Origin of the sequence: Pseudomonas alloputida (assembly GCF_021283545.2) — a bacterium.
GTDB lineage: Bacteria > Pseudomonadota > Gammaproteobacteria > Pseudomonadales > Pseudomonadaceae > Aquipseudomonas > Aquipseudomonas alloputida.
This window is the reverse complement of the sequence record NZ_CP128540.1, coordinates 6120199-6175289: the sequence shown is the minus strand read 5'-3', so window position 1 is coordinate 6175289 and position 55091 is coordinate 6120199. Positions and strand designations below refer to the sequence as shown.

The following is a 55091-nucleotide window of genomic DNA, read 5'->3' as shown; positions in this document are numbered from 1 at the left end:
CATTGAGAACCAGTTCCGGCCGGTGAAGCGTCCCAAATACGGCGGTCATATCGAGCGTCTTCTCGGTACCTTCATGAGCGAGCTGCATGAGCTACCAGGTACTACGTACAGCAGTGTGCCTGATCGAGACGGTTACAACTCGGACAAGCACGCCGCGCTCACGATGGGTGAGTTCGAGGAATGGTTGGTGAAATCGATCATCCTCTATCACAACCGCAACCACTCAGCGATCTACATGAGCCCCGCGCGCAAATGGCACATCGGTTTCTTCGGCAGCCGTGAAGCCGATGCCTTGGTGAGTATTCCTCCGCGGCCTGCAGATCCGCTGACTGTCCAATTGGACTTCATGCCTTCTTATCGCCGCACCGTCCAGCATTATGGTGTGCAGCTTGATGTCTACTACTACTCGGAAGCCTTACGACATTGGATCGGGACTACAGATCCTGCAACCGGCCAAGCCCGCAAGTTTGTCTTCAGAAGAGACCCGCGTGATATCAGCGTGATCTGGTTCTATGACCCAGTACTCAAGCAATACTTCAGGGTACCTGTGGCCAACCAGGCCTTCCCAGCAGCGACTCTATGGGAGTTCCGTGCAGCGAAGAAGCAGGCGGTTGATGAAGGCCGGCAGCATATTGATGAGGCATTGATTGGCAGGCTGATCCAGGAACGCCGTCAGATCGTTAGTGAGGCCTCGGCAAGTACCAAAAAGGCGCGTCGTGATGCTCAGAAGCACAAGGTGCACAGCAAAAACGTCACCCCAGCGCAGCCTGTCAAAACCCTTGTAGAACCACTACATCCAATTCCTTCTGACGAAGGGTTGCTGCTTGATGATGTTGACCTGATTGGTGATATCCAATGACTGAGTACGCACACCTCCACGCCGACTTCAGGCCTGTGCTGCAGCTTTCCGCCCGAGAGCGTATTCGCTTCATGGGCGAGCCTCGTTGGATTGGCTACAAGGCTGCTCATCACATTCTAGATAGCCTTGAGTGCCTACTTGATGCTCCCAAGCGACCTCGAATGCCTAACATGCTCATTGTCGGTGACCCAAACAACGGTAAGACCACCATCGTTCGGCATTTTGAGAAGACGCATGGTGAGGGCTACGTTGACGAGAACTCCGAGCCTGTGCGGCCGATAATCTTGGCCGAGGCGCCGCCATCTGCTGAAGAGAAAGATCTCTACATTGCGATTCTTGATCGCATGTGGATGCCTTACAAGACCACCGATTCCAAGGTCACGCTGAGGTTCCAGGTCATTCACGCGCTGCGAGAGCTAAAAGTGCGTATGTTGATCATCGATGAGGTTCACTCGATGCTCACAGGCTCCGCCACAAAACAGCGGGAAGTCATGAACGCCCTCAAGATGTTGTGTAACACACTGATGATCCCGATCGTTGGCGTGGGCACTCCAAATGCAGTGCAGATCCTGCACCTAGATCCGCAGCATGCCAGTCGTTTTGACGTCATCAAGTTGGAAACCTGGAAGCTGAATGCGGATTTCCAACGCTTGCTTAAGGCATTCGAGGCCGTGTTGCCGTTGAAGAAGGCCTCTGAACTCTACAAGCCGGAGCTTGCCCAGCTGATCCATTCCATTTCGGGTGGCAATACGGGGGATTTACACGGCTTGCTGCTCGAATGTGCCACGGAAGCTATTAACTCTGGGAAGGAATGCATCGATCGACAGCTCATTGAGAGTAAGTCGTGGAAACGTCCTACACGTGGCATCCGGGAGCGCGTTGTGTAAACCCGCGGTGGCCGCTTACCCCGCCCATTTTGCCCGATGAGCTGTTTTCCTCCTGGTTAGTGAGAACAGCACATGCTCATGGCTGCTTGCCCAGTTCGCTGACTGGTGCAGTTTGGCCAGGTAGCCATGCATGGAGCGTCGACCCTGATCGAGCGCATCCTTGGGCTAACTTGGATAGGTTGTCCGGTATGTCCGGCCTAAGCTCACATCAGCTTTTAGCCAGTACGCTATGGCCGGTTATGCAACGATTGCATCCCAGGCCTGTTCTCCAACGCTCAATGTACTTGCCTTGGATATTGCCGCTGGGTTGCCGGAGCCGATCACATGCAGGGGGGCTCATGTGTTGCCCTGACTGCATCAAGAGTGGTGTTCCCCACTTTCTGCTACAACACCGCTTGGCCTGGCATACGGCCTGCCCATGGCACAACATGCTTCTGATTGATCGTTGCGTCGTATGCAGTTCGGCGCTTCAGCCTGCGCGGCTGTGTGTCGATCGCCCACTTTCCGAGTGTCACCAATGCGGCCAGCCCTTAGGAAAAGCTGCATTGACTCCACCGGTTGAGGCCGCGCTTACGTTTCAAACCTTCGCCGATTCAGCGAGCCAGTCGATGCCGTTTTATGGGCGGGTTCCGTTGGGTTTTTCGGAATGGATGTGTATCGCTCGCGTCATGGTCAGTTTCCTTGAACAGGTAACGCGACATCCTTCAGCCGGATCGCATCTTTTTTGCGAGGCAATGGGCGTGGATTTGTCGCAGCTGCAGGCTTCATCGCTTGGGTTACCGTTTGAGTACGGGACGCCTTCCGAGCGCGCTGGGCTGTTGGGGCAAGCTTGGGTGATAATGCAGGCTGGGCCGGAACGATTCGTGGAGAGTGCAGCCGAGGCTAAGCTGCCTGTTACTTCATTTCCGTTGCCCGCAGTAAGTGTGCCCGACATCCTTCACCAGATGCTTTCGGTGCTCACCAATACGCCGCACAAGCCAGGTCATATGGGCCTCAAACGCACGCACTCGCCTCAAGAGGTGTGGCGTAGGTGGCACCGTTTGCAGAGAAGGACGCATAGAAATGGCATCTGAAGATACATCCACCCATGCAGGATGCGCTGGATGCGATCGGGAGATGGCTAAAGCCAAGAAGGTGCATGCGGGCAAACGGTATTGCGATACGTGTTACCCACGGCTATTTAAGCGACGTATGTGTGCCGCCTGCGGCAATTTTGCTCGCCTGCCGGTATTTGACCTGGCTGCCCGTTGCGCTGCCTGTGAGCGGGCTGGGCCTTGCGTAAGATGCGGTAAAACCGAGTTTGAAACGGCACTACGCACTGAATACGGTCCCGTATGTAAGCCTTGCAGATACTATTTCCGAACCGCCGAGTCCTGTGAAGTCTGCGGAAAGCTCTCTCAGCGGCTTGCTCGAAGTAAGGTGACTGGGTTGCGGCGGTGCCCAGGCTGCAGTGGTCCCGAGATGGCAACCTGCCCGACCTGCCGGCACTACAGGGTACTCGTCACTGCTGCTGATGGTGTCGCACGCTGCGAGACTTGCGCTTCCAATCCCGACCGTCCTTGTGAGTCCTGCGGCGCCCCCACACCGGCCGGGCGTGGCCGCAAGTGCGAAGAGTGTGCGTGGCAGAGCACATTCCAGAAGCGGTTAGCGATTAACGTCCAGGGTTTCAGTAGCGGTGAATTCGGCGAGCTCTTCGCTCAATTCGGGGCTTGGCTTGTTGCCGCTGACCGAAAACTGACCCAGTAGAGGCTGTTCTGCCGACTGAAAACTGACCCAGGTGTTCAACTGCTTCTGCTCAATTTTTGAGCAGGAGAACACAGGGTGATCAGTATGGAAATGATGGGCAAAATTCGCCGGATGTATTTCCGCGACAAGCTGTCGCTGCATGAGATAGCCAAGCGCACCGGGTTGGCGCGCAACACGATTCGCAAGTGGGTCAGAGCACCTGAGGCCAAGCCGCCGGTCTACCAACGCCGCGCGATCTTCAACAAACTCAGCCCTTTTCACGCCACGCTGGAGCAGGCGCTAAAAGCCGATTCGCTGCGGCCCAAGCAACAGCGGCGCAGTGCCAAGGCGCTGTTGGCGCAAATCAAAGCCGAAGGTTATGACGGTGGCTACAGCCAGCTCACCGCGTTTATCCGTGCCTGGCGAGGGGGACAGGGCAAGGCGTCGCAGGCCTTTGTGCCGCTGACCTTTGCTCTTGGCGAGGCGTTTCAGTTTGACTGGAGCGAGGAAGGCTTGCTGGTCGGCGGCATTTACCGGCGTATGCAGGTGGCACATCTGAAGCTGTGTGCCAGCCGTGCGTTCTGGCTTGTGGCGTATCCGAGCCAGGGCCATGAGATGTTATTTGACGCCCATACACGCTCGTTCGGCTCCTTGGGCGGCGTGCCGCGCCGGGGCATCTACGACAACATGAAGACCGCCGTCGACAAGGTCAATAAGGGCAAAGGCCGGGCGGTGAATGCGCGCTTTGCGGTGATGTGCGCGCATTACCTGTTCGATCCGGACTTCTGCAACGTCGCCGCTGGTTGGGAAAAGGGCATCGTTGAAAAGAACGTGCAAGACAGCCGCAGGCGTATCTGGCTAGACGCCCAGGACTGCCAGTTTCACTCCTTCGAGGAACTCAATGCCTGGCTGGGCCAGCGCTGCCGCGCGCTTTGGAACGAGCTGACGCACCCTCAATACAGCGGGCTGAGTGTGGCCGAAGTGCTGGAGTTGGAGCGCGCTGAACTGATGCCTGTGCCAGCGCCATTCGACGGTTACGTCGAGCGGCCTGCGCGGGTCTCCAGCACCTGCCTGGTCAGCGTCGGGCGCAACCGCTACTCGGTGCCGTGTGAGTATGCGGGTAAGTGGGTCAGCAGCCGTTTGTATCCGACGCGAATCGAGGTGGTGGCTGACGACGCGCTGATCGCCAGCCATGTCCGCTTGCTGGATCGCGACCAGGTCAGCTATGACTGGCAGCACTACCTCCCGCTGATCGAACGCAAGCCCGGTGCGCTGCGCAACGGCGCGCCCTTTGCTGATCTGCCGGCGCCGCTGCGTCAGCTTAAGCACGGTCTGGGGCGTCATGCCGGCGGTGACCGGATCATGGCGCAAGTTCTGGCTGCCGTACCGGTCGCCGGGCTCGATGCGGTGCTGGTGGCTGTTGAGCTGGTACTGGAAAGCGGCAGCCTGAGCGCCGAACACATCCTCAATGTCGTGGCGCGCCTGGCCGCGACCGAACCACCACCCAGCGTCGAAACCCACTTGTCGCTCAAGGAAGCCCCCGTCGCTAACACGGCGCGCTACGACCGCCTGCGTGGCCAGACCGAGGAGATCGGTCATGCGTGATTTGATGGCGGAACTCAAGGAGCTGCGCCTGCACGGCATGGCCACGGCCTGGGCGGAGTTGACTGCGCAGGGTGAGTCGAACACAGCCTCGTCCAAGTGGCTGCTCGAACACCTGCTGGAACAAGAGCACACAGATCGCGCCATGCGCTCGGTGAGCCACCAGATGAACATGGCCAAGCTGCCGATGCACCGCGACCTGGCCGGCTTCGACTTCAGCGCCTCCAGCGCAGACGCTCGTTTGATCAGCGAACTGGCCAGTCTGGCCTTTACCGACACCGCGCAGAACGTGGTGCTGATCGGTGGGCCTGGCACCGGTAAAACCCACCTGGCCACTGCGCTGGCCGTGTCCGGCATCACCCGGCACGGCAAGCGCGTGCGCTTCTACTCCACGGTCGATCTGGTCAATCTGCTGGAGCGCGAAAAGCACGACGGCAAAGCCGGGCGGATCGCCCAAGCTCTGCTGCGCATGGATCTGGTCATCCTCGACGAACTGGGTTATCTGCCCTTCAGCCAGGCCGGCGGTGCGTTGCTGTTTCACCTGCTATCCAAGCTGTACGAACACACCAGCGTGGTGATCACCACCAACCTGAGCTTCGCCGAATGGTCGAGCGTGTTCGGCGACGCCAAGATGACCACCGCCCTGCTGGATCGGCTGACCCACCACTGCCACATCGTCGAAACCGGTAACGAGTCCTATCGCCTGCAACACAGTAGCTTGGCGGCCCAGGCCAAGATCAAATCACGGGAGCGAAAGCGTAAGGGCGGCCAGGAACCGGAGGACGATGAGCCGTTCTGATTTCATGGCGACGACGGCCTGCTACATGGCTGCGTGTGGCAGGTCTTAAACAACTGAACTGGGCTAGCGAAGGAGTGGGGGCAACAGCAGCTGCGCTGGTAGACTTATCCACAGTTGCTGGTAACAAAATCAGCAATCCGCCCTGGGTCAAATTTCAATCGGCAGGGTGGGTCAATTTTCCATCAGCGCCAACACACGAGGTTCACATCGCTGCTATACCTCACCTCAAGCACATGGGGGGCGAGGTCATCTATGGACAGTAGGCTCATCGAAATCGTAAGCTAGCGGCAATTTGATTGTGCATATGGCCATTTGCCACTACGAGCACACAATTAGTGCACGTAAATGTGAGGCTCCTACTCCCAGCTCGATTTCAGTCGCGCTAGGAGGTGACCTGGAGGGGGTTACTCCTCCTAAAGCATGCGAACCAAAACCGCATGCTCGTCGTCATAGGGAAACCTCGAACGAGTCGGTCATGTGCTCCCCTCACTACAAGGGGCTATGTGAATGGACTCACTAACCATGGATCAAACAACCTAATGTTCCAAAATAAGCCGAACGCCGAAATCCGCCATCTCCCGCATGGGCTGATCCATGCAGTTGAGCGTTTGAGTCTCGGGTTGGATTGGGATAAGCCACTCGACGCCGCAACCATGGCGCAGCTATCGACCTTGGGCGATCGTATCGCTGAGGTGCTCCCCCGAAAGATTGAGATAAGTACTTCGGGAGTCCGAGCTACAGTCGCGGGTGTTGTGAAAGATGCATCTGAAGATGAGAGTGCAGAGCTTTTTGCCATCCTTTTCGATGACAACGATGACCATGAAGGCGCTATCGACGAAAAGTTAGTCGAAATGGTTGTAAACGATTCGGGCCTTGGTTTCGCTATCAACTCACGATATCCCGGTTGGGAAAAAACACGAGCGTTAGCCTTTGATGTGTTTAACGTCTTTTATGAGGCTGTTTCAAAGCAAGTCTCAATTTCCTCAATAGACTTCAGGGTTTCGAATGTATTCGGCTTAAAGCAATTTGATGGAAATCTTACTGATCTGTTGAATGTTGAGTGTACCTCATTGCCACGCCGAGTCTTCAATTCAGAAGGTCTCTGGCACCTTGATGAAGGTTATTTTGATGAGCATTCAGCGTCTGAAGTCAGTCAGTTGTTAGTCAACTTGCATGTATCCAAGGCGCGAGAAGGAGATGAAACTAATCTCTTTGTTCGCACGATGCATCAGTTTGATCTCGGCGAACAACCTGCCGGCACCACATCCCTTGTTGATTTGTTTGGGCATTTTGACCATCTTCATGAAGTGAATAAGGATCTGTTGGCTTCGGTGCTCAATGAAAATATTGTTCGTTCGTTAGAGCTTTTTCCTGAAAGGGAGGTGACTAAATGAGCGCAGCTGTTTCAACTGTTATGAAGTTTGGTGTGGATTCTTACCCAAACCCTCGTGCGTTTCATTCTCAGCCATCCCGCGCTCGCGAAGATGCTACTAGCTATGTTTCTGCTTTAGCTGCTGCTAGCCTGTTTGCGCTTTCTGAACTTGAAAGATTACGCGCATCTGGCTCTGAAATGTTGATGCTGCAAGAAGCTTTGAGGCGCATGCTTCATTCGCGCCAGGTACCTGTCGAACTTCTCCGGCAGGCATATCACATGAACTTGTATATCAAGCAGTTGACTTCTGAGCGGGTTGAGTCTCGGTCACTCACTGCCGCTTTTAGCGAGCATGGCGATGCACAAATCTTTGCAGCTAAACCCTTAACTCAATTTCTGCCAGACTACAGCTATGCAGTAGATAGGCTTAAAGTGTTCGTTGAAGAACAAGTTAACTGGGATGGCTATGGAGGCTTGCCTGCCTCTCCCCAGGCTGCTAGAGAGGTCGCGACCTTCCTCAAAGTGGTTCAGCGTAGATTAATTCAAGTACCAAGTGTGACGATGGGCGGAGATGGCTCGGTTGCTATCGTCTGGACCGATGATGTTTTCTATATCTCGGCAGATTTTGACGGCAACGCTGGTTACTCTTTCTTCATCTCCAGGGGTGATGAATTTATTTGTGATGGTGTCAGCCCTTCTGAGCGGCTGGATGATTCTTTGGCTAAGTATCTTGGTATGTACTTCACGGATGACTAGTACAAAAATTTGTGGCGACTGCCGAAAAACATTTGAGCGCGGCGCAGGTAGCGTTGATAAGTTCGCGGAACGTGTCAGTGCGCTATTGGTGTGCAGCCATAACTGCTCCTGCCCAACACTATCGGTGAGTGCTTTCTCGCCCCGTCCTGTTCAGAATTCTGAGCAGGTGGCTGCATGCGCGAGTCATCCTTACCACTCAGCGATAAACGGTTCGGTGACTCACAAGGTGTTTGATAGGGCCTTTACTCAAGGCCTATCGGTGACTCGCCTCGAACTCGCGAAAGAAGGCATAGGTGGTGTGCTGAATTTTTGTAACACCATCGATGTACGCAAAAGTACTAAGAATCCTGAGATTTATTCTCTGGGTGCCGTAACGATGAGCGCTCAGGATGTCAGAGGCATTCTCTTCCGTAAGTGCAACACGCCAGCTTTTCGCCTTTACGACACGTCGGTAGATGCGGATCGAATGATCGCTCACGCGGATATTGTTGGCACAAAGTACTTTGGGAGGCTGGAAGCCCTTCCGAAAGCTGAGCAGAGCATCCGGCATTGGGCTCAGCTTCAGCTATCTCGTAAGACGACGTTTGTGCCCCAAAAAGCCGTTTAGCAAGGCATTCGCCCCAAACCAATGGGAGCCTGAGCCTAAAGGCAGGTGCAGCCTGTACTCGTCAAAGAGGTGTATCCTAGCGCTCAGATAGATGCCGAGGTTCGCCATGGAAACGTCAAATCATGCTGTGATGTCCAGGCAGCAAGCCGCTGTGGCTTTGAGGGTTGCGGTGCGCATTCTCCGTGGATGGCAGGCTACAGTTCAGCAGGCTTGCCGAATCCTTAGGGTATCCCCGGCTACTTACTACAGCGCGTCCCGGGACCAGGTCTCAGGTCGACGGCTCGATCTTGATCAACAGCAGCGGGTCAGCTTGGTGCTGAACATTCATGCCTCTTTGCGCACGGTCTTCACTAATCCGGCCAATGTCAGTAGTTTCCCTGTGTTGAAGAACGACAACCCGTTTTTTGATGGTCGTTCTCCGCTGGATATCATGGCTCAGGGAGATCTCATCTCGCTTTACGAGGCCTATAAGCGCATTGACCAGATGAAGTGGTTGGGTGAAGCCTAAGCTTCAGGTTACTGACTTGCAAAGGACGTTGTATTTAGCTCATCTTTAAAGCAGAGAACCTGAGGAGTGAGCTTTTGCATCACGACCTCGATCAGAGATATCGCGCTTTTTTGTACCTCTGTGGTTGGCCAGAGGAGGGGCTGGTCTGGCAAGCTATCAGGTCGCGGCAACTTACCCCACTTGTGTGCGTCGGGAGTTTCGAAACCGGCATTCTCTGCCCGCTGCAGCCAGTAGCCCTCAAAGTGGGTTGCGTTACTCTGTGTTCCTGGTGCCCAGGTAAGTACTACTGCCTGAATATCGACTTGCTCCTGAGCTGCCCACCTGAATAAGGCGTAGGACCCATGTCCTTCTCGCTGTCGATGGAGATGTTCTCTAAAACGTTTGCGTAGATCGGCCGCTTGGCCTACGTAGCAAGCCTTGCGCTGGCCACTTTTGCTTTGCGCGATTAGGGCATAGATCCAGAAGCCAGTAGTGATTTTTCGTTTACGTTCACCCTTAACTCTTTTCTCCTTCACTGGGCGATCGTTGAAGTTGAAGTGAACCCTAAATCGCTTCCCGCTTGCGCACATGAATCCAGCATAGTCAATACCGTTTCTGGTCACGGCTAAGTTGTGGCTAGCGGCTAATTCCATCAATTGCTGGCGGTTTTCGATCTCTCCTGTGTCAATTGCTGCTTGCATTGAGCTCTTCAGTGCTAATGCCTGCTCGATTGCTTCGCGCTGCATGGATGGCTCCTGATTGCATCTCTTTGCCCGTCCTAAAAAATGTCCTGGAAGGACAAGATTTCCTGCGGTTGGGGCTGTAATTTTAGCCGCTAAAGCGGTGCTGATTCTTATGCAGGGTTAGTTGGCATTCGCCTCCAAATCAGCAGTAAAGGCTTCATGTTATCTTTAACGAAATGTAACAATTGTGTGGCCTTGCGGTAAATTCAAAACCTGCAATATTAGACTTTAGTCTTATGCTTGGGTGGGTATATATCATTACCGATGATTATAGCTTTTGATGGACTTACACCAACTGCTTGACGCTTTTGTAGGGTTCTGTCAGTAATAAAAAGCAGCAGGGGTGCCCGACGCACCATTGTCTTTGCCTGCTACCTCACAACCTCATTTAGGAAATTGCTATGACGCTGCATGTTATGCTTTCTTTGGACTACTCTGATGCAAAATCCAATCGGGATGATTTCTATGCCCAGTTGGAGTACAAGGGGTGGGTCAAGCTGGGTGATGTAGACACTGTTTGGGTCAAGACCTTCGGCTATACCACTTTGGATACTGACAAGGTTGAGCGCGAAATCACGGCGATGATGAAAGACTCTGTTACGGAGTTTAAACCGACTCGCCTTGATTATGTTGCGCAGATTGGCAACAACACGCCTATTGAGCGTGCATTTATCAAAAAGAACTTTGACTACGAATACGTTAAAAAATAACTGTTGCAAAGTGCTGCTGCCGTGTAGTCAGTGGCAGCACCTATTGCTTGGTAAGTTCTATAGGGGCGGCGCTGTGGATTACATGTGCTGAGCGACGCATCGATAGGCTGCCAGCCTCATCAAGAACACCTATGGATCCAAGTGACTCTGGTTCTTCTAGGCAATTTCCCTTAGGGCCATCTCCTTCCGTAGGCGGGTGGCAAAACTCGTTCGATTTCACTCAGTTGATGGGGCGTTTCGAGTCGGCTTAAGGACGATAACGTCGTCCGCCTTTTCAATACTCAGCATGTCACCTGACTTGAGGCCGATTGCTTCCATTACGTTGTCAGGGAGCTCAACTATGATGTCTCCGGACCCATCCCCAGCATCCAAGCATTTCACAAACATTCGCTTCGGAAAGCACAATTTGGGCTCGGTCATCACCAACCTCCGACGTCTGTTGGATTGGTATCACTACTCGCTGACTGTTCAGTGAGCATGCTCGGGTACTACATGCTTAATGAAGGGTTGCGCTTGGCCTACCGAGAGCTCGAAGCTGATAATCCGTCACGGCCTGAAACAAGTCCTCAGCCAGTAATCGCAATCGCTCGACTTCCTCAGTCGAAGCCCCTGCACTCTGTGCTTCGTGATAGCGGCGCATAGCGTCAACAGCCTCGGTGTAGGCTGGATGATCGGGAAAGAGCACCGCTGGCTGCTTGGGCATTTTGGTCTCTCAGTGAATGGGTGGCTTGAAATCACCCGATAGCAGCAATTGGTAATCGGTAGCTGCCTCGTAAAGGGAGTCGGCCAAGAGCTTTAGACGCCGAACTTCCTCGGGAGAAGCGCCCGTACTCTCCGCTTGGTTTACAGCCCTGACCGCTTCGAGAGCCTGTCTTAAAAGAGGCCATCCCGCTAGGGCCAAGCCCTCGATAGTCCGCTTCATTCGTCTGTTCTGCACCTCTGACCACTTAAGTATAGGTACCAGGTCCTGGTTGGGCCATCCCGGCTAGATTTCAGCAGCTCGCGAGCGAGTCGCATTTATTTCGATTTTTTCGCAGCTATTTCGAGAACCTACAACTGCCACCGACCAGCGCCGGGCCGGACGCAGAGTGATGGGGGTGGCGAAAGGGTCGCTGTGGCCAGCTGTTCAGCGGCGCTTTCCCGCTGACCGACTGGATTGCCGCCACTTCCAGCGCTTCGTGCTCGTCCAGCGGTGGCAGCAGCCCGGGAAGGCGGCTGGCGAGCAAGGTCTTGCCGGTGCCGGGCGGCCCGGTGAACAGCAGGTTGTGCGCACCGGCCGCAGCCAGCAGCAAGGCACGCTTGGCTGCCAGTTGCCCCTGCACTTCGCTCAGGTCCGGGTAGGGCCGTTGCTGCAGGATCAAACCGTTGGCGGCGTAGGGCGGTAGCGGCACCTGGCCGTTCAGGTGGGCGACCAACTCCAGCAGGTGGCCCACCGCATACACCACCAACCCGCCGGCCAGGCTGGCTTCCTCGGCATTTTCCCGTGGTACCACCAGCGCCCGGCCTGCTTCGCGTGCCGCCAGTGCCGCAGGTAGCACGCCCTGCACCGGGCGCAATTTCCCCGACAGGGCCAGTTCGCCCAGGCATTCCATATCGGTCAGGGTGGCAATCGGCACCTGGCCGTCGGCGGCGAGGATGCCCAGGGCGATGGCCAGGTCATATCGGCCGCCATCCTTGGGCAGGTCGGCGGGGGCGAGGTTCTGGGTAATGCGCCGCTGTGGGTACTTCAGCCCGGAGTTGACGATGGCGCTGCGCACCCGGTCCTTGCTTTCCTTGACCGTGGTTTCCGGCAGGCCGACCAGGGTGAGATGAGGCAGGCCGTTGGCCAGGTGGGTTTCGACGCTGACCGCCGGTGCCTGCACGCCTACCTGGGCGCGGCTGTGGACGAGGGCTAGGGACATGAACGCTCCGTTGTTGCTGGAAAATGCCGCTTCCTGCGGCTGGGCAAAGAATAGCCAGTGCTGCCAACGCCGGCGCAACAAGTGTGCGTCGTGGTTTTTCAGGGCAGGGGTTTTCCCTGCGTTTTCATGGGCTTCGGCAAAAATGGAACCAACAGATTTTACGCAGGTACCAGCTATTGCTTAGTTTTATGGCAAATTGCCTTGCGCCGGAGCTTGCGGTGTTCGGCACACCTGTAGCGGTTGAGAAAGGAAATCTGGAACGTGATCTGCTTGATGATATACGCCGTTGTGCCCCGGCCATTTCATCGTGTTAGCGCCGGAGGTTGACGAACGAATGAGCTCATTACGGCTTGGCCGCACCGAACACCGCGCTCATCTGGTTAATGCGTTTCGGTACCGGAGCACAGCCCCATCAGTCGCAAGCTAGCTTCTGCTATGGCACTCGTGCTCAAGTCTGATGATCAAAATTCGGCCCTTTTCTGTGTAGAGCCACTCCGAGGCACTTAACTGCAAAATATCTTATAGATGTTTTGCAGGTCTTCGTATGGCCCGCTTATACGCATCGTATCTTTGCCAGGTTCAATATGTATAATTTCACTTTTGCATTGATGGAGCATGCTGAATTTATTTTCCTCTCTCGAGAATCCTCCGCTCTTATTTTTACAAAAACCCATTTTTAACAGGCCGCTCTCTATCGAGCTAAGTTCTATTTCGGCTGGCAATTCAAGTTTTGGAAATGCATTGTCGTAATACATTTTCTTCATGGCCACTGCTAAAAAACCCAAAGTCCCACTGCCTGCGGCTCCAAATAAGAGATCGCGGACAAGACCGAAAATTTCTAATAAATAAAAAATACTAGTATCGTCAAAAAAGCCACGATTAGTTTCTCACAAAGGGCTAAAGCCTTCATCGGGTCATACTTGAGCTGGGCTAGCAATTTCAGCCTATTTAACGTGGTGGTCATATTGTCTATTTCCATGATGCGTTAATCGTAAATTTATAGGCGTAATTCTTCAGGCTCACATTTTTTGCCAATTCTGCACGTCGTGACACATTGAATGGCTATGTGATTTTTCGATAAATATAACTACCTAATAGTGGCGCTAGGCTCAAGAAGCTTGCGCCACAGATCGACCAGACTACTCAGCTACCATTGGTGTGCGGAAAGAATGATGTTCCAGAAAATCCGGAAGGATCCCAAGCATTGGCAGCATCCTTGACAGCATTGTAAGCCGTTCCACCTCCTATAGCGCCTAAGCCACTACCTACTGCAGCACCACCCGTTGCACCAATTGGCGTTCTCGATCCGATGGCTGCACCTAAGGCTCCTCCCAGCGTCGCACCGACATTTTCAAAAAATGTATCGCCCTTGTCGCCTCCGGAAATCTGAGACAGCTCTTTTTCTGATAGGTCTCGCATTCTTTAATAGCCTTCTATCAAACAAAAGATAACCCTCTGTTCGTTCTAGCGAAAAAACAGGCGCGCGGGATCAATGGCGGCGAAGTGTTCACTCTTCTGTGCGACAGCGCAGCCCGGAAGGGCTGGGTGATCGCTCATTAAAAATGGTGGTTTTAGATTGTTATTCGCACAGGTACTGTAGGTTGCATTTAAATTTGATCTGCAGGCCAGTGAACAACCATCCTACTCTTATAGGGTGGCGAAGCATATTGCATAATTCACGGTTATTATTTCAGTGCATTTCAGTAACCGTTCGATAGAAGCCGGCGACCGGCAATCCTTGAAAGCTTTGTTAGCCTCAATTCAGCTATCCTATTCGACGAGCAAAGCAAGCCTTTAACAGAGCGCTTACGGTGGATAGAGTGTACGGCCGTAAGGTTACTGTCGCGCTTCGCGAGATTGACTAGCTCAATGGCTTTCCGTCGGTGTGACATAGCATGATCGTATCGCCGACCAATATGAACAGCGCAAGCAGGCTAACACACCAGTAGTACCTAGCCGAAAGGGGGTGTGGTGAAATGACGCAAATAAACCGACAAAGGGCATAGTTTCTTTCCAGCATGTTCGCTGCACCCCACGGATACTGTTCTATAGATTTCAAATAAAATGTCGCAGTTTCGATGCCCCATAACCACCCTGCTTCTAATTGTGCGCACAGTCGACCCGACCAATGAACCTAACATTCACAGCTGCCTAACTATTATCCACTCGCGCAGACAAAGATTAAAAACGAGACTAGCATAATATTCCACAATGCAACCAATAGACACCTCATCGCCACCGGGAACCTATCTACCTCACTTAAATCAACCAGCCCTCTATATACAAATACTTTTGGCATAGTCAACAATATCGACACCGTGCAGATTCGCATGATACGCCCAATCAAGCCCGCCCGCGAATACAGATTTTTATTTCCTATCACAAAGCTAGAGTTGGAAAGCATGGTTTCTATAAGCTCTAGATAACGATACGATAAATACACCAACACCAAGAGCGATAGTGCCGCCAAAACAAAACTGCCCAATACAACGAGTTCCGCAATAGTGATTGTCATGGATTTACACTGCGATAAAGTATGTCCCCAAAATATTCCCCGCCTTGTCCACCCTTGTCCCCACCAATCTTGCCACCTAAAGTCCCACCCAATACAGCACAAGCTAACGCACCACTACCTCCAGTAGGAATACCCAACACCGCAGTACAAACCACTGTAGCTATAGCACCTCCAACGGCTCCCCCTGCGATGCTGCCGCCAATGCTGCCTATCAAAGCGCCCCCTTCGACATACCTGGCTTGCGCACACTCATCTTCTCGCCCAAGGGTGCACGCTTGATGGATACTCAATCCTGTTGCAGCCACATCTAGCCCGATACCGATATAAGTGCCGTTCTTTATGAGATTAGCAGCCTTGGAAACTCCAGCGATCTTTTCCGCATACCCAACAATTTCACCAGCGTGCAGATAACTCTTCGTGGAAATCCCTAGCGTTCTCTTTGCTTTCCCCTTTTTACGCAAGCCCGAACCGTATGCCGCTAGCCTATCCAGCTGCTCCTCCAACCTAATGAACAAAACCATCCGCTTGGCATAAAATTCATCACGCGCTTTGATCGTGCCGCCCCCCAAGTAATCTCGATGAAGCTGCTCAATCTGCCCGAGTGTTTCCTTGATTGCATCGAGATGCCTGCTCCAGCCGTCACTTACTGCGCCTGCCCCCATCGACGCATGAGCAAGAAAACTATTCAACATTTCGTAGTTATCCAATAAAAAATCATCCACCCCAGCACCATTGACTTCAAGTAGATGATGGATCCTTCTGCCTGAGACATTAAAAATTCTTCATGACTTGTACAGGAGGGCGTGGTTGGATCACCTACAATAACCAGTTCACCACCTACCACCACACTATTGACGATATGCGCATTCAACACATCAAACTTGCCGCGCTGATTGGCCGTCATGGGCGTATCGGCCTTCAGCGAATCATATGACTGCGTGTGCGAATTAATGAAGCTGCGTGCCTCGGACATGGTCGCACCTCACGCATACTTCTTGTTGTTGATACGGTCCCAACCGCCCGTGACGTTGCCGCCCGCGCTGCCGTCGAGGCGCTTCTGCCGCGTGTAGGTGGTATTGATCCGCCCGTAGTTGAGCTGTACGACTTCCATCGGGACGCCGGAACTGGCGCTCTGGGCGTAGTCGGCGATGATCACTTCTTCGAGAACGACTTCGTAGTACTTGAGCTTGTCGGTACCAGCACGGCATACCACCAGCTTCACTTCCTTTAGGTGCTGGCCGGCACAACTGGCTTCAAGAAGCTTGCAGCTGGCACTGTCCAGGTATTTGGTGAAGGTGAAATTGGTGAGGGTGGTGCGCCCTGAAGATGCGCCACCCGCAGAGCTTGCGGTGGCTGAGGTGCTTTGGCTGACACCGAATTTATAACCGACGATTTCGATCCAGTTGGCGTATTGCTGGTCCAGCGCTTCGCCAGTAATTTCCGCGATTTGGATATAGGCATCGAAAGCCATGTGTTCCACTCCCTGGTAACAATTGGTCTGAAAATGACAATGACGTTGCTCGGACAGCGTCGTTTAAGGCTTGTTCCTCAAGCACGGCGGATTGGACTGCTTGTGCCGATGGGAATGGTGTAAAATAGTCACACCGAATCGCTGCCGCAAGCAGGCGAGATTAAGTTTGCGAAATTGCCTACAAATTTGCCGATAAAGCCGGCCCGATCACGTTAGAAAATGTTTCTTACAAAATTTCTTGGATGGCAGTTGGGCGCTGCGTGGAGCAGAACCCTCTTGGGTATGGATATCAAATTAATATCCCGTTGTTCGAAGGTCTAAATTTCTGGTTTATTGAAGGTTTTCTATTTATTGAAAAGTATCGGGGCGTTTGATAGATGAGAATCTACCTTTGGCAATCTCGTGCTCAGCGGTTACCTCTGTGGAGGATTTGGTGGAGCAGGCGGATCCTAAAGTTACAGGCCGCTAGCTTTTTGCCTGACTGCCATTTTTAAAATGGTCAAGGTGGTATTCAGCTTGATGTGGATGTTGCAGCGTTCTAACTAGTCGTATCTAGTCCGAATTTTTGCAGCTATTTCGAAAACCTGCTGCCGCCGCCGCTCTGCACCGGGCGCAACTTCCCCGACAGGCCGTTGGCCAGGTCGGTTTCGACGCTGACCGCCGGTGCCTGCACGCCTACCTGGGCGCGGCTGTGGACGAGGGCTAGAGACATGAACACTCCGTTGTTGCTGGAAAATGCCGCTTCCTGCGGCTGGGCAAAGAATAGCCAGTGCTGCCAACGCCGGCGCAACAAGTGTGCGTCGTGGTTTTTCAGGGCAGGGGTTTTCCCTGCGGTCTCATGCGGTTCGGCAAAAATGGATCCAATAGGCTTTGCGCAGGCGTCAGGTATGACTTAGTGTTGTTGGGTAACCGCAGTTGCCATGGGATGGCACTGCGTCTTCTTTCAAATGGACTTGAGGTATTGCTCCGTGCAAACGCTCGCCCGCACGCACCAGGTAATGCGCGAACTGGTGCAGGCCAGTGCATTCGTCGAACTCAACCGCTTTTTCGACAGGCTCGAGGCTCAGTGGCGTCAGGCCCCGCCCGGCGAGTTCCCGGCCTACCTGGCGGCCATTGACGGGCACATGCTGCTCGACCAGGAAAACCAGGGCGACAGGGCCCTGAGCCAAGTGCTCAGAGCCTGGATTGACGCGTGCCCCAGGGCTTACCACCCACAAGTGGTAATGGGTATGCACTGCTTCCACCGGGCCTGCCAGGTGCAGGTTGATGGACCACGCAACGCTGCACGCTTGCTGGCGGTCGCGCAAATTTGTGAATCCGCCACCGCGCACCTGTTGCGTGCAATGGACCGCTCTGCGCACCCCGTGGCAGCGGCCATTGGCATGCTGCGCATCAGTGCGCAGTTCCATGAGCCTGGTTGGTTGCTGCAACTGTTTCAGGGGGAGCCTGCACGCTTCAGGCCCAGTGCCCATGCCGATGTAGAGGTACAGGAAGCTGCAGCGCCGTTGCTGGTGAGGCATGGGCTGTTGCCCTTGGCCGAGCTGCCACAGTCGCTGCCGCGCTATCTGGGCAAGCGGGTCGACCATGAAAACGAGGACCCTCGCTATTACTGGCTGCGCCATGCGCTGATCGCCCGCCCCGGCTGCTTCGAAGCGATCCAGGCCCTTGCTGTGTACCTGCTGCCCCGCTGGGGCGGCAGCCTTGATGCGTTCGAGCTGTTGGTCAATGGCCCGCTGTGCGCAACCTGGGACGAGCGTTTGCGTAATGCGCTGCGCTGGATGGCTGTCGAAGGCCGGCTGAAGCTGCCACAGGCTGACAAGGTGCAGGCCGTCGCCGACTGGCAGCACGTGTTCGAAGACTGGTCACAACGCCCGTTGAGGCCCAGGGAACGTGCTGTCGTTCTGGCATGGCGGGGGGCACTGCGCAGCCGGGTATCGGGCGACCATGCTGGCGCTATGCGCGACTTTGGCGCGAGCTTGGCGTGCAATGCCGATCTCGGCGCCATCCGCGCCATGGGCGTGCCTTTTCGCTGTTTGGCCGAGCTGATACTGCGCGATGGCATGGCAGATGAGAAGCAACTGTTACACGGCGCCATTGAGCGCCTGTGTGACGGCCGTTCACATGCTGCTGCCTGTGCATTACGCGCTGTCGGGCACCGTTTCGGGCTGTGGGCGCTGCCACGCTCGGCCGAGCAGGCAAGGCTATGGTTGCAACGGGCGGTGAGTCGCCAGTGCGCGGGCCAGGCACCGGGGTTCGAAGTGCTTGAAGTGGCGCGATTGCTGTGGGCAGCCAACCGGCATGAAGTGGCCTGCTACCTGTATGAACGCTGCGCCGAACTGAACCTGCCGGGTGCTGCCCTGGCCTTGTATGAGCTGCACCATGGCGGCCTGGCCAACACCCCGGCGCATTACCTGGATGACGAGGCAGCCGGGTACTGGCTGCAGCGTGCGGTGGAGGCGGGCAGCAGGCAGGCCAAGTACAACCTGGCCTGCCTGCGCATGGACGGCGATGAGGATCTGAACGAGCGCAGTGCCATGCTGGCGGTCAGGCGCCTGCTTGTCGACGCGCTGGGCAACGGGCAGACCAATGCGTGTGCGCGGTTGCACCTGGGGATTTTGTTACGCCGGTTTGGTGAGGCGCAGGAGCGAAGTGAGGCGGTTGCTTACCTGCTGAGCCTGGTCGAGCACCCGGACCCGTGGCTTGCAGGGCGTGCCAGCGCCGAACTGGGGCTGGCCTGGATGCAGGGGCGTGGCACCCGCAAGCAAAGCCGCTTTGCCGCCATCCAATGGGTCAACCGAGCGGCCAGCTTGCAACCAAGGGATTCGGCCATTGGTGATATCCAGGCTCAGATCCTCAATTCGCACAGCCGGGTGAAGACTTTGTTTACTCAGTGCGGGGCGGCATTGTTCCGCGGCACACTGCATGCAAGTGAACTACCACCGAAACAGGCCTTTACCCATGCCGAGTCGTTGCGGGTTAAACCTGCATCGGACGGGCTCAGGCGCGCACATAAACCCAGGCTGTCAGGCCCGATGCAAGGGTGACGGCGACGCGCTTGTAGTCGGCAACTTCATAGCGGTCCGCCGCTGCCAGTTCGTCTTCGCTGATCTGGAAGACCATGCCGGCCACGCTGTCGTTGGCCTGGCTGCTGGGGGAAACGATGGGGTGATGAGACTTGCCGCTGGTCGCCAGAACGCCCGGGTCGGTGATCTCGACCCAGTCCAGGCGGTAGCCCGGCATACGGTCGGCCTGGCCGTTCAGCTCACGGCCAAAGTTGGCCAGTTGCACGGCTTTATCCTGCAAGGTGCCGTAGGAAAACAACAGTACCGGGTATGCGCTGGAGGGCTGCATTCATTCATCCTGTGAAGTTGGGTTCAGCCGGGCTTCCAGCTCGGCTACCTGTTTTTCCAAGGCCTCGAGGCGTGCGCGGGTGCGCGCCAGTACGACCATCTGGCTGTCGAATTCATCGCGGCTGACCAGGTCCAGCTTGCTGAAGGCGCCTTGCATCAACACTTTGAACTGGCTTTCCAGTTCCGCACGGGGCTGGGCGGCATCGCTGCTGAACAGGCGCGAGGCCTGGTCGCTCAGGGCATCGAGAAGGGCTTTGGGCGCGAGCATGGGGCTGTCCACTGAAACGGAGAAATGGCCGCCAGTGTAGCACGCACAAACCTGGCGCCTGAGTGCACATTGGCCTTTGTGTGCGGCCTTGCGTCGCGATTGGGCTGCACAGCGGCCCCGGCAATATCAGCATCAAGGCACAAATCTTGGGGGGCGCTTCGCACCCCAATCGCGACGCAAGGCCGCTCCCACAAAGATCGCGTGCAGTTTTCAAGCTGTTGCACATTTTTCGCGCAGCTTGCCCCGCTGCTGCGCACCGAAATTGTGCATGTTTCCCGTGCTGGCGACTGGCCAATCCCGAGCAAATCACATAACGCGCTGTTTTTCGGCGCTTTGTCGGAACTGGCAAGGTTTCTGCAAAGACCTGTACGAGCCATGCACTGAAGCAGTTCCTTGTGACCAGGCAGTGCGCACGCGGAGCCGGATGCCGACGACGCGTTACAAAGCCAACCGCTGCGCTTAGACTTGAGACGGGTTTGTTTTCCTGGGGCAAGTCCACCAAATCGGGAGAGAGTTTCATGAAGCTAGTCACAGCCATCATCAAGCCGTTCAAGCTGGACGACGTGCGCGAGTCGCTGTCGGAAATCGGCGTGCAGGGCATCACCGTCACCGAAGTCAAAGGTTTCGGTCGGCAGAAGGGCCACACCGAGCTGTATCGCGGTGCTGAATATGTGGTCGATTTCCTGCCCAAGGTGAAGATCGATGTCGCCATCGATGACAAAGACCTTGATCGGGTAATCGAAGCCATCACCAAGGCAGCCAACACCGGCAAGATCGGTGACGGCAAGATTTTCGTGGTGAATCTGGAGCAGGCGATCCGCATCCGTACCGGCGAAACCGATACCGACGCGATCTAAGCAGCAAAAAAGCCTCACCAAACCCAACGCCCCAGGAGAAAACAACATGACTCTGCGTAAGATCGCAGGGCTAGGAGCCCTATTGTCCCTCGTAATGCCCGGGCTTGCCCTGGCAGAGGAAGCTGCCCCAGCGCTTAATTCCGGCGACACCGCCTGGATGCTGACCGCAACGGCGCTGGTGCTGTTCATGACTATTCCGGGCTTGGCCCTGTTCTATGGCGGCATGGTGCGATCCAAGAACGTGCTGTCGGTGATGATGCAGTGCTTTGCAATCACCGGCCTGATGAGCATTCTCTGGGTCGTCTACGGCTACAGCATGGCCTTCGATACCGCCGGTATGGAAAAGGGCGTGCTCAACTTCAACTCCTTCGTTGGCGGCTTCTCCAAGGCCTTCCTCAGCGGTGTCACGCCCGACAGCCTGACCTCGGCCACCGCGCTGTTCCCTGAAGCGGTGTTCATCACCTTCCAGATGACGTTCGCCATCATCACCCCGGCGTTGATCGTCGGTGCCTTTGCCGAGCGCATGAAGTTCTCGGCGATGCTCGTATTCATGGGTATCTGGTTCACCCTGGTGTATGCGCCGATCGCACACATGGTGTGGAGCGGTGACGGTGCCCTGATGTGGGACTGGGGCGTACTGGACTTCGCTGGCGGCACCGTGGTGCACATCAACGCCGGTATCGCAGGCCTGGTCTGCTGCCTGGTACTGGGCAAGCGCAAGGGCTACCCGACCACGCCGATGGCCCCGCACAACCTCGGCTATACCCTGATGGGCGCAGCGATGCTGTGGATCGGCTGGTTCGGTTTCAACGCAGGCTCTGCTGCTGCCGCCAACGGTACTGCCGGCATGGCCATGCTGGTCACTCAGATCGCTACCGCCGCCGCCGCCCTGGGCTGGATGTTCGCCGAGTGGGTCGGTCACGGTAAGCCAAGTGCTCTGGGCATCGCTTCGGGCGTGGTTGCTGGCCTGGTCGCCATCACCCCGGCTGCGGGCACCGTCGGGCCGATTGGCGCGCTGATCATCGGCCTGGTTTCGGGTGTGCTCTGCTACTTCTGCGCCACCACGCTCAAGCGCAAACTCGGCTATGACGATTCGCTGGATGCCTTCGGCGTGCACGGTGTTGGCGGCATCATCGGTGCCATCCTCACGGGTGTATTCGCGGCTCCGGCGCTGGGCGGCTTCGGTACCGTCACCGACATCGGCATGCAAGTCTGGATCCAGGCCAAAGGTGTGATTTTCACCGTGGTCTACACCGCCATCGTCACCTACGTGATTCTCAAGGTGCTGGATGTGGTGATGGGCCTGCGGGTCAACGAAGAAGAAGAGTCGGTCGGCCTCGACCTGGCTCAGCACAACGAGCGCGGCTACAACCTGTAACTGCGACGCGGTAAAAACTTGCCCGGCTTGCCGGGCATTTTTTTGCCAGTTTTTCAGCATTTCCCGCACGGCAAACGGTTTATTCGACACGTTCGTGACGTAGGTAAAAAACTTACAAGCCGCAGGGCGTTTATGGTGCTTTGCTTTTTCCACGGGCGCGCTAGAATGCGCGCCGAAGGGTGTTTGACGAGTAGTCCACACACTTCGCCAGCCTTTGCTAGGCTTGCCAATAGCGTGTGGCCAGCAGGGGCTAATGGATTTGTCAGGTCCTGCCAGGAGCAGGGCCTGCTGGGTGCCGCCTCCCATCAGGAGTGCCGACCCAAGGGCAGTGGCCTAACCCACGGCCAGTTGAATTTTCACTGGTGGCTGCCGGTCTACGGCTGCACTGGTCTATAACCAACCTGCTTTTCGCAAGTCATGAGGTAGAACATGAGCGACGACGATCTGGAAAATGATGACCTCGAAGTAGGCGACGAAGACGAGGGTGATGAGGTCCTTGAAGGGGCGGCTGACGACGGCGTGGAAGACGCTGGCGATGACGACAGCAGCCCGGCACCCGTTGCCAAGGGCAAATCCAAGGCCGCAGTCTCGGTAGACGAGATGCCGAGCATGGAAGCCAAGCAGAAAGAGCGTGATGCACTGGCCAAGGCGATGGAAGAATTCCTTTCTCGCGGCGGCAAGGTGCAGGAAGTCGAGGCCAACGTGGTCGCTGACCCGCCCAAGAAGCCAGACAACAAGTACGGCAGCCGCCCTATCTGAGTGGCTGATCGCAAAAAAGCCCGCCGTCGCTGCGGGCTTTTTTATGCCTGTGGGTTTTGTGTTGCCCGTGCCCGCGAATGGGCCGCAAAGCGGCTCCCGTCAGCGCCAGCGCGCGAGCACGTCGGGCAGCTGCGACAGGCGCTGGATTTCGGCATCCGGCGCCTGATCGCCAGTCCAGGCCTTGCCCTGCGGGTTGAACCACACCGCGCGCAAACCGGCGCGCTGGGCACCGGCAATGTCATCGCCAGGGTGATCGCCGATGTGCACCGCCGCACCCGCGTCCACCTCGCCACGGCGTAGCGCTTCGAGGAACGGCGCCGGGTCTGGCTTGCCAATGCCCAGGTCCTCGGCGCACAGGGCAAAGCGGAAGTAATCGGCCAACCCCAGCCGGCTGACGTCGGCATTGCCGTTGGTGACCACCCCCAGGATGTATTGATGGCGCAAGATTTCAAGCACCGGCTGCACCTCTGGGAAGATCTCCACCTGGTGGCGGGCATGCAGGAACACTTCGAAGCCTTCGTTGGCCAGCGCCTGTGCGTGCTGTTCGCTGTAGCCGACCTCTTCCAGGGCATGAAACAGCACGCGCCTGCGCAGGGCGCTGATGCGGTGCTTGAGGCCGGGCTCTGCTTGCACCAGGCGCTCGCGGATGGCGAACAGGTGTTCCACCGGCACGCTGCCGAGGGTTGGTGCGTTGGCCTCGAGCCAGTCGCGCAGCACGACTTCCGCGGTGGCAATCACCGGCGCGGTGTCCCACAGGGTATCGTCGAGGTCGAAGGTGATCAGCTTGATGCTCATGAGTCTGTGCCTTTGCTGCGTTTGGCCCGAGGGTGGGCGCTGTCGTACACCGCGGCCAGGTGCTGGAAGTCCAGGTGGGTGTAGATTTGCGTCGTGCTGATGTCGGCGTGGCCGAGCATCTCCTGCACCGCGCGCAGGTCCTGGGATGATTCCAGCACATGGCTGGCGAAGGAATGGCGAAGCATGTGCGGGTGCAGGTGTTGGCCCAGCTCACGCTCACCGGCAACCTTTACCCGCAGCCTCACTGCCCGGGGGCTGATGCGATTGCCCTGGCGGGTAATGAACACTGCACGGTCGCGTGGGTTGCCGATGCCGCGCAAACGGTACCAGGCCTGCAACGCCTCGCGAGCCTTGCGACCCACCGGCAGTACGCGGGCTTTTCCACCCTTGCCCAGTACCTGCACCAGGCCGGCGGCGAGGTCGAGGTGATCAAGATCGAGGTTGGTCAGTTCCGATAGGCGTAGGCCCGAGGAATAGAACAGTTCGAGGATCGCCTGGTCACGCCGGGCGATGAAGTCGTCGTCGACGCCACCATCGAGCAGCTGCAGTGCGCGGTCGGTATCCAGTACCTTGGGCAGCCGCCGCTCACCTTTGGGCGCGCTCAGGCCGTTGGCCGGGTCGTGCTGGCACAGGCCTTCGCGGTTGAGGTAGCGGTACAGGCCGCGCACTGCCGACAGCAGGCGTGCCAGGCTGCGCGGAGATTGGCCATGGTGGTGCAAGCGGGCGATCAGCTGGCGCAGCTGCTGGATTTGCAGCGCCTGCCAATCGGCAATGCCGTGTTCTTCGCAGTAGGCGATGACTTTTTCCAGGTCGCGACGGTAGCCCTGCGAGGTGTGCTCCGACACCTGGCGCTCGTTGCGCAGGTGTGCGCAATAAGCCTCCAGCTGGCGTTTCATCAGCGTACCGGGCGCAGGGTCTGGGTGACGCGTGGCACAACGCGGCCAAGCACCTCGGCGATATAGCCGAGGAAAAGGGTACCGACGCTGCTCTTGTAGTGTTGCGGGTCGCGGCTGCCGATGGCCAGAACCCCATGCAGCCCCTGGTACTCAAGAGCTGCCACGGCGCTGGAGCCTACTTCCCGGCGCTGTTCTTCACCGAACAGGAACGCCAGCTCGTGCTCGCGCAGGTTGCCACTGACGGTCTTGCCACCGCCCAGCAGGGCACCGATGGCTTGCTGCGCCTCGGCATTGCTGACCCAGCGCCCGACTGGCGCGACGTTGTCGCCGAACAGGATCAGGCTGACGAAGGGGACCTGGAATTCCTGGCGCAGGCTGTCTTCGACCGCCATTACCACTTCTTCCAGGCTGCCGGCATCGAGCAGGTCAAGGATCAGCCGGCGGGTCTTGTCGAACAGCCGGTCGTTGTCGCGGGCCACGTCCATCAGTTGCGACAGGCGATGGCGCATTTCGATGTTGCGGTCACGCAGCAGCTTGAGCTGGCGTTCCACCAGCGACACGCTGTCTCCTCGCTGGTGCGGGATGTGCTGTTCGATCAGCAGCTCGTCGTGCTCGGCGAAGAAGGTGGGGTGGGCGCGCAGGTAGGCGACCACCGCTTCGGCATCGAGCTCGGTGGACTGCTTGGGTACAACCTTGGGCTGATCGGTCATGGCGGTTACTCGTTTAGAGACGAACCTGTCCTTCGTAGACGCGTACGGCCGGGCCGGTCATCATCACGGGCTTGCCGGGGCCGGCCCATTCGATGTGCAGGCGGCCACCGGGCAGGTCGAGGGACACCGGGGAGTCCATCCAGCCCTGGCTGATCGCCGCCACGGCCGCGGCGCAGGCGCCGGTGCCGCAAGCCTGGGTTTCGCCGGCGCCGCGTTCCCACACGCGCAGGTTGGCGCGGTGGCGGTCGATGACTTGAATGAAGCCGGCATTCACCCGCTGTGGGAAGCGTGGGTGGTTTTCGATCTTCGGGCCCAGCTCGTGCACGGGGGCAGTCTGCACGTCGTCGACACGCAGCACGGCGTGCGGGTTACCCATGGACACGGCGGCTATGGAATGCAGCTGGCCGTCGACCTCCAGTGGATAGTTCAGCGCCTGCGCGTCAGCAACGAAGGGGATTTCGGCAGGGATGAAGCGGGGTGGGCCCATGTCGACACTCACCTGGCCGTCGTTCTGCACGTCCAGCACGATGATGCCGCTCTTGGTTTCCACGCGGATGCGCTTTTTCGCGGTCAGGCGCTTGTCCAGCACGAAGCGGGCAAAGCAGCGCGCACCGTTGCCGCATTGCTCGACCTCGGAGCCGTCGGCGTTGAAGATGCGGTAGCGGAAGTCCACTTCCGGGTTGTTCGGCGCCTCGACGATCAGCAACTGGTCGAAGCCGACACCGGTATGGCGGTCACCCCATTGCTTGGCGTGCTTGGGCTGGATGTGCGCGTGCTGGCTGACCAGGTCCAGGACCATGAAGTCGTTGCCCAGCCCATGCATCTTGGTAAAACGCAGCAGCATGGGCTTACTCCGGCAGCAGGCTTTCGCCAGCATACAGTTCGGCGACGGTCTCGCGGCGGCGTACTTCGAACGCCTGGTCGCCGTCGACCAGGATTTCAGCGCAACGGCCGCGGGTGTTGTAGTTGGAGCTCATGACAAAACCATAGGCGCCCGCGGACTCTACGGCCAGCAGGTCACCTTCGGCCAGGTTGAGGACGCGGTCCTTGCCGAGGAAGTCGCCAGTCTCGCAGATAGGGCCGACCAGGTCGTAGGCGCGGCCTTCGCCTGCACGTGGCTTGACCGCGCTGACACCCATCCAGGCCTGGTACAGGGCCGGGCGGATCAGGTCGTTCATCGCTGCATCGATGATGGCGAAGTCCTTGTGTTCGGTGTGCTTGAGGTATTCCACGCGGGTCAGCAGCACGCCGGCGTTGGCGACGATGTAGCGGCCTGGTTCGAACACCAGGGCCAGGTCGCGCTCGCCCACGCGCTCGCGGATGGCCTTGATGTAGTCGGCCACCCGTGGTGGCTGTTCGTCGCGGTAGCGCACGCCGACACCGCCACCCAGGTCCAGGTGGCGCAGGTGTATGCCGCACTCGGCCAGGCGGTCGACCAGCACCAGCAGGCGGTCGAGGGCGTCGAGGAAGGGCTCGACGGTGGTCAGCTGCGAGCCGATGTGGCAGTCGACACCGACCACTTCCAGGTTCGGTAGCTGTGCGGCGCGTACGTAGATGGCCTCGGCATCGGCAATGGCGATGCCGAACTTGTTTTCTTTAAGGCCGGTGGAGATGTACGGGTGGGTACCGGCATCGACGTCCGGGTTGACCCGCAGCGACACCGGGGCAACCTTGCCCATTTCGGCGGCGACTACTTGCAGGCGCTCCAGCTCGTCGGTGGATTCGACGTTGAAGCAGTGCACGCCAACTTCCAGGGCGCGGCGCATGTCTTCACGGGTTTTGCCGACGCCGGAGAACACCACGCGGTCGGCACGCCCGCCAGCGGCCAGCACACGCTCCAGTTCACCACCGGAGACAATGTCGAAGCCTGCGCCCAGGCGCGCCAGCACGTTCAGCACGCCAAGGTTGGAGTTGGCCTTGACCGCGAAGCACACCAGGTGCTCGGTGCCTTGCAGGGCGTCTGCGTAGCTACGGTACTGGGCCTCGATGTGGGCGCGCGAGTACACGTAGGTGGGGGTGCCGTAACGTTCAGCAATGGCCGACAGGGCCACGCCTTCCGCGAACAGCTCACCGTCGCGGTAGTTGAAAGCGTTCATCTGGTTTCCTTACTGCGCTGGCGACTGCTCGGGCTCGGACTCGGACTGCAGCTCGGGCTGCTGTTCTTGTGCCGGGGCCGGCTTGGCTTTTGGCTGGTGCTGGTGCGACGTGTGCGCTTTGCCGTTATCGCCATCTTCAGGCAGATACAGCGGGCCTTTCTGGCCACAGGCCGAAACGAGGCAGGCAACAGCGACCAGCGCCGCGAAGGAGGAAATCAGGCGCTTCATGGGTGAAATCCTTAGAAAAATGCAGTATTGCGCCCGAGTATACCGAGCGACCGGCGGCTTGCCTATGCAAGGACCGGTCCGCCGGGCGGGCTATGCTTAGCCTCTGCGCAGCCCCCTGTAGGAGCGGGCTTGCCCGCGAAGAGGCCGGTGAAGGCAACGGCTAAACCTTTGCATTCGGCGGCAAGCGCCCGTATCTTGCCCGGCTTGCCTGTAACGCAGCCAATTTCGAGGTTCCTGCAATGAGTTTGAGTGAAGCGCGTTTCCATGATCTGGTCGACGCGACCCAACAGGCCCTGGAAGATCTGTTCGACGAGAGCGGCCTGGACCTGGACATGGAGAACTCCGCCGGTGTCCTGACCGTCAAGTTCGAGGGCGGCGCCCAGCTGATCTTCAGCCGTCAGGAGCCACTGCGCCAGCTGTGGCTTGCCGACCGCTCCGGTGGTTTCCACTTCGATTACGACGAAGACAGCGGCAAGTGGGTGTGCGAAAAGAGCGAAGAGTTGCTGGGGGAAATGCTCGAGCGTATCGTCTGGGAGCGGGCCGGCGAGAAGCTGGACTTCGACGAAATCTGACATGAGTAGCGCCCAGGCCCGGCCGCCCAAGCCGCTTTACAGCAACGTCAGCCCTGCAGTGCCGTCACCGTGCATCAGCGTATGCCGGCTGGACGAACAACGGGTGTGCACCGGTTGCCATCGGCATGTCGAGCACATTCGCGAATGGCGCTCGGCCGATGACGAACGGCGCCGGCAGATCTGCCGCGAGGCCCAGGTCTTGCGCGAGCAGGCTAAGGCACACTGAGCGCAGGGGCTTGAGTATTTGCCCGGCTGTGGTAGTGTCGGGTTCTGCGTCGGTGACGCCAAAGCCTTCTCAAACCCCGCCCTTGGGCGGGGTTTTGCTTTATTTGCACATTGAAAACTGCCTGTTCAAAGGAGTCTGACTGGATCATGAGCACCAAGCCTTCCCTCATCCTCACCCGATTGGACGTACAGCGTCTGGAGCGTCTGATCGACAGCCTCGACGAGAGTACGCCGGGTGTGCTCGCCCTGCAGGACGAGCTTGACCGCGCCGAGCAGGTGGTCGGTCACGAGGAAGTGCCGGCGGGCGTGGTGACCATGAACTCGCGGGTGCACTGCCGTGAGGAAGCCAGCGGCAAGGACTACCACCTGACACTGGTGTACCCCAAGGATGCCGGGCCGGAAGGCAAGGTCTCGATCCTGGCGCCGATTGGCTGCGCCTTGCTCGGGCTGTCGGTGGGCGAGCAGATCGATTGGCCGGCACCGGGGGGCAAGACCCTCAAGCTGAAGCTGCTGGAAGTGGAGTACCAGCCGGAAGCAGCGGGCGATTACGACCTGTAAGGGCCAGGGGGCCGCTTCGCGACCCATTTGCAGCACAAGGCTGTTCCACAGCAGTCTTGTGCTGCGAGTTCAGGCGCCCTGCGCCAAAACCTGTTCCAGCCCCTCATTCAAAGCCTGCTCCAGCACCCGCTTGTAGCTCAGGTAGACCTGCGTTGCCCCCAGCCGGTCATCCAGCAGCTCGGACAAATCCAGGTCGGTGATATAGCACCGGTACCGCTCTGCGCCACGGCGCTGACCGATGATCTGCCGGGCCACCACCGCGTACAGCTGCTCACCATGTTCCAGTTCGGAAAACTCCTGCTGGTCGCAGTACAACGTCACATGCGCCACACCCGCTACACCGGCCTGGATAATCGCCTGTACCTCATAGTAAGGCTGGTCGCTGCCCTCGGCCGGGGCCAGGCGCGGCTCGATGCTGCGTGCCTTGCCTGGGCCGGTGGGCAACAGCTGCGCGAAGTGGATATCCAGCGAGGCGGGCCGCAGGCTATCGAGGGGCAGGCGTGCATCGCGGCGCATCACCACCGAGCGCAGAAAGCGTTGCAGTGGCAACAGCAGATGCGCTTCGTCATGCAGCGGCAGGCGTTGTTGCCACAATGCGTTGTATTCATCCAGCACATACACGTCGGCCCAGCCGCCCTGCAGGCGGTAGAACACCTGAATACAGGCTGGCCGGCCTTGCTCCAGCACCAGGCGCAGGTCGTGATCCTGCAGGGCATTGGCATCCAGGTACAGCGGGCTGTAGACACTGCGTTCTTCGCCCAGGTAGGCCAGCAGCGCCTCATGCTCGGCCAGGGTCGTCAGGCTGACATGCTCGGGCAAAAGCTCCAGCACATGGGTGTGTTGGGCCACTTGTAGCAGGTAGCGGTGGTGGAGCCCTTGGTCCCGCAGCAGCTGCACAGTGTCGAAAATTTCCTCTACGCGCTGGCCGATAGGCTGGGCGCGGCTTTGGCAGAAGCAGCGTACCCGCACCCGTGGCCGGTGGCCGCGCTGCGCCGGGCTGTTGAGGAAGTCGCGCAGGCAGCGCACCAGCGCGTGTTCGCCGTCATAGCGCTGGACCAGCACCTCGTTCCAGCTGTTGACGGTGACCTGGTCCAGGGTCAGCACCAGGTTTTCGCGCACGCCAGCGTAGCTCAACGCGTCGGTGCGCTCTGTGGTCATCAGCACGTTCAGGTCGCGGTGGTGGCGCAGCGGGTCGACGCCGACGTTGACCAGCAACAACACCTCATCGGCAACGCTGGGCTGCAAAAGGCGCACTTCGCTGACGGTCGGCAAGGGCAGGGGGATACTTTGCCGCAGACAGCCCAGCAGGTTGAACAGCTCGAACTCCCCGAGGTCGCTGGCCCCTGGATGCAGCGCCATGCGGGTGCTGCTGTCGATCACCCCGTTGCGATGGGCCCAGGTCAGCAGTTCGAGTAGCTCGCGGCAGCGCTTCATCGGGCTGAAGTGCTGTACCTCATGGGTGCTCAGGTTGCCGCTGTACAGCTCCCAGTGGTAGCTGCCCGGCTCCTTGCGGTTGGGTGCCTGGACCAGCGTCAGGGTGTCTTCGGCGAGGTCAGGGGCGATGCCGGGGTTAATCACTTCGACCTTGCCGGCGCGGCGCTCGAAGGCGGCGTACAGGCGCCGGCCCAGCACATTGAGGTCGCGCTGGTCGGCGCGGCTGCTGGCGTTCTGGGTGCGGGCGAACTGGCTGAGGAAGCGATAACTGAGGTTAAGCTCGGCCACCAGCTCACGCCGCTCGACGGCGACCTGCTGCACTTTCCATTGGCTGCGGCTGTCCAGCAGGGCCAACTGGCGCTGGTCCCAGCCCCATTCGTCGGCCAGGCGCTGCAGCAGCCGACGTTGCCAGCCATGGCTGCGGCCCTGGTCGCTGAGCTTCTTGTTCACCTTCAGGTACAGGCTGCGTCTTACCAGCTCCAGGCGCGCGGTTTCGCCGCGTTGCAGCAGGTAACGTTCGATGCGCCGGTAGACCATCACGTAGGGGTCCAGCTCGTCGAGGTCGAGCTGGTTGGCAAACACTGCCTGCTTGTAGTCCAGGCTCAGGCAGCGCACCGCAGGGTGTTCGCTGGCGTAGGCTTCGGTTAGCAGCAGTTTGAGCAGCGATTTGTAGGGCGAGTCGATGCCTTTGAACAATTGCCACAGGCCAGCGCCGACGAACTCGCCGGGCGGAATGTGCGCCAGGTTGCCGAGGTCAAGGGCTTCCTGGCTGCGGATGAAGCGCTTGGACAGCAACGTCTGGGTGTAGCTGTAATAGTTGTGCTCCTCGTACACCGGTACCAGCCACCACAGCGGCGTGCGCCCGGCCAGCCACAGGGTGGTGCGGTAGAACTCGTCCAGCAGCAGATAATGCTGGGTGGTGCCGCAGTCGTCGGAGCCGAGCTGGCCATCGCGCTGACCTTGGGCGAAGCCCTGTGTGTCGATCAGGAAAAAGTGTGCTTCGGCGCCCAGGCTTGCCGCCCAGGCCTCCAGCAGCTGGCACTTGCGGCGCAGCTCACCCAGCAGCTGTTCGGGCAAGCCGGGTGCATGGCACACCCACAGGTCCATGTCGCTGTGCTCGGCCTGCGCCAGCGAGCCCAGGCTGCCCATCAGGAACAGGCCGTGGATCGGGCGTGGCGGGTTGCCATGCTGGGCCTTGTAGGTGAACGAGCGTGCCAGGCGTTGGGCATCTGCCACCAGCTCGGCGCTTGGCTCGTAAGCCGATACGCCCGCGGGGGTGCTGCCGGAGACGTAACCCGGCAATAGCGGGTGGTTCACGTGAAACAGCAGCGGCAGCAATGACAGTACCTGTTGCTGGCGCGTTGACAGGCCTTCCTTAGCCCGCTGCAGTCGGCCCTGGTTCAGATGCAGGAAGCGCGCACGCAATGTCGCCAGGACCTTGCGGTCGATGCCTTCGTCCAGGTCAGGGCGGATTTCGTGAGGGTGGTTCATTGCGCGCTCGGGCAGGCCATTGAAGCTGTGGCGAGTTTAGCCTGAGTGGCGGGGTCGGATAAGCGGTAATTGAATTTTTGGCGCCATTTTTCCAGCGCTGGCCTGCTCCAGCTTTCGCTGCGCTTCAGGCATGATGGGCGCATTGAGTTCATGTAGAGAGTGTCCAATGCGTGTATGGATCGATGCCGACGCCTGCCCCAAGGCGGCCAAGGATCTGATCGTCAAGTTCGCCCTCAAGCGCAAGTTCGAGGTGGTGATGGTGGCGGGGCAGGCGGTGGCCAAGCCGGCGTTCGCGATCGTGCGCCTGATCGTGGTGCCCAGCGGCATGGATGCGGCCGACGACTACATTGTGGAGCACGCCGTGCCGGGCGAGCTGGTGATCTGCAGTGACGTGCCGCTGGCCGACCGCCTGGTGAAAAAGGGCGTGGCCGCGCTGGACCCGCGTGGGCGCGAGTTCGACGAGCGCAACATGGGCGACCGCCTGGCGGCGCGCAACCTGTTCACCGAGCTGCGTGAGCAGGGCCAGGTGGGGGGCGGGCAGGCGGCCTATGGCGAACGTGAGAAACAGGCGTTTGCCAATGCACTGGACCGGATCATTGCCCGGCTCTCGAAAGGCTGACAGATTCCTGTAGGCGACAGCCCAGGCTGGCGCGGTGGATGGCACCGGCTCTGCCGGTGTTCGCGGGTAAACCCGCTCCTACAAGCGATCGCGCAGTTGCCCCACAGGCTATCGCGCAGTTGCCCCACAGGTACCGCGTGGCCTTGAAGCCTGCGCTGGACCTGTGGGAGCGGGCATGCCCGCGAAGAAGCCAACGCAGTAAGTTACTCGTGCGTCAGCTCCAGCACTCGGTCCACCAGCTTGTAGATCCCGCCCGCCGCCTCGCTGATCGACTTGGCCTCCATGTACGCCGGGGTAGTCACGAGCTTGCGCTGGGTGTCTTCGACAATGTCGTGTACATCGCATTCTTCATGGGTGCCGCCCATCTTTTCGACAGCCGCCGCAGTGCCGGCATCGCGCCCGATGGTGCAGACCACCCCCGGCCCGTAAATCTTCGCCGCCAGCGCCGGCGAGATGCAGATCAGGCCTACGGGTTTGCAGGCGTCGGCAAAGGCTTCGGCCAATGCCAGCACGTCTGGGTTCACGCTGCAGTTGGCGCCTTCCACGGCAAAGTTGGAGAGGTTTTTTGCTGCCCCGAAACCGCCCGGCACGATCAGCGCATCGAAGTCTTCGGCCTTGGCCTCACGGATATCCTTGACCTCGCCGCGGGCGATGCGCGCCGACTCCACCAGTACATTGCGCGATTCGGGCATTTCTTTGCCGGTCAGATGGTTGATTACATGCATCTGTGCGATGTTCGGCGCGAAGCACTGCACCTGCGCACCGCGCTGGTCGAGGCGCAGCAGCGTGATCACGCTTTCGTGGATTTCGGCGCCGTCATACACGCCACAGCCGGAAAGAATCACCGCTACTTTTTTTGTCATGCTCATTACTCCAGTGTCGAGGCGCTAAATGTCCTCTAGTTTGGCAGATGTCGCCATAGGGATTCCTGTGGGTGCGGCCTAATCTTGGTGGATAACGCCTGAGGTCGCGCCCATGGACCTGATACTGCTGGCCGTACCATTCTTTTTTGTGCTGATAGCCGTAGAGCTGGTCGCCGACCGCGTGCGCGGCCAGCGCAATTTCACCCTGGCCGACTCGATCAACAGCCTGAGTACCGGCGCACTGTCGACCAGTACCGGCCTGCTGACCAAAGGCGTAGGGCTGGTCACCTATGCTCTGGCCTTCGAGCACCTGGCGCTGCTGCAATTGCCGGCGCAGGCAGGGTGGGTCTGGTTGCTGGCCTTTGTCCTGTACGACTTCTGTTACTACTGGCTGCACCGCCTGGGGCATGAGCGCAACGTGCTGTGGGCTGCGCACTCGGTGCATCACCAGAGCGAGGAGTACAACCTCACCACGGCACTGCGCCAGACCAGTAGCGGGTTCATCTTCTCGTGGCTGTTCTACCTGCCGCTGGCGCTGCTGGGCGTGCCGCCACTGGTGTTCATTACCGTGGCCTCGCTCAACCTGCTGTATCAGTTCTGGGTGCATACCCGGCATATTCCCAAGCTTGGCTGGCTGGAGTGGGTGTTGATCACGCCGTCCAATCATCGCGTCCACCATGCGCAAAACCCTGCTTACTTGGATCGCAATTACGGTGGTGTGTTCATTCTCTGGGACCGTCTGTTCGGCACTTTCAAGGAGGAGGACCCGGCCGAGCCGGTGGTGTTCGGGGTGACCACGCCGCTGGCCAGCTGGAACCCGCTATGGGCCAACCTGCAGTTCTATGCCCAGCTCTGGCATGACGCCCGGCGCACCACCAGCCTGTGGGACAAGCTGCGTATCTGGTTCATGCCTACCGGCTGGCGCCCGGCCGATGTGGCCGCACGCTACCCGCAGGCCAAACAGGACCTGGCGCTGTTTCGCAAGTTCGAGATTGCCCTGGGGCGCGGGCAACAAGCCTATGTGGCGGCGCAGTTCGTGGTTTATGTGGCCTTGGGCAGCTACCTGATGGACGTGGCTGACCGCGTGCCGGCCGCCGCGCTGGTGCTCGGCTGGTCACTGATGGCGTTTGGTTTGTTCGTGCTGGGCGCGTTGCTGGAGAACCGGCCCTGGTCTGCACGCCTTGAGTTGGCGCGGTTGTGTCTGAATGCGCCGGCATTGTACTTGGCCGGCGCCTTGGGCTTAGCGGTGGTCGTGCCGCTGACCTGGCTTCTGCTCGTGGCTTACAGCCTGCTCAGCCTCTGGGGGCTGGGCCTGGCTCGCCGCCCTGCGCTCCGCGCGCAGAGTACGGAAGCGCCGGCGCAGCCACAGCAGGCCGCCCAGCGCCACCAGGCCGCCAAGCACCCATAGCTCGTAACGCTTGACGTTGCCCAGCAAGCCTTCGAGGATGGCGCCGAAGTGGTAGGCGGCGGCGCCCAGGGCCACTGCCCAGACGCCCGCGCCAATACCGTTCAACAGCAGGTAACGGCGTGGCGGGTAACCCGACAGGCCGATGGCCACCGGCATGACCGTGCGTAAACCATAGACAAAGCGGAAGCTCAGCACCCAGATATCGGGGTGGCGGCGGATGTGGTCCAGCGCCCGGTCACCCATTGCCTGCCAGCGCGGCTTGCGCGCCAGGATCCTGCGCCCGTGGCGTCGGCCCATGAAGTACCACAACTGGTCGCCCGCGTAGCTGCCGAAGAAGGCCACCAGGCATACCAGATTGATATCCATGTAACCGCGGAACGCAAGGAATCCCGCAAGCACCAGAATGGTCTCGCCTTCAAAGAAGGTGCCTAGAAAAAGGGCGAAGTAGCCGAAATCCTGCAGGAATTGTTGAAGCATTTTCTGAGGTGCTGGCGAAATGAACGCGCAGCCTACCCCTTCGCGCGCGTTCGTGAAAGTGTCCAAATGTGTCTCGACGTGAACATTTCCAGCGCAGACAATGCCACAAGCCACTTGCCACGGCTTGCCCATGTGTGTAACACGGGCGTCATAATGAGCGCTTATCTTGCCGCTCAATAGATGATAGGGCGTTAACGTCCTCAGGAACGCCAGATGAATAATGAAGTGCTAAGCCCTGTCGCGATCAAGGATGCTCAGGAGCTCCCAGAAGAGATGCTGCAGACCCCGCCAGACCTGCCTCCGGTGGCCGAGCCTGTAGCGGAACAGGTGGTCGAGGCTGTGGCTCCGGTGCCCGCGCCGTCCCCGACCATCGCCGTCCCTGGCCTGGACGACAGCAGCCTGTACATTCATCGCGAACTCTCGCAACTGCAGTTCAATATCCGGGTGCTGGAGCAGGCACTGGACGAGAACTACCCGCTGCTGGAACGCCTCAAGTTCCTGTTGATCTTCTCCAGCAACCTCGACGAGTTCTTTGAGATTCGCGTCGCCGGCCTGAAGAAGCAGATCAACTTCGCCCGTGAACAGGCCGGCGCCGATGGCCTGCAGCCGCACCAGGCGCTAGCGCGTATCAGCGAACTGGTGCACATCGAGGTAGAGCGCCAGTACGCGATCCTCAACGACGTGCTGCTGCCTGAGCTGGAAAAGCACCAGATCCGCTTCATCCGCCGCCGCTACTGGACACCCAAGCTCAAGACCTGGGTACGCCGCTACTTCCGCGACGAAATTGCCCCGATCATTACCCCGATTGGCCTCGACCCGACTCACCCGTTCCCGCTGCTGGTGAACAAGAGCCTCAACTTCATAGTCGAGCTCGAGGGGGTGGACGCCTTCGGTCGCGACTCGGGCCTGGCGATCATCCCGGCACCACGCCTGTTGCCGCGGGTTATTCGCGTGCCGGAAGAGGTGGGCGGCCCGGGCGCAAACTACGTGTTCCTGTCGTCGATGATCCACGCGCATGCCGACGACCTGTTCCAGGGCATGAAGGTGAAGGGCTGCTACCAGTTCCGTCTGACGCGCAACGCCGACCTGGCGCTGGACTCTGAAGAGGTCGACGACCTGGCCCGCGCGCTGCGCGGCGAGCTGTTCTCGCGCCGCTACGGTGACGCCGTGCGCCTGGAAGTGGCCGACACCTGCCCGAAACACCTGTCGGACTACCTGTTGAAGCAGTTCAGCCTCAGCGAAAGCGAGCTGTACCAGGTCAATGGCCCGGTCAACCTCACCCGCCTGTTCAGCATCACCGGCCTGGACAGCCACCCGGAACTGCAATACACACCGTTCACCCCGGCGATCCCCAAGCTGCTGGCGAACGCTGACAACATTTTCAGTGTGATCAGCAAGCAGGACATCCTGCTGATGCACCCGTTCGAGTCCTTCACGCCAGTGGTCGACCTGCTGCGCCAGGCCGCCAAGGACCCGCACGTGCTCGCCGTGCGCCAGACCCTGTACCGCTCGGGGGCTAACTCGGAAATCGTCGACGCCCTGGTGGATGCGGCGCGTAACGGCAAGGAGGTCACTGCGGTGATCGAGTTGCGTGCGCGTTTTGACGAAGAGTCCAACCTGCAGATGGCCAGCCGCCTGCAAGCGGCTGGTGCGGTAGTGATCTACGGTGTGGTTGGCTTCAAGACCCACGCCAAGATGATGCTGATTCTGCGCCGCGAGCAGGGCGAGATCGTGCGTTACGCGCATCTGGGCACCGGCAACTACCACGCCGGCAACGCCCGCCTGTACACCGACTACAGCCTGCTGACTTCTGACGATGCGCTCACCGAAGACGTCGGCAAGCTGTTCAGCCAGCTGATCGGCATGGGCAAGACCCTGCGCATGAAGAAGCTGCTGCATGCGCCGTTCACCCTTAAAAAGGGCATGCTCGACATGATCGCGCGGGAAACCCAGTTTGCCCTTGAAGGCAAGCCGGCGCACATCATCGCCAAGTTCAACTCGCTGACCGACGCCAAAGTCATCAAGGCGTTGTACAAGGCCAGCCAGTCGGGCGTGAAAATCGACTTGGTGGTGCGTGGCATGTGCTGCCTGCGCCCGGGCATTCCGGGGGTTTCGCACAACATCCAGGTGCGCTCGATCATTGGCCGCTTCCTCGAGCACACGCGGGTGTTCTACTTCCTCAATGGCGGCGAAGAGCAGATCTACCTGTCCAGCGCCGACTGGATGGAGCGCAACCTCGACAAGCGTGTCGAGACCTGCTTCCCGGTGGAAGGCAAGAAACTGTTGCTGCGGGTGAAGAAGGAGCTGGAAGGCTACCTGACCGACAATACCCACGCCTGGACCTTGCAGCCAGACGGGCGCTACGTGCGCAGCACCCCGACCGGCAACCAGAACCCGCGCAGCGTTCAGGCGACCCTGCTGGAGCGCCTGAGCAACCCGGTCCTCAACGTACGCTGAGGACGAAGCCGACCCGGGCCAGCCACTCCGCCTCGTTGGCGAAGTCGGCCTGGGTCAGCTGGTTCTGCTGCAGCCAACCTTCAGGGAAGGCTACATCCAGGCTGTTGTCCCCGCCGTGCAGTTCTACCGTTGGCATCTGCTGGGTGCCGCGGATGTGGTGGAACAGGATGGCAAAGCGCAGCAATACGCACAGGCGCAGCAGCTTGACCCCTTCATCACCCAGTTCGGCGTAACGGTCCTTGGGGATGTTGCGGCGGTGGCCGCGTACCAGCAGGGCCATCATCTGCTGATCTTCCCGGGAAAAGCCTGCCAGGTCCGAGTGCTCGATCAGATAGGCGCCGTGCTTGTGGTAGTGATAATGGGCAATGTCCAGCCCGATTTCGTGCACTTTCGCGGCCCAGCCCAGTAGATCGCGCCAGTTTCCGTCTTTCAGGTTCCAAGCGTCGGCCACCTGGTCGAATGCGTGCAACGCCTTGCGCTCGACGCGCGCAGCCTGGCCCTGGTCCACGTGATAGCGCTCCATCAGCGAGTTCAGGGTGCGTTCGCGCACGTCTTCGTGGTGGTGGCGGCCAAGCAGATCGAACAGCACACCTTCGCGCAGGGCGCCGTCGCAGTGGTCCATGCGGTTCAGTTCAAGGGCATCGAAGATCGCTTCGAGAATCGCCAAGCCCGCCGGGAAGATAGCGCGGCGGTCTGGTTTGACGCCGTCGAAGTCGATCTTGTCGACTTCGCCCAGCTTGAACAGCTTGCGTTTGACCCAGGCCAGGCCTTCGGCGTTGACCTCGCCATTGCCCAGGCCGCCGGCCTTGATGGCCGCGCCGATGGCGCGAATGGTGCCGGATGAGCCGATAGCCTCATCCCAGGTCAGGCGGTGCAGGGCATTTTCGATGCTCATCAGTTCCAGGCGTGCGGCAGTGTAGGCCTGGGCATAGCGGGCCGGGGTGATCTTGCCGTCGCGGAAATAGCGCTGGGTAAAGCTCACGCAACCCATCTGCAGGCTTTCGCGCAGCAGCGGCTCGAAGCGCTGGCCAATGATGAATTCGGTACTGCCGCCGCCGATGTCGGCCACCAGGCGCTTGCCGGGTGTGTCGGCCAGGGTGTGCGACACGCCCAGGTAGATCAGGCGCGCCTCTTCACGGCCAGAGATGACCTCCACCGGGTGGCCGAGGATGGCTTCGGCGCGCTGGATGAATTCGTTACGGTTGCGCGCTTCGCGCAAGGCGTTGGTACCGACGATACGCACGGCGCCTGCCGGCATGCCGTTGATCAGCTGGGAAAAGCGCTTGAGGCAATCCAGGCCCCTTTCCATTGCCTCTTCACTGAGCATGCGCTCTTCGTCGATGCCGGCGGCCAGTTGAACCTTCTCGCCGAGCCGCTCAAGGATACGGATTTCGGTATGGTGGGCCTTGGCCACGACCATGTGAAAACTGTTGGAGCCAAGGTCGATGGCGGCGATCAGGGACAGGTTCTTCGCGATGGTATGCGGCATGATCTGGTTGTTCTCGGTCGTTAACCTGGCAATCGTGCCACGATAGCAGGCTATCGCCAACGCGTGACACTCAGCCGTTGTACTGGCCTTGATGCAAGGCAATGTGCCATTCGATTCTATGACGGCCATATGACAGTTTCGATTCGCGGCGTCTTGCGCAACTATAGTTACACTCAATCGTCCGTGGCTTCCTGTCCGGCGTAGGTGCGGCTATCATGGGCCACGTTTTTTGCTTACGACCCTGGAGATATCCATGAGCAGCGATCTGATCAAACATGTCACCGACGCCTCCTTCGAAGCCGATGTCCTGAAGGCCGAAGGCGCGGTACTGGTCGACTACTGGGCTGAATGGTGCGGTCCATGCAAGATGATCGCTCCGGTTCTGGACGACATCGCTTCCACCTACGAGGGCAAACTGACCGTCGCCAAGCTGAACATCGACGAGAACCAGGAAACCCCGGCCAAGCACGGTGTGCGTGGTATCCCGACGCTGATGCTGTTCAAGAACGGCAACGTCGAAGCCACCAAGGTTGGCGCACTGTCCAAATCGCAGCTGGCCGCATTCCTCGACGCCCACCTGTGATGTGAAAAGGCCCCGCAAATGCGGGGCTTTTCTTTTTCAGAGCACTAGACGCAGAAAAAAGCAAGTGTTACATTCGGCCTCGCACTGCTTTTCCAGTGCCCTCTACATGCCGTCGCCGAAGCATCCCTAATTCGAATCAGTACGCGATCCTGTCGCCATCCAGCGGCGCGGCCTCATTAAGCCAGAAGCTTAATTCTCCCTTCTTACATGATTACGTCATTCCCCTTATGAACCTGACTGAACTCAAGCAAAAGCCGATTACCGATCTTTTGGAAATGGCCGAACAGATGGGCATCGAAAACATGGCCCGTTCGCGCAAACAGGACGTGATTTTCGCCCTGCTGAAGAAGCATGCGAAAAGCGGCGAAGAGATCTCGGGTGACGGCGTGCTGGAGATTCTCCAGGATGGTTTCGGTTTCCTGCGTTCGGCTGATGCGTCCTACCTGGCCGGCCCAGACGATATCTATGTCTCGCCCAGCCAGATCCGCCGTTTCAACCTGCGTACCGGCGACACCATCGTCGGCAAGATCCGCCCACCGAAGGAAGGGGAGCGTTACTTCGCCCTGCTGAAGGTCGATACCATCAACTTCGACCGCCCGGAAAACGCGAAGAACAAGATCCTGTTCGAAAACCTGACGCCGCTGTTCCCGAACAAGCGCCTGAAGATGGAGGCCGGTAACGGCTCCACCGAGGACTTGACCGGTCGCGTCATCGACCTGTGCGCCCCGATCGGCAAAGGCCAGCGCGGCCTGATCGTTGCCCCGCCGAAAGCCGGTAAGACGATCATGCTGCAGAACATTGCGGCCAACATCACCCGTAACAACCCTGAGTGCCACCTGATCGTCCTGCTGATCGACGAGCGCCCGGAAGAAGTGACCGAAATGCAGCGCACCGTGCGTGGCGAAGTGGTTGCTTCCACCTTCGACGAGCCGCCAACCCGCCACGTGCAGGTTGCCGAGATGGTGATCGAGAAGGCCAAGCGCCTGGTCGAGCACAAGAAAGATGTGGTTATCCTGCTGGACTCGATCACTCGACTGGCGCGTGCCTACAACACCGTGATCCCGAGCTCCGGCAAGGTGCTGACCGGTGGTGTCGACGCCCACGCCCTCGAGAAGCCCAAGCGCTTCTTCGGTGCTGCGCGTAACATCGAGGAAGGCGGTTCGCTGACCATTATCGCCACTGCGCTGGTTGAAACCGGCTCGAAGATGGACGAAGTGATCTACGAAGAGTTCAAGGGTACCGGCAACATGGAGCTGCCGCTGGACCGCCGCATCGCTGAGAAGCGTGTGTTCCCGGCCATCAACATCAACCGCTCCGGCACTCGCCGCGAAGAGTTGCTGACCGCTGACGACGAGCTGCAGCGTATGTGGATTCTGCGCAAGCTGCTGCACCCGATGGACGAAATCGCTGCCATCGAGTTCCTGGTCGACAAGCTCAAGCAGACCAAGACCAACGATGAGTTCTTCCTGTCGATGAAGCGCAAGTAAGCGAGCGTTTCAGGCTGGATTGATTGGGGCCGCCTTGCGGCCCTTCGCGGGCAAGCCCGCTCCTGCACAGGTCATTGCGGCCCTTGTAGGAGCGGGCTTCCGCGAAGGGATGCAAAGCGGCCCCAATGCATTTTCACCCCCAAACAAGGCCCGAACGGCGCTACACTCTGCACCCCGACCGATACGGCCAACACGAGGCTCCTGCATGCAGTATCGCGACTTGCGCGACTTCATTCGTGGCCTGGAACAGCGCGGCGAGCTCAAGCGCATCCAGGTACCGATCTCCCCCGTCCTGGAAATGACCGAGGTCTGCGACCGCACCCTGCGCGCCAAGGGCCCGGCATTGTTGTTCGAAAAGCCCACCGGCTTCGACATCCCAGTGCTGGGCAACCTGTTCGGTACCCCGGAGCGGGTGGCCATGGGCATGGGCGCCGAGTCGGTCAGCGAACTGCGGGAAATCGGCAAGCTGCTGGCCTTCCTCAAGGAGCCTGAGCCGCCCAAGGGCCTGAAGGACGCCTGGTCGAAGCTGCCGATCTTCAAGAAGGTCGTGTCGATGGCGCCAAAAGTGGTCAAGGACGCGGTGTGCCAGGAAGTGGTGGTCGAGGGTGACGATGTCGACCTTGGCACGCTGCCGATTCAGCACTGCTGGCCTGGCGACGTGGCGCCGCTGATTACCTGGGGCCTCACCGTGACCCGTGGCCCGAACAAGGACCGCCAGAACCTGGGCATCTACCGCCAGCAGGTGATCGGCCGCAACAAGGTGATCATGCGCTGGCTCAGCCATCGTGGCGGCGCCCTCGATTACCGAGAGTGGTGCGAGAAGAACCCCGGCCAGCCGTTTCCGGTCGCCGTGGCCCTGGGCGCTGACCCAGCGACCATTCTCGGCGCGGTGACCCCGGTCCCGGACACCCTTTCCGAGTACGCCTTCGCCGGCCTGCTGCGAGGCAATCGCACCGAGCTGGTCAAGTGCCGTGGCAGCAACCTGCAGGTACCGGCAACCGCCGAGATCATTCTGGAAGGGGTGATCCACCCAGGCGAAATGGCCCCGGAAGGCCCTTACGGCGATCACACGGGCTACTACAACGAAGTGGACAGTTTCCCGGTGTTCACCGTTGAGCGCATCACCCACCGGCAAAAACCGATCTACCACAGCACCTACACCGGCCGGCCGCCAGATGAGCCGGCCATTCTCGGCGTGGCGCTGAACGAAGTGTTCGTGCCGATCCTGCAGAAGCAGTTCCCGGAAATCACCGACTTCTACCTGCCGCCGGAAGGCTGCTCGTACCGCATGGCGGTGGTGACCATGAAGAAACAGTACCCAGGCCACGCCAAGCGCGTAATGCTGGGTGTGTGGTCGTTCCTGCGACAGTTCATGTACACCAAGTTCGTTATTGTCACCGATGACGATATCAACGCTCGTGACTGGAACGATGTGATCTGGGCCATTACCACGCGCATGGACCCCAAGCGTGATACGGTAATGATTGACAATACCCCGATCGACTACCTGGACTTTGCGTCACCGGTGTCGGGGCTGGGTTCGAAGATGGGCCTGGACGCTACGCACAAGTGGCCGGGCGAGACTACACGCGAATGGGGCCGGGTCATCGTCAAGGATGAGGCCGTCACCCGCCGTATCGATGAGCTGTGGGATCAGTTGGGAATAGATTGATGCAGGTAACGTTGCAGCCGTCCGGGGCGGTGCTGGCGCTTGAACCCGGGGAAAGGATCCTGGATGGAGCACGGCGGCTGGGCTATGACTGCCCAAACAGCTGCCGCAATGGCAATTGCCATGTTTGCGCCGCGTTGTTGGTTGAAGGGCGGGTTCGCCAGGATGGCGAAGTCCGCGACCATGGCGAGTTGTTCACCTGCATTGCCGAACCGCTGGAGGACTGCGTGTTGCTCTGGGACGGTGTGCTTGCCTTGGGCGAACTGCCAGTGCGCAAGCTGGCGTGCAGCGTCAGTGAGTGCGTCGACGTCGGCGGCGACGTCTGGCGGGTGCGCCTGCGTGCGCCTGCCGGCAAGCCTCTGCGCTACCACGCGGGGCAATACCTGATGATCGAACGTGAGGGCGGCAAGCAGGCAGCCTTCTCGCTGGCGTCCGCGCCACATGCCGGGCGTGAACTGGAGCTGCATGTGCTGGCGCGTGAGCCCAGTGCGGTGCAACTGATCGACCAGCTCAGGCGAGATGGCCTGGCGCGCATCGAAATGCCGTTTGGCGACACCCACCTGGCCGAGCTGCCTGACGGGCCGCTGGTGCTGATTGCCGCTGGCACCGGAATGGGCCAGATGCACAGCCTGGTCGAGCACTGCCGGGCTCAGGGCTTCAAGCACCCGGTTCACCTGTATTGGGGGGTGCGCCGGCCTGAGGATTTCTATCAGATAGAGCACTGGGACGAATGGCAGCGTCTGCCTAACCTGTTCCTGCATCAAGTGGTCAGCGACCTGTGCGGCTGGGAAGGCCGCTGCGGCATGCTGCATGAAGCGGTCTGCGAAGACATTGCCGACCTCAATAGTGTGCATGTGTATGCCAGCGGCTCACCGAACATGATCTATGCCACGCTCGACGCCCTGGTCGAAGCCGGTATGGATGCGCACCGCATGCGTGCCGATGTGTTTGCCTACGCGCCGCGCGGTTAATAACCGAAGTTTGAAAGTATCGGTATAAGGCGGTAATTGTTACCGCCTTGGCCAATAACTTTCACCGCTGCTGAAACAGTACTTCCCAGTCGTCGGAGCCGTGTATGAAACGCGTGCTCAAGGGCTTGAGTATTCCTGCAATTCTGGCCTATGGTTACCGCAAGCGCCCTTGGTAAAGCGGCCTGGGGCCGCAGCGTAATCGAATCTCGCTACATCTGTAGTTCACAGGAATAATGGCGGCAGCTTATGTCGGCACTTGAAAGTATGTCTTGGGAAGTTTCATACCCTCCGGCACTTGATTTCGGTCAGCAACATACTCGCGAACAGTTGTTCAGCTCCATGAAGACAACCATGTCCAGGCACCAGGGCGGGCCTGTGTGGCTGTTTGCCTATGGCTCGTTGATCTGGCGCCCGGAGTGCAATTCGGTGGAGCGCCAGCGCGCGCGGGTACATGGCTATCACCGTGGCTTGTACCTGTGGTCCCATGAACATCGCGGTACCCCGGAAACGCCCGGCCTGGTGTTTGGCCTGGACCGCGGTGGTTCCTGCAGCGGCTTTGCCTACCGGCTGGATGAACGCAACCTGGACGACTCACTGATGGCCCTATGGCAACGCGAGATGCCCTATCCGGCATACCGGCCGCACTGGCTCAACTGCCGCCTGGGTGATGGTAGCAAGGTGCAGGCCTTGGGCTTTGTACTGGAGCGGCATCTGCCGTGCTATGCCGGCAACTTGCCGGATACCTTGCTCAGCCAGATCCTGGCCAGTGCCAAGGGGCGTTATGGCACCACGCGGGAGTATGTCGAGCAGACCTTGAATGCACTGCGCAGTCACCAGATGCCCGATCGCAACCTGGAAGCGCGATTCAGGCGTTGCCACAATCTGCGCGAAGTGTGAGCAACCTGTTCCGGCCTCTTCGCGGGTAAACCCTGCACGGTCGCCTGTAGGAGCGGGTTTACCCGCGAAGAGGCCGCTACTGCCTTACCTGGCCAGCACCACCAACTTACCCACAGCCTGCCGTTGCCCCAGCTTCTCGATAGCAACCCCGGCTTCTGCCAGTGGATAAGTCTGCGACACCAGCGGCTTCAACTTGCCCTCGGCATGCCAGGCAAACAGCTGGTGGAAGTTGGCCGCGTTGTCCTCCGGCTGGCGCTGGGCAAATGCCCCCCAGAACACGCCCAGTACCGCCGCGCCCTTGAGCAGCACCAGGTTGGCCGCCAGCTGTGGAATGCTGCCACTGGCAAAACCCACCACCAGCAGCCTGCCATTCCAGGCCAACCCGCGCACCGCTTGTTCGAACAGCTCGCCACCGACCGGGTCATAGATCACGTCCACGCCCTGGCCACCGGTCAGGCGTTTGATTTCTTCGCGCAGGTTGGCCTGGCTGTAGTCGATCAGCTCATCCGCCCCGGCAGCCTTGGCCACGGCCAGTTTCTCGGCACTGCTGGCCGCCGCGATCACCCGCGCGCCCATGGCCTTGCCGATCTCCACCGCCGCCAGGCCCACCCCGCCGGAAGCGCCCAGTACCAGCAGGGTCTCGCCGGCTTGCAACTGGCCACGCTGGCGCAGGGCGTGCATCGAGGTGCCGTAGGTCATGCCGAAGGCCGCAGCGGTGGTGAAGTCCATGCTCGCCGGGATCGGCAGAACGTTATAGAACGGCACCGCCACTTGCTCGGCGAACGCACCCCAGCCGGTGAGCGCCATGACCCGGTCGCCGACCTTGAACGCGCCGGCCTTTTCGCCGACGGCGGCCACCACGCCCGCTGCCTCGCCACCTGGAGAGAACGGCAGCGGCGGCTGGAACTGGTACTTGCCTTCGATGATCAAGGTGTCGGGGAAGTTGACCCCGGCAGCTTGCACGTCCAGCAGGATCTCGTTCTTCTTCGGCAGTGGGCTGGCCACCTCTTCCAGCACCAGGTTGCGCGCCGGACCCAGGGTTTTGCACAACACAGCTTTCATCGGAGCTATTCCTTTGCGGGTAGTGGCCGATAAGTGTAGGAGGGCCGCTTGGCAGGTCAACGAGCATGGCCCGCCCTGATGGGCCGGCATAAGCCCGGGCTTGGGTTTGAGCGGTGTGCTGGGTAAGCTGGCGCCAACTGTATTGAGGAGCGAATTCGTGAAAGCGTGGATCTTGATGGTGCTGGCGCTGCTGCTGCCGGCTGCGGCCATGGCCGAGGAAGCCAAGGAAGGGGTGCCCAAGGTCGCCTACATCAGTCTGAGCCCGCCCTTCGTTGGCAACTATGCGCTCGACGGCAGCCCGCGGCTGCGCGTGTACAAGGCTGACGTGGCCCTGCGCGTGACGGGCGACGAAGCGGCCAAGACGGTAAAGCACCACGAACCGCTGATCCGTAACCAGCTGGTGGCACTGTTCACCCAGCAGACGGTGGACAGCATGAGCAACGTCGAGGCCAAGGAGCATCTTCGCCAAGAGGCGCTGAAACAGGTGCAGCAGGTGCTGGAGGCGGAAGAGGGCAAGCCGATCGTTGAAGACTTGCTGTTCAACAACCTGATCGTGCAGTGACCTGAAACAGGGTGAGGTCCATCACTGGTAAGTCGGATTGAATTCAGGCTTACCCCGTGTGTAGGACCCTTCTGTCTTTCCTGTAAGCCCGCCAGTTTTCAGTTTTTGGGGCCATGGCCAAGCTAGATTGTGCCTTGTCTTCAGTTGCTCGAGAGTGTTGGCAATGGCTTTGAAGTACCAGCCGAAAGAGGCGACTGTACTGATGTGCGACTTTTCAGGCTTTCAAGTGCCTGAAATGATCAAGGTGCGTCCCGTGGTCGTTCTTCGCAAGCACAGTCAAAATCGCCAGTTAGTGACGATAGTCCCGTTGAGTACCACTGCACCGGATCACATGGCAGGGCATCACGTTGTGCTGCCGAGTTATCTGCCTGGTTCGGCCCTGACATGCTGGGCCAAGTGCGACATGATCTACACGGTGGCTACCTCCAGATTGGACAGATGTCGGGTCAAATCGCGGCAAGGAAGTGGTCGGGAATACATGACCTTTACAATGCGGCCAGAGCATTTCGCCGCCGTGAGGGCTGCAGTTGGCTTTACGCTGGGTTTCACACATCCAGCAACAGAGCGGTCTGTTGTCAATGTTACGCTCGATGCGTGATAATCAGCCTGTTCCCGCAAGGGGCTTGTAAGACTCTGAGGATCCTGGTTCGACCAGCAATTACAGAGCCGGGCAGGTATATGGCGATGACAAGTCGACCTGTCTGTGAGTAGGGCGCCGAAAGGCGCCCTTTGTCTTTGTGCCAGTTTTCCAATTTTCGGCGGACGCTCGCGCATGCCTTCAAGACGCCAGGCTCCGACGAAACCGTGCCAGCGCCACGCTGAAGAACACCAGGCCGATCAACGTCAGCGCCAGGATATCCGGCCATACCACCGCCCACCCGGCATCCCTGAACAGGATTGCGGCACTCAGGCTGACAAAGTGCGTTGAGGGTGACCCTTGCATCACCCACTGCAGCCACTGCGGCATACTGTCCAGAGGTGTGCTGCCGCCGGACAGCAACAGCATCGGGATGATCACCGGGATCGCCAGCAGGCCGAACTGCGGCGTCGAGCGCGCCAGGGTGGCGAGGAAAATGCCCAGCGATGTACTGGCGAACAGGTACAGCGCGGTCACGGCCAGGAACAGCCCCATCGAGCCAGACAGCGGCACGCCCAGTGCACCTTTGACGACTACCACCAACGAAATCCAGGTGCAGATCACCACCACCAGCGCGTTGCTGCCGATCTTGGCCAGCATGATCTCCAGCGCGGTCAGCGGCAGCACCAGCAGGTGGTCGAGGGTGCCATGCTCACGCTCGCGCAGCAGCGCGGTGCCAGTGAGGATGATCGCCAGGATGGTAATGTTGTTGACGATCTGGATCACGGCCAGAAACCAGCCCCCCTCCAGGTTGGGGTTGAACAGCGCCTTGGGGTTGATCAGCACCGGGCTTTGCTCGTTACCACGCTGGCTGTAGTCGAGCAGCTCGCGCTCGAAGATGCGGCCGATGTAGCCGGCGCCCATGAACGCTTGGCTCATGGCCGTAGCATCGACGTTGATCTGCAGCTCCGGCGAGCGCCCGGCCAGCAGGTCGCTCTGGAAGTTAACCGGCACGTTGATGACGAAGGTGTACTGGCCGCTGTCCATGGCCTGGTCCAGGCGCTGCGGAGGCAGCGGCACGGCTGGCTGGAACTCGGGCGGTTGCAGGGCTTCGCTGAGCTTGCGCGAGAGCAGGCTATGGTCTTCATCCACCACCGCCACGCTGGCGTTGTGTACGCCGATCACCGAGCCGGCTGCCGGCATGTAGATCGCCACGCTGAAGGCATATAGCAGGAACAGCAGCAGGACGCTGTCATGGCGCAGGCTGGTCAGTTCTTTCAGGCCCAGGCGCAGGGTGTGGTTCAGGCGCGACATGTCAGGCCTCCTGCTTTTTCAGCATTGCCAGGCTCAGGCCGGTGAACGCGGCAAAGAAGCTCAGCAGGATCAGGCACTGCGGCCACAACTCGCGCAGGCCTAAGGCCTTGGTGAAGGTGCCGACTGCGATGTCGAGGAAGTAGCCCGCCGGGAACAACTGGCCCATCACCGCTGCCGCGCCGTCCAGCGACGAGCGTGGCACGATCAGCCCGGAAAACTGGATGGTCGGCAGGCTGGTAATGATCATGGTGCCGAGAATGGCGGCGATCTGGGTGCGGGTGAATGCCGAAATCAGCAGGCCCAGGCTGGTGGTTGCCAGCAGGTAGGCCACGCCGCCACATGCCAAAGCCAGTACGCTGCCCTTGAGCGGTACGGCGAACAGCCAGCGGTTCATCGCCACCAGCAGCGCCAGGTTGACCAGGCTCACAGCCAGGTAGGGCATCTGCTTGCCAAGCAGGAATTCCAGGCGGGTGAGGGGTGTGGCGTAGAAGTTGGTGATGGAGCCGAGCTCCTTCTCGCGCACGATGCCCAGTGCCGTGAGCATGGCCGGAATGAAGGCCAGTATCAGTGCCATCACGCCCGGGCCGATGGCGTTCACGCTGACCACATCCTGGTTGTAGCGGAAACGCGTTTCCAGGCGCACCGGGTCCTGGCGTGGCTGCGGTTGTGGGCTGGCCTTTGCCAGTTGCTCCAGGTTGGCCTGGTGCACGGCTTCCACGTAGTTGCGGCTGGTTTCGGCGCGGAACGGCATGCCACCGTCGAGCCAGGCAGCCACCACCGGCTGGCGTCCTGCGTACAGGTCGCGACCAAAGCCGGGCGGAATTTCCAGTGCCAGTTTGATTTCCGAGCGTTGCAGGCGCTGGTGCAGCTCGCTGCTGTCGCGGATCGGCGCCTGTTCGGCGAAGTAGCGTGAGCCACGGAAGGCTTCGAGGTAGGCACGACTTTGCGGGCTCTGGTCCTGATCGTGCACGGCGAAGGCGAGGTTTTCCACATCCAGTGAAATGCCGTAGCCGAAGATCACCATCATGAACACTGCGCCCAGTAAGGCGAAGGCCAGGCGCACCTTGTCGCGCAGCAACTCCTTGCCCTCACGGACGGCCACTGCCAGCAGGCGGCGCAGGCTGAAGCCCCGGCGTAGCGGTAGGGTGGGGGTGGACGCCTGTTCCAGCACGTTGCTGTCGGTGGCGGCTGGCGCCAGTTCCTGGGCCTGTTCCAGGCAGCGGACGAACGCGTCTTCCAGCGTGTCGCCCTGGTACTGGTGCTGCAGGGCATCGGGCGTGTCGCAGGCCAGCACCCGCCCGGCGTGCATCAGCGAAATACGATCGCAGCGCTGGGCTTCGTTCATGAAGTGGGTGGAGAGGAAAATGGTCACGCCCTGCTCGCGGGACAGTTCTACCAGCAGGCGCCAGAAGTCGTCGCGGGCGGCGGGGTCGACGCCGGAGGTCGGTTCGTCGAGGATCAAGACTTCCGGGCGATGCAGAACCGCCACTGCCAGCGACAGGCGCTGGCGCAAACCAAGGGGCAGGGCGCCAGACGGTTGGTCGGCGATAGCGGCGAGGTCGAAGCGCTCGATCAGCTCATCGATGCGCTGGGCGCTCTCGGCTTTGGGCAAGTCGAACAGGCGGGCATGCAGGGCCAGGTTCTGCCGGGTGCTGAGCTCGCCATACAGAGAGAAACTCTGCGACATGAAGCCGACCCGCTTGCGTGTAGCCAGGTCGCTGGCGTCCACCGGGCGACCCAGCAGGCTGGCGCTGCCCTCGCTGGCCGGCATCAGGCCGGTGAGCACTTTCATGGTGGTGGTCTTGCCGCAACCGTTGGAACCCAGGAAGCCGAAGATCTCCCCGCGGCCAATGGCGAAACTGACCTTGTTCACCGCTGTGAAGTCGCCAAAGCGCAGGGTCAGGTCGTGTGCCTCGATGGCGACCGGGCCGTCCGTGGCTTGGCGCGGCGGGATTGCCAGTGGTTGATGCTGCGCCTTGCCCGCGCCCTGGTAATGGGTAAAGGCATCATCCAGTTTGCCGCTCGAGGTGACTGCAGCCAGTTCGTGGCTAGGGCCGGCGGCCAGCAGCCGGCCGCCATCGAGCATCAGGCAATGCTCGAACTGTTCGGCTTCTTCCATGTAGGCGGTAGCCACCAGCAGGGTCAGTTGCGGGCGTTGTGCGCGAACCTGTTCAACCAGCTCCCAGAAGCGCCGCCGCGACAGTGGGTCAACGCCGGTGGTCGGCTCGTCCAGGATAAGCAGGTCTGGCTCGTGGATCAGCGCGCAGCAAAGGCCCAGCTTCTGCTTCATGCCACCCGACAGCTTGCCGGCCGGGCGCTGGGCAAAGTGCTGCAGGTCGGTGGCCTGCAACAGATTGGCCATGCGCTGTTCACACTCGCGGCGGCCCAGCCCGAACAGGGTGGCGAAAAAACGGATGTTCTCGCTGATCGACAGTTCCGGGTACAGGTTGTTGCCCAGCCCCTGCGGCATGAACGCCACTTTGGGGTAGAGCGCCGTGCGATGGCGGCGTTGGCGGATCGAGCCACCCAGCACCTGCAGCTCTCCCTGCTGTAGGCGTTTCACGCCGGCGATCAGCCCCAGCAGGGTCGATTTGCCAGCCCCGTCAGGGCCGATCAGCGCGCATCGGGTACCCACAGGAAGGCTGAAGCCTAGTGGGTGGAGGGCTATCAGGTCGCCGTAACGGTGGCTGATGCCTTCGGCCAGCAGTGCCGGGGCGTTCATTGCAGGTTGGCCGGCCAGTCCACCTCAGCCGTGCGTACATAGCCGGCGCCTGGCATGCCTGGTTTGGCTTGCGGCACGGCGCCTGGGTCGCTCAGGCGCAGTTTGACCCGGAACACCAGCTTTTGCCGTTCGTCGCGGGTTTCCACCTGTTTGGGGGTGAACTGGGCCTTGGCTGCGACAAAGGCCACCTTGGCCGGCAGCGCGCGCTCGGGCAGGGCGTCGAGCACGATGCGCGCCTGGTCGCCTACAGTCAGCCGGCCGCTGGTGGACGCTGGCAGGTACAGGTTCATGTACTGGTCGCTGGGGTCGATCAGCATCAGCACACGGCCGCCGGCACCCAGCACTTCACCGGGTTCGGCCAGGCGCAGCTGGATGATGCCGTTGATGGGCGCACGCAGGCTGCTGTCGTCGATTTCGCTGGTGAGCTGCGCCACTTGGGCTTCGGCGGCGCCAATGGCGGCCTTGATCGCTGCCAGTTGGGCGCGGGCAGCGACTACTGCTGCGTTGGCCGTGTCAAAGCGCGCCTGCTGTTGGTCGAGCAACTGCTGGCTGGCGAACTTGCGCTGGAAGATTTCGCGTACGCGCTTGAGCTCCTGGCTGGCCAACAGCAGTTCACTCTGGCGCAGTTGCACGCTGGCCTGTGCGGCGGCGTAGTTTTCCCGGGCGCGCAGCACTTCGGCTTCGGCCTGGCTGCGCTGGGCTTCCATGGTGCGGGTGTCGATGCGCGCCAGTAGCTGGCCACGGATCACGTTGTCGCCTTCATCGACCAGTACTTCGGCCAGGCGACCGGGGATCTTGCTGGCGATCTGCACTTCGGTGGCTTCCAGGCGCCCGTTGCCCATGCTCAGGCCTTCGGGCAACTGGTCGTGGAGCGACTTCCAGTACCCCAGCCCGCCGGCTGCAGCGAGCAGTGCGATCAGTGCAGTGGCGAAGATTCTAGGGGCATATCGGTTCATCGTTCTGCATCCTTGCGGTCATGCACGGTACATCATGCCTGGCGGCCATGTGTGGCGTGTTGATGTCGGTCAAGCCCTTGACCTTAGCTGCCTATTCAGCGCAATGCGACAATCACCGCCCATTGCTCGGGCGTTACCGGCATGACCGACAGGCGGCTGCCTTTTTGCACCAGCGGCAACTCGACCAGACCGGCCTGCTGTTTCAGCCGCCCCAGTTCCAGCACCCTTGGAAAGGTTTGTACGTGGGCCACATCCACCGCGCTCCACGGGTTCTTGTCGGTCGTGGCCTTGGCATCGTGATAATGGCTTTCAGGGTCCAGCGCGGTCGGGTCGGGGTAGGCCGCGCGGGTGATTCTGGCAATGCCGGCTATGCCGGGTTGCGGGCAGCTGGAGTGGTAGAAGAAGAATTCGTCACCCACGCTCATGGCCCGCAGAAAATTACGCGCCTGATAGTTGCGCACGCCGTCCCAGCGCGCTTCACCCAAGCGTGCGAGGGCTTCGATGGAGAGCTCGTCGGGCTCGGATTTCATCAGCCAGTAAGCCATGAATGCTGCTCCTGAAAAGGTTTGAAATAACCTGTTGCACGAAACCGACAGCCGGTTGGCGTCAAGGTTTGCGTGCGGACGCATGTTGTCGGAAAATGCGCCCCGTTTAAAGCGCGTGCGCAGGCGGTACCCAGAATATCGCCGAGTACTGAACAGTTTGCCTGGGGGGCAATCTTCGATGAATCAACGTAAAAAGCCGGATCTGCTGTGGATCCTGGTGTTCATTTTTGGCCTGGGTGTGGTCACTACCGGTTATGCGCAAGGCTTCTGGGAGCGCAAGCTGGACAACGCCTATCAGATGCCGGTCGACGCCAGCCAGCCACAACGTTGATACCCCCCGCTGGCGCCGCTCAACGTGGCGCCAGGTACCAGCCACGGTCCGAGACCGTGCCCTGCAGCGGAACATCCCAACTGGCCTGCGCCAGCCGCTCGACCTTCTGGCATTCATGCGCCAGCCCCAGCAGCAAGGGTTTTTTCCAGGTTTGCCGACGCGCCTGGTAGGCCAGGCTGCGATCATAGAAGCCACCGCCCATACCCAGGCGGCCGCCCACTTCGTCAAACCCGACCAGCGGTAGCAGAATCAGATCCAGCGCCCAGATCGGCCGCTGGCGTTTGCGATCGATAATCGGCTCTGGAATACGGAAGCGGTTGGGCTTGAGCTTCTCACCCTGCTCAAAACGCTGGAACACCATGCGCGTGCGCGGCCAGGCATGCAGCACCGGCAGGTAGATGCACTTGCCGCGACGCTGGGCTTCGCGCATCAGCAGGCGAGGGTCGATTTCACCGTCGTTGGGCAGGTACAGGGCAATGTGGCGGGCGCGGCGGAACAAGGGGTGTTGCGCCAGCTGGCGGTACAGGCCGAGGGTGGCCTGGCGTTGCTGGGCAGGGGTAAGGGCGCGGCGGGCATTGCGAAGCAGGCGACGTAGCTGGGGGCGGGTGAGCGGCACGTTTTCGGTCATGGCACGGGCGATCCCAGATGTGCTGGCTTTAGTACGAACAGTGCCTGCGCGGTGGATCGTCGTACAAAGCTTGAATAAAGTCGGCCAAAACGAATTGCCCGCCTTGGGGGCGGGCAAGAAAATTCAGGCTCCCCGATAAGACCGCTATCGGTGTAGCCCTTGAACCCGAAAGTTCAAGGTGGAGATTGCAGGGGGCGTTAAGGCTTTCCGTCGGGCGGACATGCACACCGGCCCCAGCGTGCAACCCCCGTGGTTGTGCGTATCGGCTCAGGGACATAACCGACTGGCGCATCCCCCAGGGAGTGGCGCCAGTATACCAATCTCAGCCGATTTTGGTATCCGTGTCGTCGGACAAAGCCTTATCCACCCGATCCAGCAGGTCGCGCACCTGTTCGCGGTTCGTGCCGGTGACCGGCGCATCGTTGCGGTCTTCCTGGCGGTGCAGCATTTCGTGGGTAATGTTCAACGCCGCCATGACCGCGATGCGGTCGGCACCGATCACCTTGCCGCTGCTGCGAATCTCGCGCATCTTGCCGTCCAGGTAGCGCGCAGCGCTGACCAGGTTGTTGCGCTCTTCCGGCGGGCAGATGATCGAGTATTCCTTGTCGAGGATCTGCACGGTGACGCTATTGCTTGAACTCATGAGTCTTGCTCCAGAGCCTTGAGGCGTAAAATCATCGACTCGACTTTGCGCTTGGCGATCTCGTTCTTTTCGATGAGGTGGGCGCGCTCTTCGCGCCAGGATTTTTCCTGAGCTACTAGGAGTGCATTTTGCCGTTTTAGTTGCTCGACGCGTTCGATCAGCAACTCGAATCGGCTCATCAGTGCCTGCAGGTCGTTCTCTTGCGTGGGTTGCACTCGATTCGCTCCGTCGTTGACTCACCTGGCGATGATGCCTCTCCCTGGGCGGCAACGGCCAGTGCCGATGGTCTTGGCGCGCCTGCCGGTGCTAGGATACAAGGTCTTCATTCTAGACATTGCGCCGTCTGGCGCCTAGCTGCCCATGCCCAATACTCAATCGCCCTACAACGCTTTCGCCATGCTGCTCTCGAGCAATGGCCATCCTGTCACCCCGGCCGAACTGCACGGCCTGCTGATTGGCCGCAGCTGCGCCGGCGCCGGCTTCGATGCCGATGCCTGGTTGGCCGATGCCGCCCAACTGCTGGAAATCGAGCCTGGTGACAGTGTCCGCAATGCCTTGGTCGGCTTGCAGGAAATGGTCAAGGGCGAGCTGACCAGCGACGACATGGCGATCGTCCTGCTGCTGCCTACCGATGATGCTGCACTGAGCGACCGCGCCACCGCGCTGGGCCAGTGGTGCCAAGGCTTCGTGACCGGTTTCGGCCTGAACGCTGGCGGGAAGGACTTGTCCGACGAGGCCAAGGAAGTGCTGCAGGACCTGGTGGCCATTTCGCAGGTCCAG

General features: G+C 59.8%; 54 protein-coding genes, 1 other RNA gene and 5 pseudogenes (2 of these 60 only partly in view). 30 read left to right on the top strand and 30 right to left on the bottom strand.

The window, feature by feature from the left end; translation table 11 throughout:
- The 4 genes and pseudogenes from LU682_RS28540 to LU682_RS28530 form a co-directional block, all read left to right on the top strand.
- Nucleotides 1-859 carry the 3' end of a TnsB C-terminal domain-containing protein gene (locus LU682_RS28540; protein ID WP_015272297.1) on the top strand. 1064 nt of this gene lie to the left of the window's left edge, so only the last 859 of its 1923 coding nucleotides appear in the window; the start codon falls outside the window, past its left edge; the stop codon is at nucleotides 857-859.
- Nucleotides 856-1746: a TniB family NTP-binding protein gene (locus tag LU682_RS28535; protein WP_015272296.1), complete on the top strand. Its 891-nt coding sequence runs from the start codon at nucleotides 856-858 to the stop codon at nucleotides 1744-1746. The genes LU682_RS28540 and LU682_RS28535 overlap by 4 nt, the downstream gene beginning before the upstream one ends.
- Nucleotides 1704-2123: pseudogene (locus tag LU682_RS29880) on the top strand (TniQ family protein); the annotation flags it as partial. The gene LU682_RS28535 and the pseudogene LU682_RS29880, both read left to right, overlap by 43 nt.
- Nucleotides 2124-2291: 168 nt before the next feature.
- Nucleotides 2292-2819, top strand: coding sequence for a hypothetical protein (locus tag LU682_RS28530; protein WP_028699238.1), 528 nt, complete (start codon nucleotides 2292-2294; stop codon nucleotides 2817-2819).
- A 571-nt stretch (nucleotides 2820-3390) separates the two neighbouring features.
- Here LU682_RS28530 and LU682_RS28525 read toward each other — a convergent pair.
- Entirely contained in the window at nucleotides 3391-3531 is a 141-nt protein-coding gene (locus tag LU682_RS28525; protein WP_232857582.1) for a hypothetical protein, read from the bottom strand.
- Between the two features lie 45 nt (nucleotides 3532-3576).
- Here LU682_RS28525 and istA point away from each other — a divergent pair, with 45 nt between their 5' ends.
- The 6 genes from istA (at nucleotide 3577) to LU682_RS28495 (ending at nucleotide 9115) form a co-directional block, all read left to right on the top strand.
- Nucleotides 3577-5076, top strand: a complete 1500-nt coding sequence (istA, locus tag LU682_RS28520; RefSeq protein WP_024012635.1) for an IS21-like element ISPst3 family transposase — start codon at nucleotides 3577-3579, stop codon at nucleotides 5074-5076.
- Nucleotides 5069-5872 carry an IS21-like element ISPst3 family helper ATPase IstB gene (gene istB / locus LU682_RS28515; RefSeq protein WP_010454871.1) on the top strand — a complete coding sequence of 268 codons (804 nt, stop codon included), beginning with the start codon at nucleotides 5069-5071 and terminating at the stop codon, nucleotides 5870-5872. Before istA ends, istB begins: the two co-directional genes overlap by 8 nt.
- Nucleotides 5873-6411: 539 nt before the next feature.
- Nucleotides 6412-7266 (top strand): hypothetical protein, encoded by an 855-nt coding sequence (locus LU682_RS28510; RefSeq protein WP_015272265.1) that lies wholly within the window; start codon nucleotides 6412-6414, stop codon nucleotides 7264-7266.
- Nucleotides 7263-8000 (top strand): hypothetical protein, encoded by a 738-nt coding sequence (locus LU682_RS28505; RefSeq protein ID WP_137138303.1) that lies wholly within the window; start codon nucleotides 7263-7265, stop codon nucleotides 7998-8000. Before LU682_RS28510 ends, LU682_RS28505 begins: the two co-directional genes overlap by 4 nt.
- 259 nt (nucleotides 8001-8259) lie before the next feature.
- Nucleotides 8260-8607, top strand: coding sequence for a hypothetical protein (locus LU682_RS28500; protein ID WP_028699232.1), 348 nt, complete (start codon nucleotides 8260-8262; stop codon nucleotides 8605-8607).
- Between the two features lie 106 nt (nucleotides 8608-8713).
- Nucleotides 8714-9115 (top strand): antitoxin Xre-like helix-turn-helix domain-containing protein, encoded by a 402-nt coding sequence (locus LU682_RS28495; protein ID WP_042132119.1) that lies wholly within the window; start codon nucleotides 8714-8716, stop codon nucleotides 9113-9115.
- An 8-nt stretch (nucleotides 9116-9123) separates the two neighbouring features.
- Here LU682_RS28495 and LU682_RS28490 read toward each other — a convergent pair whose 3' ends face one another.
- Nucleotides 9124-9840, bottom strand: coding sequence for a GIY-YIG nuclease family protein (locus LU682_RS28490; protein WP_015272261.1), 717 nt, complete (start codon nucleotides 9838-9840; stop codon nucleotides 9124-9126).
- Between the two features lie 398 nt (nucleotides 9841-10238).
- Between LU682_RS28490 and LU682_RS28485 the strand changes: the two genes are divergently transcribed.
- The gene (locus LU682_RS28485) at nucleotides 10239-10547 is read left to right on the top strand and encodes a hypothetical protein (protein ID WP_015272260.1); all 309 of its coding nucleotides are present in this window, start codon (nucleotides 10239-10241) and stop codon (nucleotides 10545-10547) included.
- Nucleotides 10548-11043: 496 nt separating this feature from the next.
- Here LU682_RS28485 and LU682_RS28480 read toward each other — a convergent pair whose 3' ends face one another.
- From LU682_RS28480 to LU682_RS28450, 7 genes and pseudogenes are all read right to left on the bottom strand, one after another.
- Nucleotides 11044-11250 carry a hypothetical protein gene (locus tag LU682_RS28480; RefSeq protein WP_028699230.1) on the bottom strand — a complete coding sequence of 69 codons (207 nt, stop codon included), beginning with the start codon at nucleotides 11248-11250 and terminating at the stop codon, nucleotides 11044-11046.
- A 9-nt stretch (nucleotides 11251-11259) separates the two neighbouring features.
- Complete coding sequence (locus LU682_RS30140) at nucleotides 11260-11469, bottom strand: hypothetical protein (RefSeq protein ID WP_015272258.1); 210 nt, start codon at nucleotides 11467-11469, stop codon at nucleotides 11260-11262.
- 127 nt (nucleotides 11470-11596) lie between these two features.
- Nucleotides 11597-12448, bottom strand: a pseudogene (locus LU682_RS28470) (YifB family Mg chelatase-like AAA ATPase); the annotation flags it as partial.
- 1143 nt (nucleotides 12449-13591) lie between these two features.
- Nucleotides 13592-13867 carry a bacteriocin gene (locus LU682_RS28465; protein ID WP_061405724.1) on the bottom strand — a complete coding sequence of 92 codons (276 nt, stop codon included), beginning with the start codon at nucleotides 13865-13867 and terminating at the stop codon, nucleotides 13592-13594.
- A gap of 1092 nt (nucleotides 13868-14959) precedes the next feature.
- A pseudogene (locus tag LU682_RS28460) lies at nucleotides 14960-15936 on the bottom strand (hypothetical protein).
- Nucleotides 15937-15945: 9 nt separating this feature from the next.
- Nucleotides 15946-16434 carry an Hcp family type VI secretion system effector gene (locus tag LU682_RS28455; RefSeq protein WP_010955754.1) on the bottom strand — a complete coding sequence of 163 codons (489 nt, stop codon included), beginning with the start codon at nucleotides 16432-16434 and terminating at the stop codon, nucleotides 15946-15948.
- A 625-nt stretch (nucleotides 16435-17059) separates the two neighbouring features.
- A pseudogene (locus LU682_RS28450) lies at nucleotides 17060-17146 on the bottom strand (magnesium chelatase domain-containing protein); the annotation flags it as partial.
- 256 nt (nucleotides 17147-17402) lie between these two features.
- Here LU682_RS28450 and LU682_RS28445 point away from each other — a divergent pair.
- Nucleotides 17403-19478: a DUF4034 domain-containing protein gene (locus tag LU682_RS28445; RefSeq protein WP_049588343.1), complete on the top strand. Its 2076-nt coding sequence runs from the start codon at nucleotides 17403-17405 to the stop codon at nucleotides 19476-19478.
- Here the strand turns inward: LU682_RS28445 and LU682_RS28440 are convergent.
- Together LU682_RS28440 and LU682_RS28435 are read right to left on the bottom strand one after the other, a co-directional pair.
- The gene (locus LU682_RS28440) at nucleotides 19432-19785 is read right to left on the bottom strand and encodes a gamma-glutamylcyclotransferase family protein (protein ID WP_020190994.1); all 354 of its coding nucleotides are present in this window, start codon (nucleotides 19783-19785) and stop codon (nucleotides 19432-19434) included. The two genes, LU682_RS28445 and LU682_RS28440, sit on opposite strands and share 47 nt — an antisense overlap.
- On the bottom strand, nucleotides 19786-20052 hold the full coding sequence (locus LU682_RS28435) for an accessory factor UbiK family protein (protein WP_003253640.1): 267 nt from the start codon (nucleotides 20050-20052) through the stop codon (nucleotides 19786-19788). It lies immediately after the preceding gene.
- Nucleotides 20053-20570: 518 nt separating this feature from the next.
- On the opposite strand from LU682_RS28435, the gene glnK reads away from it, so the two are divergent.
- From glnK to sutA, 3 genes are all read left to right on the top strand, one after another.
- Nucleotides 20571-20909: a P-II family nitrogen regulator gene (glnK, locus tag LU682_RS28430; protein ID WP_002555808.1), complete on the top strand. Its 339-nt coding sequence runs from the start codon at nucleotides 20571-20573 to the stop codon at nucleotides 20907-20909.
- Nucleotides 20910-20955: 46 nt separating this feature from the next.
- Nucleotides 20956-22287, top strand: coding sequence for an ammonium transporter (locus tag LU682_RS28425; RefSeq protein WP_010955751.1), 1332 nt, complete (start codon nucleotides 20956-20958; stop codon nucleotides 22285-22287).
- Nucleotides 22288-22716: 429 nt separating this feature from the next.
- On the top strand, nucleotides 22717-23046 hold the full coding sequence (gene sutA / locus LU682_RS28420; RefSeq protein ID WP_003253643.1) for a dormancy-specific transcriptional regulator SutA: 330 nt from the start codon (nucleotides 22717-22719) through the stop codon (nucleotides 23044-23046).
- 99 nt (nucleotides 23047-23145) lie between these two features.
- Here sutA and LU682_RS28415 read toward each other — a convergent pair whose 3' ends face one another.
- Genes LU682_RS28415 through lptM form a run of 6 tightly spaced genes read right to left on the bottom strand, consistent with a single transcriptional unit; the run spans nucleotide 23146 to nucleotide 27771 of the window.
- The gene (locus LU682_RS28415; RefSeq protein ID WP_010955750.1) at nucleotides 23146-23841 is read right to left on the bottom strand and encodes an HAD family hydrolase; all 696 of its coding nucleotides are present in this window, start codon (nucleotides 23839-23841) and stop codon (nucleotides 23146-23148) included.
- Nucleotides 23838-24737 carry a tyrosine recombinase XerC gene (gene xerC, locus LU682_RS28410; protein WP_010955749.1) on the bottom strand — a complete coding sequence of 300 codons (900 nt, stop codon included), beginning with the start codon at nucleotides 24735-24737 and terminating at the stop codon, nucleotides 23838-23840. Before xerC ends, LU682_RS28415 begins: the two co-directional genes overlap by 4 nt.
- Nucleotides 24737-25447 (bottom strand): DUF484 family protein, encoded by a 711-nt coding sequence (locus LU682_RS28405; RefSeq protein ID WP_010955748.1) that lies wholly within the window; start codon nucleotides 25445-25447, stop codon nucleotides 24737-24739. Before LU682_RS28405 ends, xerC begins: the two co-directional genes overlap by 1 nt.
- Before the next feature lie 13 nt (nucleotides 25448-25460).
- Nucleotides 25461-26291, bottom strand: a complete 831-nt coding sequence (dapF, locus tag LU682_RS28400; RefSeq protein WP_049588339.1) for a diaminopimelate epimerase — start codon at nucleotides 26289-26291, stop codon at nucleotides 25461-25463.
- Between the two features lie 4 nt (nucleotides 26292-26295).
- The gene (gene lysA / locus LU682_RS28395; protein WP_010955746.1) at nucleotides 26296-27543 is read right to left on the bottom strand and encodes a diaminopimelate decarboxylase; all 1248 of its coding nucleotides are present in this window, start codon (nucleotides 27541-27543) and stop codon (nucleotides 26296-26298) included.
- A gap of 9 nt (nucleotides 27544-27552) precedes the next feature.
- Nucleotides 27553-27771 (bottom strand): LPS translocon maturation chaperone LptM, encoded by a 219-nt coding sequence (gene lptM / locus LU682_RS28390; protein WP_010955745.1) that lies wholly within the window; start codon nucleotides 27769-27771, stop codon nucleotides 27553-27555.
- A gap of 239 nt (nucleotides 27772-28010) precedes the next feature.
- Between lptM and cyaY the strand changes: the two genes are divergently transcribed.
- From cyaY to rnk, 3 genes are all read left to right on the top strand, one after another.
- Nucleotides 28011-28343: an iron donor protein CyaY gene (gene cyaY, locus LU682_RS28385; RefSeq protein WP_004575827.1), complete on the top strand. Its 333-nt coding sequence runs from the start codon at nucleotides 28011-28013 to the stop codon at nucleotides 28341-28343.
- Nucleotide 28344: 1 nt separating this feature from the next.
- The gene (locus LU682_RS28380) at nucleotides 28345-28569 is read left to right on the top strand and encodes a DUF1289 domain-containing protein (RefSeq protein WP_003253651.1); all 225 of its coding nucleotides are present in this window, start codon (nucleotides 28345-28347) and stop codon (nucleotides 28567-28569) included.
- A 146-nt stretch (nucleotides 28570-28715) separates the two neighbouring features.
- On the top strand, nucleotides 28716-29126 hold the full coding sequence (rnk, locus tag LU682_RS28375) for a nucleoside diphosphate kinase regulator (protein WP_003253652.1): 411 nt from the start codon (nucleotides 28716-28718) through the stop codon (nucleotides 29124-29126).
- Nucleotides 29127-29195: 69 nt separating this feature from the next.
- Here rnk and LU682_RS28370 read toward each other — a convergent pair whose 3' ends face one another.
- A complete protein-coding gene (locus tag LU682_RS28370) occupies nucleotides 29196-32051 on the bottom strand; it encodes a class I adenylate cyclase (RefSeq protein WP_010955744.1) in 2856 nt (951 codons plus the stop codon).
- A gap of 166 nt (nucleotides 32052-32217) precedes the next feature.
- Between LU682_RS28370 and LU682_RS28365 the strand changes: the two genes are divergently transcribed.
- Nucleotides 32218-32670, top strand: coding sequence for a YaiI/YqxD family protein (locus LU682_RS28365; protein WP_014592810.1), 453 nt, complete (start codon nucleotides 32218-32220; stop codon nucleotides 32668-32670).
- A 203-nt stretch (nucleotides 32671-32873) separates the two neighbouring features.
- Here LU682_RS28365 and elbB read toward each other — a convergent pair whose 3' ends face one another.
- Complete coding sequence (gene elbB / locus LU682_RS28360) at nucleotides 32874-33533, bottom strand: isoprenoid biosynthesis glyoxalase ElbB (protein WP_049588334.1); 660 nt, start codon at nucleotides 33531-33533, stop codon at nucleotides 32874-32876.
- Nucleotides 33534-33645: 112 nt separating this feature from the next.
- On the opposite strand from elbB, the pseudogene LU682_RS28355 reads away from it, so the two are divergent.
- Nucleotides 33646-34224: pseudogene (locus LU682_RS28355) on the top strand (sterol desaturase family protein); the annotation flags it as partial.
- A gap of 549 nt (nucleotides 34225-34773) precedes the next feature.
- On the opposite strand, the gene LU682_RS28350 reads toward LU682_RS28355, so the two are convergent.
- Nucleotides 34774-35418 carry a DedA family protein gene (locus LU682_RS28350; protein WP_010955740.1) on the bottom strand — a complete coding sequence of 215 codons (645 nt, stop codon included), beginning with the start codon at nucleotides 35416-35418 and terminating at the stop codon, nucleotides 34774-34776.
- Nucleotides 35419-35631: 213 nt separating this feature from the next.
- Here LU682_RS28350 and ppk1 point away from each other — a divergent pair, with 213 nt between their 5' ends.
- Entirely contained in the window at nucleotides 35632-37875 is a 2244-nt protein-coding gene (gene ppk1 / locus LU682_RS28345; protein WP_049588332.1) for a polyphosphate kinase 1, read from the top strand.
- Here ppk1 and ppx read toward each other — a convergent pair.
- Nucleotides 37862-39364 (bottom strand): exopolyphosphatase, encoded by a 1503-nt coding sequence (gene ppx, locus LU682_RS28340; protein WP_010955738.1) that lies wholly within the window; start codon nucleotides 39362-39364, stop codon nucleotides 37862-37864. The genes ppk1 and ppx overlap by 14 nt on opposite strands.
- Before the next feature lie 253 nt (nucleotides 39365-39617).
- Here ppx and trxA point away from each other — a divergent pair, with 253 nt between their 5' ends.
- The 5 genes from trxA (at nucleotide 39618) to LU682_RS28315 (ending at nucleotide 44971) form a co-directional block, all read left to right on the top strand.
- On the top strand, nucleotides 39618-39947 hold the full coding sequence (gene trxA / locus LU682_RS28335) for a thioredoxin TrxA (RefSeq protein ID WP_003253660.1): 330 nt from the start codon (nucleotides 39618-39620) through the stop codon (nucleotides 39945-39947).
- A gap of 227 nt (nucleotides 39948-40174) precedes the next feature.
- Entirely contained in the window at nucleotides 40175-41434 is a 1260-nt protein-coding gene (rho, locus tag LU682_RS28330) for a transcription termination factor Rho (RefSeq protein WP_003253661.1), read from the top strand.
- A gap of 205 nt (nucleotides 41435-41639) precedes the next feature.
- Nucleotides 41640-43106 carry a 4-hydroxy-3-polyprenylbenzoate decarboxylase gene (gene ubiD, locus LU682_RS28325; RefSeq protein ID WP_003253663.1) on the top strand — a complete coding sequence of 489 codons (1467 nt, stop codon included), beginning with the start codon at nucleotides 41640-41642 and terminating at the stop codon, nucleotides 43104-43106.
- Complete coding sequence (locus LU682_RS28320; protein ID WP_010955736.1) at nucleotides 43106-44074, top strand: CDP-6-deoxy-delta-3,4-glucoseen reductase; 969 nt, start codon at nucleotides 43106-43108, stop codon at nucleotides 44072-44074. The genes ubiD and LU682_RS28320 overlap by 1 nt, the downstream gene beginning before the upstream one ends.
- A 246-nt stretch (nucleotides 44075-44320) precedes the next feature.
- The gene (locus tag LU682_RS28315; protein WP_020192777.1) at nucleotides 44321-44971 is read left to right on the top strand and encodes a gamma-glutamylcyclotransferase; all 651 of its coding nucleotides are present in this window, start codon (nucleotides 44321-44323) and stop codon (nucleotides 44969-44971) included.
- 84 nt (nucleotides 44972-45055) lie between these two features.
- Here the strand turns inward: LU682_RS28315 and LU682_RS28310 are convergent, their stop codons facing one another.
- A complete protein-coding gene (locus tag LU682_RS28310; protein WP_010955734.1) occupies nucleotides 45056-46033 on the bottom strand; it encodes an NADPH:quinone oxidoreductase family protein in 978 nt (325 codons plus the stop codon).
- Between the two features lie 157 nt (nucleotides 46034-46190).
- Between LU682_RS28310 and LU682_RS28305 the strand changes: the two genes are divergently transcribed.
- Nucleotides 46191-46595, top strand: coding sequence for a flagellar basal body-associated protein FliL (locus LU682_RS28305; protein WP_003253671.1), 405 nt, complete (start codon nucleotides 46191-46193; stop codon nucleotides 46593-46595).
- A gap of 163 nt (nucleotides 46596-46758) precedes the next feature.
- Nucleotides 46759-47193: a type II toxin-antitoxin system PemK/MazF family toxin gene (locus tag LU682_RS28300; RefSeq protein ID WP_060489058.1), complete on the top strand. Its 435-nt coding sequence runs from the start codon at nucleotides 46759-46761 to the stop codon at nucleotides 47191-47193.
- A 180-nt stretch (nucleotides 47194-47373) separates the two neighbouring features.
- Here LU682_RS28300 and LU682_RS28295 read toward each other — a convergent pair whose 3' ends face one another.
- From LU682_RS28295 to LU682_RS28280, 4 genes are all read right to left on the bottom strand, one after another.
- A complete protein-coding gene (locus LU682_RS28295) occupies nucleotides 47374-48486 on the bottom strand; it encodes an ABC transporter permease (protein WP_010955732.1) in 1113 nt (370 codons plus the stop codon).
- A 1-nt stretch (nucleotide 48487) separates the two neighbouring features.
- Nucleotides 48488-51208 (bottom strand): ribosome-associated ATPase/putative transporter RbbA, encoded by a 2721-nt coding sequence (gene rbbA / locus LU682_RS28290; RefSeq protein ID WP_010955731.1) that lies wholly within the window; start codon nucleotides 51206-51208, stop codon nucleotides 48488-48490.
- The gene (locus LU682_RS28285; protein ID WP_010955730.1) at nucleotides 51205-52164 is read right to left on the bottom strand and encodes an HlyD family secretion protein; all 960 of its coding nucleotides are present in this window, start codon (nucleotides 52162-52164) and stop codon (nucleotides 51205-51207) included. The genes rbbA and LU682_RS28285 overlap by 4 nt, the downstream gene beginning before the upstream one ends.
- A 95-nt stretch (nucleotides 52165-52259) precedes the next feature.
- Nucleotides 52260-52709: an EVE domain-containing protein gene (locus LU682_RS28280; protein ID WP_010955729.1), complete on the bottom strand. Its 450-nt coding sequence runs from the start codon at nucleotides 52707-52709 to the stop codon at nucleotides 52260-52262.
- Between the two features lie 178 nt (nucleotides 52710-52887).
- Here LU682_RS28280 and LU682_RS28275 point away from each other — a divergent pair, with 178 nt between their 5' ends.
- A complete protein-coding gene (locus tag LU682_RS28275; protein ID WP_003253683.1) occupies nucleotides 52888-53040 on the top strand; it encodes a hypothetical protein in 153 nt (50 codons plus the stop codon).
- 19 nt (nucleotides 53041-53059) lie between these two features.
- Here LU682_RS28275 and LU682_RS28270 read toward each other — a convergent pair whose 3' ends face one another.
- The 4 genes from LU682_RS28270 to LU682_RS28255 all read right to left on the bottom strand — a co-directional run bounded on the left by LU682_RS28270 (nucleotide 53060) and on the right by LU682_RS28255 (nucleotide 54490).
- Entirely contained in the window at nucleotides 53060-53668 is a 609-nt protein-coding gene (locus LU682_RS28270) for a 5-formyltetrahydrofolate cyclo-ligase (protein WP_010955727.1), read from the bottom strand.
- Nucleotides 53669-53793: 125 nt separating this feature from the next.
- A non-coding RNA gene (gene ssrS, locus LU682_RS28265) (6S RNA) lies at nucleotides 53794-53973 on the bottom strand.
- Nucleotides 53974-53990: 17 nt separating this feature from the next.
- Nucleotides 53991-54311: a cell division protein ZapA gene (locus LU682_RS28260; protein ID WP_010955726.1), complete on the bottom strand. Its 321-nt coding sequence runs from the start codon at nucleotides 54309-54311 to the stop codon at nucleotides 53991-53993.
- On the bottom strand, nucleotides 54308-54490 hold the full coding sequence (locus tag LU682_RS28255) for a TIGR02449 family protein (protein ID WP_029886233.1): 183 nt from the start codon (nucleotides 54488-54490) through the stop codon (nucleotides 54308-54310). Before LU682_RS28255 ends, LU682_RS28260 begins: the two co-directional genes overlap by 4 nt.
- A 181-nt stretch (nucleotides 54491-54671) precedes the next feature.
- Between LU682_RS28255 and LU682_RS28250 the strand changes: the two genes are divergently transcribed.
- Nucleotides 54672-55091: the 5' portion of a YecA/YgfB family protein gene (locus LU682_RS28250; RefSeq protein WP_010955725.1), read on the top strand. 135 nt of this gene lie beyond the right edge of the window; the window shows 420 of its 555 coding nt (coding positions 1-420); the start codon lies at nucleotides 54672-54674; its stop codon lies beyond the right edge, outside the window.

What these genes read in the sequence shown, in the direction of transcription:
- elbB (WP_049588334.1), bottom strand. Translation starts at nt 33,533, where the DNA reads ATGACAAAAAAAGTAGCGGTGATTCTTTCCGGCTGTGGCGTGTATGAC.
- LU682_RS28490 (WP_015272261.1), bottom strand. Translation starts at nt 9,840, where the DNA reads ATGCAGCGCGAAGCAATCGAGCAGGCATTAGCACTGAAGAGCTCAATG.
- ppk1 (WP_049588332.1), top strand. Translation starts at nt 35,632, where the DNA reads ATGAATAATGAAGTGCTAAGCCCTGTCGCGATCAAGGATGCTCAGGAG.
- LU682_RS28435 (WP_003253640.1), bottom strand. Translation starts at nt 20,052, where the DNA reads ATGCTCGCGCCCAAAGCCCTTCTCGATGCCCTGAGCGACCAGGCCTCG.
- istA (WP_024012635.1), top strand. Translation starts at nt 3,577, where the DNA reads ATGGAAATGATGGGCAAAATTCGCCGGATGTATTTCCGCGACAAGCTG.
- LU682_RS28535 (WP_015272296.1), top strand. Translation starts at nt 856, where the DNA reads ATGACTGAGTACGCACACCTCCACGCCGACTTCAGGCCTGTGCTGCAG.
- LU682_RS28370 (WP_010955744.1), bottom strand. Translation starts at nt 32,051, where the DNA reads ATGAACCACCCTCACGAAATCCGCCCTGACCTGGACGAAGGCATCGAC.
- ppx (WP_010955738.1), bottom strand. Translation starts at nt 39,364, where the DNA reads ATGCCGCATACCATCGCGAAGAACCTGTCCCTGATCGCCGCCATCGAC.
- LU682_RS28485 (WP_015272260.1), top strand. Translation starts at nt 10,239, where the DNA reads ATGACGCTGCATGTTATGCTTTCTTTGGACTACTCTGATGCAAAATCC.
- LU682_RS28310 (WP_010955734.1), bottom strand. Translation starts at nt 46,033, where the DNA reads ATGAAAGCTGTGTTGTGCAAAACCCTGGGTCCGGCGCGCAACCTGGTG.
- istB (WP_010454871.1), top strand. Translation starts at nt 5,069, where the DNA reads ATGCGTGATTTGATGGCGGAACTCAAGGAGCTGCGCCTGCACGGCATG.
- cyaY (WP_004575827.1), top strand. Translation starts at nt 28,011, where the DNA reads ATGAGTTTGAGTGAAGCGCGTTTCCATGATCTGGTCGACGCGACCCAA.
- LU682_RS28280 (WP_010955729.1), bottom strand. Translation starts at nt 52,709, where the DNA reads ATGGCTTACTGGCTGATGAAATCCGAGCCCGACGAGCTCTCCATCGAA.
- LU682_RS28380 (WP_003253651.1), top strand. Translation starts at nt 28,345, where the DNA reads ATGAGTAGCGCCCAGGCCCGGCCGCCCAAGCCGCTTTACAGCAACGTC.
- LU682_RS28260 (WP_010955726.1), bottom strand. Translation starts at nt 54,311, where the DNA reads ATGAGTTCAAGCAATAGCGTCACCGTGCAGATCCTCGACAAGGAATAC.
- rnk (WP_003253652.1), top strand. Translation starts at nt 28,716, where the DNA reads ATGAGCACCAAGCCTTCCCTCATCCTCACCCGATTGGACGTACAGCGT.
- ubiD (WP_003253663.1), top strand. Translation starts at nt 41,640, where the DNA reads ATGCAGTATCGCGACTTGCGCGACTTCATTCGTGGCCTGGAACAGCGC.
- LU682_RS28350 (WP_010955740.1), bottom strand. Translation starts at nt 35,418, where the DNA reads ATGCTTCAACAATTCCTGCAGGATTTCGGCTACTTCGCCCTTTTTCTA.
- LU682_RS28480 (WP_028699230.1), bottom strand. Translation starts at nt 11,250, where the DNA reads ATGCCCAAGCAGCCAGCGGTGCTCTTTCCCGATCATCCAGCCTACACC.
- LU682_RS28505 (WP_137138303.1), top strand. Translation starts at nt 7,263, where the DNA reads ATGAGCGCAGCTGTTTCAACTGTTATGAAGTTTGGTGTGGATTCTTAC.
- lysA (WP_010955746.1), bottom strand. Translation starts at nt 27,543, where the DNA reads ATGAACGCTTTCAACTACCGCGACGGTGAGCTGTTCGCGGAAGGCGTG.
- LU682_RS28255 (WP_029886233.1), bottom strand. Translation starts at nt 54,490, where the DNA reads ATGAGCCGATTCGAGTTGCTGATCGAACGCGTCGAGCAACTAAAACGG.
- lptM (WP_010955745.1), bottom strand. Translation starts at nt 27,771, where the DNA reads ATGAAGCGCCTGATTTCCTCCTTCGCGGCGCTGGTCGCTGTTGCCTGC.
- LU682_RS28455 (WP_010955754.1), bottom strand. Translation starts at nt 16,434, where the DNA reads ATGGCTTTCGATGCCTATATCCAAATCGCGGAAATTACTGGCGAAGCG.
- LU682_RS28300 (WP_060489058.1), top strand. Translation starts at nt 46,759, where the DNA reads ATGGCTTTGAAGTACCAGCCGAAAGAGGCGACTGTACTGATGTGCGAC.
- trxA (WP_003253660.1), top strand. Translation starts at nt 39,618, where the DNA reads ATGAGCAGCGATCTGATCAAACATGTCACCGACGCCTCCTTCGAAGCC.
- LU682_RS28270 (WP_010955727.1), bottom strand. Translation starts at nt 53,668, where the DNA reads ATGACCGAAAACGTGCCGCTCACCCGCCCCCAGCTACGTCGCCTGCTT.
- LU682_RS28285 (WP_010955730.1), bottom strand. Translation starts at nt 52,164, where the DNA reads ATGAACCGATATGCCCCTAGAATCTTCGCCACTGCACTGATCGCACTG.
- rbbA (WP_010955731.1), bottom strand. Translation starts at nt 51,208, where the DNA reads ATGAACGCCCCGGCACTGCTGGCCGAAGGCATCAGCCACCGTTACGGC.
- LU682_RS28405 (WP_010955748.1), bottom strand. Translation starts at nt 25,447, where the DNA reads ATGACCGATCAGCCCAAGGTTGTACCCAAGCAGTCCACCGAGCTCGAT.
- LU682_RS28495 (WP_042132119.1), top strand. Translation starts at nt 8,714, where the DNA reads ATGGAAACGTCAAATCATGCTGTGATGTCCAGGCAGCAAGCCGCTGTG.
- LU682_RS28320 (WP_010955736.1), top strand. Translation starts at nt 43,106, where the DNA reads ATGCAGGTAACGTTGCAGCCGTCCGGGGCGGTGCTGGCGCTTGAACCC.
- glnK (WP_002555808.1), top strand. Translation starts at nt 20,571, where the DNA reads ATGAAGCTAGTCACAGCCATCATCAAGCCGTTCAAGCTGGACGACGTG.
- LU682_RS28315 (WP_020192777.1), top strand. Translation starts at nt 44,321, where the DNA reads ATGTCGGCACTTGAAAGTATGTCTTGGGAAGTTTCATACCCTCCGGCA.
- LU682_RS28365 (WP_014592810.1), top strand. Translation starts at nt 32,218, where the DNA reads ATGCGTGTATGGATCGATGCCGACGCCTGCCCCAAGGCGGCCAAGGAT.
- LU682_RS28295 (WP_010955732.1), bottom strand. Translation starts at nt 48,486, where the DNA reads ATGTCGCGCCTGAACCACACCCTGCGCCTGGGCCTGAAAGAACTGACC.
- rho (WP_003253661.1), top strand. Translation starts at nt 40,175, where the DNA reads ATGAACCTGACTGAACTCAAGCAAAAGCCGATTACCGATCTTTTGGAA.
- LU682_RS28425 (WP_010955751.1), top strand. Translation starts at nt 20,956, where the DNA reads ATGACTCTGCGTAAGATCGCAGGGCTAGGAGCCCTATTGTCCCTCGTA.
- dapF (WP_049588339.1), bottom strand. Translation starts at nt 26,291, where the DNA reads ATGCTGCTGCGTTTTACCAAGATGCATGGGCTGGGCAACGACTTCATG.
- LU682_RS30140 (WP_015272258.1), bottom strand. Translation starts at nt 11,469, where the DNA reads ATGAAGCGGACTATCGAGGGCTTGGCCCTAGCGGGATGGCCTCTTTTA.
- LU682_RS28465 (WP_061405724.1), bottom strand. Translation starts at nt 13,867, where the DNA reads ATGCGAGACCTATCAGAAAAAGAGCTGTCTCAGATTTCCGGAGGCGAC.
- LU682_RS28510 (WP_015272265.1), top strand. Translation starts at nt 6,412, where the DNA reads ATGTTCCAAAATAAGCCGAACGCCGAAATCCGCCATCTCCCGCATGGG.
- LU682_RS28275 (WP_003253683.1), top strand. Translation starts at nt 52,888, where the DNA reads ATGAATCAACGTAAAAAGCCGGATCTGCTGTGGATCCTGGTGTTCATT.
- xerC (WP_010955749.1), bottom strand. Translation starts at nt 24,737, where the DNA reads ATGAAACGCCAGCTGGAGGCTTATTGCGCACACCTGCGCAACGAGCGC.
- LU682_RS28415 (WP_010955750.1), bottom strand. Translation starts at nt 23,841, where the DNA reads ATGAGCATCAAGCTGATCACCTTCGACCTCGACGATACCCTGTGGGAC.
- LU682_RS28440 (WP_020190994.1), bottom strand. Translation starts at nt 19,785, where the DNA reads ATGCAGCCCTCCAGCGCATACCCGGTACTGTTGTTTTCCTACGGCACC.
- sutA (WP_003253643.1), top strand. Translation starts at nt 22,717, where the DNA reads ATGAGCGACGACGATCTGGAAAATGATGACCTCGAAGTAGGCGACGAA.